Source organism: Candidatus Thiodiazotropha sp. LNASS1, from assembly GCF_964212655.1.
GTDB lineage: Bacteria > Pseudomonadota > Gammaproteobacteria > Chromatiales > Chromatiaceae > Thiodiazotropha.
Genome location: NZ_OZ156465.1, coordinates 4209151 through 4266444 on the forward strand (window position 1 = coordinate 4209151; position 57294 = coordinate 4266444).

Below are 57294 nucleotides of genomic sequence, written 5' to 3' on the forward strand. Positions count from 1 at the left end.
CTCTACTCTATTCGCCTCAAGGCGCCCGTGGATAAGTTCACTGCCGGGCAGTTCACTCGCCTCGCACTGGAAATCGATGGTGAGCGGGTGGCGCGGCCCTACTCATTCGTTAATCCACCCCAGGATGAGATGCTGGAGATCCATTTCAATGAAGTGGAGAACGGTCCTCTAAGTCCCCGACTTGCTGCCCTGGAACCGGGTGACCGGGTCTGGGTCTCAGCCCGGGCCAACGGCTTTTTCACCCTGGATCAGCTACCGGGTAGCGAAAACCTCTGGATGATCGCCACTGGAACGGCGCTGGGTGTCTATCTCTCCATTCTGCGTACCGAGCATTCATGGCGGCGATACCGGCAGATGGTTCTGGTACACAACGTTCGCTACAAGGATCAGCTCAGTTACAGCGAGGAGATCGACAACCTGAAGCAGCGTTATGGTGAGCGCTTCATCTATCAGCCGATTACAAGTCAGGAGCGGGTGGATGGCGCCTTGCAGGGACGGATTCTGGCCGCACTGGAAGATGGTCGTCTCGAGAGTCATACCGGAGTCGTACTTACCCCGGAGAAGTCACATGTGATGCTTTGCGGCAACATGGGCATGATCCGGGAGGTATCCGCCGCCCTGGAGGCCAGGGGCATGCGCAAGCATCGCAAGCGGGAGCCGGGGCACTTCACCACTGAAAAGTATCACTGAATAGTCCGGGTAGAGCTGATTGGATGGATATCAACTGGCCCCGGTGAATAGAGAATCAGTGCCGACCGGCGGCGACCGCCAGTATTGCGGCGGTGCGATGACCTGACCACCCAGGGTGGCAGCCGCATGCCAGGGCCAGCGTGGGTTGTAGAGAATACCGCGGGCCAGTGCCACCAGATCCGCCTGTCCGGAAACGACAATCTGTTCCGCCTGCTCCGGCTCGGTGATCAGCCCAACCGCAATCGTCGGCACCCCAACCTCATGTCGGATGCGTTCCGCAAAGGTCACTTGAAAACCGGCTGCAGCAGGAATCTGCTGCAGCGGGGAGAGGCCTCCGCTGGAGACATGGATGAAGCTACAGTCAAGCTGTTTCAGTGCTTCAGCCAGGATAAGGCTTTGCCCGATATCCCAGCCCCCCTCGATCCAGTCCGTGGCCGAGATACGGATGCCGACCGGTATCCCGGATGGGATCGCCTCACGTACCGCTTCGAAGACCTCCAGTGGATAGCGCAGGCGGTTTTCCAGGGATCCACCATAGGTATCTTCACGCTGATTAGACAGGGGGGACAGAAACTGATGCAGCAGATAGCCATGGGCGGCATGGAGTTCGATCACCTCGATACCCAGTCGGTGGGCGCGTACGGCGGCGTCAATGAAGGCCTGGCGTATCTCTGTCATGCCTTGCCTGTCCAGTGCCACAGGTGGGCGTTGTTCCTCACTCCAGGGTAAGGGGGAGGGGGCGCATGTCTGCCATCCACCCTCTTCCGGTGAGATCTGTCCACCGCCGGCCCAGGGGAGAGCGGTGGAGGCTTTGCGTCCGGCATGGGCCAACTGGATGGCGAGAGGCATATTCGAATAGGTGCGCAGACGCTCGACAACCCGCGCCAGTGCCTTTTCAGTGCCATCCGACCAGAGACCGAGGTCATTCTGCGAGATGCGCCCTTCTGGGGTGACTGCTGTGGCTTCGATGAAAAGCAGGCCGGCGCCGGAGAGTGCCAGGTGGCCGAGGTGGATCAGGTGCCAGTCTGTGGCCCGGCCCTCCAGCGCCGAATATTGACACATCGGGGCGATGACAATGCGGTTTTCCAGGTTTAGCCGGCCGAGGGCGTAGGGGGTGAATAGCTGGCTCATTCTGATTACTCCGGTAACAGGGAACGGGATACTCTATCCGCAATCCTGGCAATTGCGAAGATGGTTCGCGTACCCAATACCTGTTGGCCATCAATGCCAGCCGAATCCAAGCGCTGTCAACAGCGCAAAATGAAATGAATGCATTTTTTGTCTATCCCCTCGAGTTGACAAGATCGATGACAGAACAGTTTCCAGCGGATGCCTTGACGATTGCTCGAATTGCACCATCAAGATTTGGGTAGCGGAACTTGAAGCCTGTTTCTGCAAGCCGTTCCGAGACGATGCACTGTCCCGATGTCATTGCCTGGGCACCTTCACCATACATCACTTTCAACAGTGCAGTCGGGACGCGTAATGGGGTAGGCCGGTTCAGCACTTTACCCAGTATGCGTGTGAACTCCAGATTGTTTACCGGATTGGGCGCGGCAAGATGATAGATGCCTTTGCAATTTCGGTTATCCAACGTCATCAGATAGGCGTTGACAAGATCATCGATATGGATCCAGGAGAAATGTTGTTCTCCGCTTGCGACGGGTCCACCCGAGCCCAACCGGAATGGCAGTAAAACCTGATTCATCAAACCGCCATTTGCGCCAAGTACCAGGGAGAGCCTGAACACGACGACACGCATACCGAGGGTTTCCGCCTCCCAGGCTGCGGATTCCCAGTCAAATGAGAGTTCACCCAGGAAATCTGCAGCATTGGCGACATCGTGCTCTGTATAGCGGCCATCTGAACTGAAGGCGCCCATGCCTGAGGTTGAAATGATGGTCTTGGGCCGTTTAGAGGTTTGCGAGATTGCATCCACCAGCATACGCGTGGTTTCAACCCGGCTGGCGATGAGGGTGCGCTTGTAGCCAGATGTCCAGCGACGGTTGATTGGCGCGCCGGCCAGGTTGATCACTGCATCGCAGCCATCAACGAGTGTCGAGAGATGTTGGGTTCCGCCATTGAAATCACGTCGGCCGACAGGCACCACAGTATGCCCCTGATTGCGCAGCATGCGGCTAAGGTGGCTGCCGATAAACCCGGTTGATCCACTGATGGCGATGTTCATGTGTGACTCCTCACCATACCAATCACAAACGGCACAAGGCCCGGATAGCCGAGCCGTTGAGTGCGCTTCAGGAAATTTTCGCTGAGATGATTCATAACAGGTCTTCGATTGCCTGGATCAGTTTCGAGCTCCCGGGCTTGACGAAGCTGTTGTAGCTTCCTACAAGTTTACCGTCACGATCGATAAGGTATTTGTGAAAGTTCCAGCGTGGCGGAGTGCCCGCTGCATCGGCCAATGCACGATAGAAGGGATCCGCATCCTCACCCGTGACCCGTGACTTGGCATACATGGGAAACTGCACACCATAGGTGAGTCGGCAGAACTTTTTGATCTTCACCTCGCTACCCGGTTCCTGGTTGCCGAAGTCGTTGGATGGAAAACCGAGAACCACCAGTCCGCGGTCACGATAGCGTGAATAGGTCTTTTCCAATCCGTCGTATTGATCTGTGAATGCGCAACGGCTGGCGGTATTGACCACCAGCATCACCTTTCCCCGGTAGGTCTCACACAGGTTGTCGATATGCTTACTGTTGAGTTGCCGTTTCGAGTAACTGCTGTGTTCATTACATATCAAACCAGTATCACTTTGTGCATGGCCGGCAAAAGGAATCAGCCACATAGCTGCAACAAGCGTCATGGTTAAGCCGGGGGGTAATTTTTGCATGAATGTATTTGAATCCATGACGTTTCACCTGGTGTGCGGCGGCAGGCGACTGCCTTGCCGCCCCGTTGGCTCATCACCCCTCGTCGATACCCTCAGTGACGGGATTGTGAATGATTTCGTGCAACCGGCTCCCAGGCACCACAGAGTGGAGCACATTGGGGTCCTCCTTTTCGATCTGCTGCATCAGTTGATCGTAGCGGCGTTCAGTCTCAAGTATCTGCTTTTCGTAACCTGACATCTCTCTCTCCTTTGTGTTGTACAAACTGGGCAGAAATGGCCTCAGTGATGTAAATATTAGACAAAAAATTGTAAATGTCTAGTACAAATATTTGAATATTTAAGATTAGGCGCTATATTTGGCAGTTATGTATAGTACAAAATAGGCGAGGGCATAATGAAAATAGCAGTGATCGGAAGCGGGATCAGTGGCTTGTCTGCGGCCTGGCTGTTGCATGACAAACACCAGGTAACACTGTTTGAAGCGGCGGACTATCTGGGCGGTCACACCCATACCGTGGACGTCACCCTGGAGGGTAAAACCCATCCGGTGGATACGGGATTTCTTGTCTACAACGATCTTACCTATCCCAATCTGATCAGGTTGTTCGATCACCTGGGAATCGAGACCCATGAAACGGAGATGTCATTCAGCGTCAGTGTGCCTGAGGCGAATCTCGAATGGGCGGGGGCCAGTCTGGGTACCCTGTTCGCTCAACGGCGAAATCTCGTACGTCTGAACTATTGGCGCATGTTGCAGGAGATTGTCCAATTCAACAACCGTGCCCAGATGCTGCTGGCCTGGTCCGAGCAACGACGGGTGACCCTGGGTCATCTGTTGGATGAGCATGGATATTCAGAGTGGTTTCGTTCCTGGTATCTGTTGCCGATGGCGGCGGCCATCTGGTCCTCGACCCCGGCTGAGATACTCGGCTTTCCCGCAGCCACCTTTCTCAGGTTCTGTATCAATCACCGCTTGCTGCAGATTGAAGGACGGCCGCAGTGGCGCAGCCTGATCAGGGGCGGGAGATGTTATGTTGAAAAGCTTGCGAAACCCCTCGATATCCGGCTCAACACACCCGTCAAAAGCGTCATTCGAAAGGGTGAAGGGGTAGAGGTGGAATCGGCGCTTGACCATTCACTCTACGATGCTGTGATCTTCGCGACTCACGCACCGGATACCCTACGGATGCTCAAAGATGCCGATGTGGAGGAGAGGCTGCTTCTGGGTGCATTCACATACCAGCCCAATAGGGCGGTCCTCCATACTGACCGGCGTTTTTTACCGACCAGGGAATCTCTCTGGTCAGCATGGAACTACCGCTCGCTTGGCGAAATGGATCAGTCGGCCTGTGTCTCCTATCTCCTCAACCGACTGCAGCGGCTGCCTTTCGAGACGCCGCTCATGATTACCCTCAACCCCGACAGGCGCTACATGCCGGAAAATCCGATTGCCACTTATCGATATGATCATCCGGTTTTCAACCAATCCGCAATCGATGCCCAAACCCGGTTGAGTGAGATACAGGGCCGCAATCGCGCCTGGTTCTGCGGAGCCTGGTGTGGTTATGGGTTTCATGAGGATGGTCTTAAATCGGCGCTGAGGATCATTGGCGACTTCGATGCGGAGGCACCATGGAAAGCAGTGCTCTAAGCCGCATCGTTGTTGGCCGCGTTATGCATCGCCGCCGTTTGCCCGTGGAGAATAGATTCGTCTATCCGGTCTTTTTCATTCTCATCAATCTTGAGCGGTTGGAAGGGCAGCGCCACTGGTTGTTGGGTATCAATCGAAGGCGCCCCCTGGCGTTTCATTTCAAGGATTACGGGGATGGCGGGGATCCACGCATCTGGGTGCGTGAGCGGCTGGTTGAATCCGGGATCGACGATTGCAATGGTGGACTTTGGCTGCAGACCTTTCCAAGGGTTTTCGGTTATCTATTCAATCCGGTGAGTTTCTGGTATTGCCAGCGCAGTGACGGCACTGTGGGTGCGATTGTTGCGGAGGTCAACAATACCTTCGGTGAACGCCACTGTTATGTGTTGCAACCCAGGCCGGGGGATGGTTCGTTCACCGCGGTTGAGGCCGTTAAGCGGCTCTATGTCTCACCTTTCTATCCTGTCAGCGGTGGCTACAGATTTCACTTCAATGTCGATTTCGACGCACCCAGGGTGCGTATCGATTACTACGACCAGGGTCAGCTGCAATTGAATACCGCAATTTGGGGAAGATCGAAGCCGCTGACCGACATCAACCTGTTAACCGCCCTGTTGAAACAGCCTTTATTGACCCTGGGTGTCACGGTCCGCATCCATTGGCAGGCGCTGCGTTTGTGGCTGAAGGGGGTTTCACTGAGCAACAGAACACCATCATCGATCGAGGAGGCAACCAAGTGAACAGTATGACGACCGTCCTGGATGCACAGGCGCTACCCTGGCAGGTCAGGCCCCTTATCTCTGTGCTAAGCGGGATCCACGCAGGTACGCTGACACTGACCACTCCGGAGGGCTATCAGCTGAATTTCGGTGACGGCAGTGCGCCACATGCCGATCTACAGTTGGAGACCTGGTCATCATTGAGACGTATCTTCCGCGGGGGCGATGTAGGACTGGCTGAATGCTTCCGGGATGGTGAAGTGGCCAGCAGTAACCTGACCTTGTTGTTGCGCTTCGCGCTGCGCAATCAAACCGCTTTGATAAAGGCGTTTAAGCGCAATCGGTTGTTGAACCTCTTGTATCGCATGCGTCATCTGCTGCGACCCAACAGCAAACGGGGAAGTTCGCAAAATATCGAGGCCCATTACGATTTGGGCAATGCTTTCTACCGGCTTTGGCTGGACGACTCCATGACCTACTCCAGTGCCCGCTTTGACGATGATCTGCATGGTGATCTGCAACAGGCCCAGGCAGTCAAATACCGACGCATGATCGAGATGGCGGGCGCCACCCGTGGCAGCCGCATACTGGAGATCGGTTGTGGCTGGGGCGGTTTTGCCGATTATGCGGCGAGACAGGGCATTACGATTGATGGTGTCACCCTTTCGCCCAGTCAGCTCAGCTATGCCCGTGATCGTATATTTGAGGCGGGGTTGCAAAATCAGGTGAGTTTGTCACTCAAGGACTACCGTGCGCTTAGCGGCAATTATGATCATATTGTCTCCATCGAGATGTTCGAGGCGGTGGGGGAGGCCTATTGGGAACACTATTTCAGAAAGCTTAATGAGCTTTTGAACATGGGCGGCAGGGCTGTGATTCAAACCATTGTCATTCGCAATGACCTGTTCGATCGTTATCGCCGCAGGAGTGACTTCATCCAGCAGTTTATTTTTCCCGGTGGGATGCTCCCATCTCCAGAGCGCTTGCATTATCTTGCACGAAACCACGGTTTCAAAATAGTCGCAAAGGAGTGCTTTGGCGCTGACTATGCAGAGACCTTGCGACGCTGGCGGCAGAATTTTCAGGAAAAACGGGAACAGGTCCTGGCGGCTGGTTTTGATATGCGTTTCGTACGTCTGTGGGAGTTCTATCTTGCCTATTGCGAAGCTGGTTTCGACGAAGCGCGGATAGATGTCATGCAGTGTGCATTGGTAAAGGTAGAGTCAGCATGAAAGCACTGCCGAAAGTCGTTGGGCCGCTTCTGTTACTTTGCCTTATATGGGGCGACGTCAACGCAAGGATCATTCCGCTGGCCGACTATCCATCACTGCGGAGCGTGGGCAGCGGTGTTCTGACCTGGTGGGGCATCAGGGTCTACAAGGCAACCCTTTATGCGCCACAGGGAGAATACCGTCCGAACATGCCGCATGCCCTGGAAATCGTCTACCGCATGGATATCAGCCGAGAACGGCTGGCGAAAACCTCGCTCAAACAGATCGAAAAGATCCGGGGTCATGCGTTGGCGGACAGAGATGCGGTACTCGACAAGTTCAAGGCGGTTTTTTGCGATGTCTCCGCTGGGGACGCGATAGTGGGTGTTCATCTGCCGGGTGAGGGCGCACGCTTCTACTGCCGGAAAGATTATCTCGGCAGGATCGATGATCCCGAACTGGCGGCGGCTTTTTTCAATATATGGCTCAGTCCGGTAACAGCAAAGCCAAGGTTAAGGGCGGTGCTTCTGGGTCAAGGCCAATGACCTCGAGGCAACGATTCGCCTATGGTCTGCTGGGTGCCCCGATGGCGATGGCGGCGCTCCCTGTCTACATCCATACTCCCAAGTTGTATGGCGATGAACTGGGTTTGGGATTGGCGTTGACCGGGGCGATCCTGCTGGCTTCCCGCGCTCTGGATACCCTGCAAGACCCATGGTTGGGCAGGCTGGCCGATTTGATGCAGCGGCAGCACCGGGGATGGGCCGTGCTGGCCGGCGTGGCTGCGTCTGTTCTGGTGCTTGCCTATACGGCACTGTTCAATCCGCCGGAGATGCTGCAGTGGCAGCTTGCGCTTTGGTTCGGTGTGGCCCTGGTGCTTGTCTATACCGCCCATAGCGCACTCAATATCACCTATCTCGCCTGGGGTGCGAACGTCAGTCATGACAGCCACGAACGTACCCGACTGGTGGCATTTCGCGAGGGTTTCGGCCTATTCGGTGTGATCCTTGCCAGTCTGCTCCCGATGCTCTTTTCGTCATGGTTTCAAGGTGTCAATCCCTGGCTGCCCTACAGTTTTGTATTTTCCCTGTTTTTACTGCTGGCGATCTGGCTGTTGTTGTATCGGTTTCCGCTGCCGACAAAACATGGATTGACTGCTCAGGGCCTGTTCGGTCCCTTGCGGCAATCACCCTTCCGCCGACTGGCGACACTCTTCCTGCTTAACGGTTTTGCAGTGGCGATCGCCGGGACGCTGGCACTCTTTTATATTGCTGATGTGCTGCAGCTGGAAGCCTACAGCGGTCTCTTTCTTGCCACCTACTTTATCAGCGGTGCGGTCTCTCTTCCTTTGTGGCTGAGACTCTCGCGCAGATTAGGCAAGAGTGTGGCATGGGCGGTCGGTACTTTGGTTGCCGTGGTCGGATTTGTCTGGGCAGTGCAGCTGGGCGCTGACGACATGCTGCCTTACCTGCTGATCTGCCTGCTGTCGGGTGCGGCGCTTGGCGCCGACCTTGCGCTACCGGCGGCGATAGCTGCCGACATCATCCCGCAACAGGATAGGGGCAACACCGGTGGCTACTTCGGTATCTGGAGCCTGATCAACAAAGGGGTACCGGCACTTGCGGCAGGTTTGGGGCTGCCGCTGCTTGCGGGATTCGGCTACCAGCCTGGCGGCGGAGGGGGCTTGACCGCCCTTGCCATCCTGTATGCCGGTGTGCCTTGTCTTATCAAACTGATCTCAGCAGGTTTGCTGATGCGCTGGCGAAGATCCCTGGAGGTTCAATATGTCTTTTAAGCCGATGGCACTGCTTACAGTGGCGGTCTTGAGCGGGTGCGCGGGGGTTGATGTCAACCACTATGAAGATGAAAGGCCGGTATTGAAACTGGAGGAGTACTTCAATGGTACGGTCGATGGCTGGGGGATGTTTCAGAATCGTGATGGTCGTGTGGTAAAACGTTTCAAGGTCGTTGTCGATGCCAGCTGGGAGGGGGATCAGGGTGTGCTGGATGAGCATTTTACCTACAGTGACGGCACTAAACAGCAGCGCATCTGGCGCTTGACCAAGACCGGCGAGAATGACTACACGGGAATGGCGGATGATGTGATAGGCCGAGCAAGCGGTCGTGTTTCGGGGAATGCACTGCAATGGATCTACACGCTCAGTCTGCCGGTGGGAGAGAAGGTCTATCAGGTGCACTTCGACGACTGGATGTACCTGCAGGAGGATGATGTTCTGCTCAACCGATCCGTGATGCGTAAATTTGGATTCCGGCTGGGCGAAGTCCTGCTGTTTTTCAAGAGGCGCGATCAATGAGTTTGAATCCACGGATAATCGATTGGCGCGGAAAAAGGGTCTGGATCATTGGCGCCAGCAGCGGCATTGGTGCTGCACTGGCGGCTGCAATGGGACAGCGTGGCGCCCGTCTGGCCGTCAGTGCCAGAAGAGAGGAGAACCTGTGGGATATATCTGGCAGAGAGACGCTTGTGATGCCGCTTGATGTAACCCGGATGGAGTCACTGACCAGGGTGCGGGATGAACTGCTGAATCGTTGGGGAGGGATCGATATGGTCGTCTATTGTGCAGGGGTCTACACGCCCATGCGAAGCTGGGAGCTCGACTTGGCGACGGTCAGGCAGGGTCTCGATACGAACCTTCAGGGTGCCTACAATATGTTGGATGCGGTGTTGCCGCTCTATCTTCAGCAGGCGGGTGGCGCGTTCTGTCTTGTCGCAAGCGTGGCAGGTTATACCGGACTGCCGAAGGCGCTGGCCTATGGTCCGGGCAAGGCGGCTTTGATCAACCTGGCGCAGGTCCTTTATACCGATCTTTCCGCACAGGGGATCGATGTCTATCTGGTCAATCCCGGTTTTGTGGAGACCCGCCTGACTGAGCAGAACGACTTCAAGATGCCAGCCCTGATCAGTGCGCAGCAGGCCGCAGCAGAGATTCTGAAAGGGTTGGGGCAGGGGCGATTCGAAATCCACTTTCCAAAACGTTTCACATACTGGATGAAACTGCTCGGTTGTCTGCCCGACAGGCTGAGATTCCCGTTGTTGAAAAGGGCGGTGGGATCATGAAGATCGACAAACTGGTGGATTGGTATCAAAAGCTCTCACCATCATCCTTAAACAGCATCGGTGAGTTCTATCATGAATCGGCAAGCTTTCAGGATCCATTCAATCGTGTGCAAGGATCGGCGCAGATTGCCGCTCTCCTGCAGCACATGTTCGATACCACGGAGAACCCCGGTTTCATTGTGAAACAGATCCATATCGACGGTGATGTTATCTGGATCAGCTGGATCTTCTGTTGTGGCCTGCGAGGTAGAAAGATCACCATCGAAGGGGCCTCGCAACTGGTATTATCGCAAGATGGACGGATCATCCGGCATCGTGACTACTGGGATGCCGCGGATCTTTACCAACAACTACCGTTGATAGGTACAATGATCCGCACGTTGAAAAGAAGATTCAAGGTCAAGACAGGATGCCCTTCATCTGGAAAATTGTTGCATGAACGATAGTCATACTATCAGCGAGGTCTCCCGAATTTCGGGTATTCCGAAAGATTTGCTGAGGATGTGGGAGAGACGCTACAACTATCCCAAGCCGGCACGCGATGACAACGGCGACCGAATCTATAGTGACGATGAGCTGAATAAGCTTACACTCATCAGGCAACTGGTGGACCAGGGGCGCAGGCCCGGTAAATTGATGGCACTGGATCTCGCAGAGTTGACGGTGTTGTTGAAGCAATCCAGTGTTGAATTCGATTTCGATCGTCTGATTGATCTTCTGAAGGCGGACGAAGCAGTCGATCTGCACGACTGGTTGTATCAGCAACTTCAGCACCTTGGTCTGCGTGCCTTTATACACAGGGTGATAGTTCCCGCGAATCAGAAAGTCGGTGATGCCTGGAGAGTGGGTGATTTGGCTATATACCAAGAGCATTTATACACTGAACTGATCAAGAATCTGGTGCGCCAATCACTGGCGGATTATCCCCGCACGGCTGGTAGGCCGCGGGTTATGTTGACCACCCTTCCCGGTGAAATGCACAGCCTCGGTCTGCTGATGGTGGAGGGCCTGCTGAGGCTGGCTGGTGCTGAGGTGATTTCGTTCGGTATCGAAATGCCTTTTCGCGATATCAGGGAGGCTGCCCAGCGTCATCAGGTCGATGTGATAGGCCTCTCATTCAGCGGACACTTCAAACTTGACGATGCCATCGTGATGTTGAGCGGCTTACGCAATATGATCGACGCGAAGACTGAAATCTGGGTTGGGGGAGCGGCCTTTGATGGTGCTGCTGAACTTCCCGGTGGTATAGATCTGCTCGATGGCCTGCATGGTGTGGAACAGGCGCTGGCTTATTGGAATCGACGCTTGAATGATCCGGCTGTCTGAGTGGATTGGCATGAGAGCGGTTTAGAGAGGACACGGGTAACATCAGGCGGTCGATGTTTACTCTTGCGATCAGGTTTTGATATAGGTCCCCATCAATATTGCCTCCTCTATGATATGTCCTGTCATTGCCTCTTCCACTTCGCGCTTGCGAGGCTGCCGCAAACCCTCCAACACGGTATCCAGGGCATACAGCTTGTGGAAATAGCGATGGCGACCGATCGGTGGGCAAGGTCCGCCATAACCGGTTCGATTCCAGTCATTGATCCCTTCCCCCGTTCCGTGAGGCAGGTCGGTGGGGTTAACAGCCTCCGGTAGTTCACGGGTCTCCGGCGGCAGGTTGAAGAGCACCCAATGGACCCACACCATTTTCGGCGCCATGGGATCGGGTGCATCGGGGTCGTCCACAATCAGAACCAGACTTCGGGTGTTGTCAGGTACGCCGTCCCACTGTAGCTGGGGCGATATATCCGCGCCTTGGCAGGTAAACTGGGCAGGTATTCCCCCTCCGTCTGAAAATGCGCTGGAGAGCAGAGTCAATGGCATGGTTATCTCCCGATCTGGATCTGTGATGGGATTAAGTGTAGCCGATTCCAGGCGGCAGACTGGTAACTTGCGGTCCACCCGGATATTTTAGCGAGATAGGTTATGGCGACGCAGTTTTTCACGCAGGGATGTCGCCGGATACGGCGGTGCATGCACTGACGTCCGGTTGAAATGAGTAATTGAAACGGCATATAGTTTACCCCACTGAACTCGCGGTTTTCATATAACAAAAAATGGTTCAGCAGGATCTCAATGGACCATCTGCAAACGGAGGGGCAAGTCGATGGTATATACTCACAAGCATCCGGCGCTACTGATAATGGGCGTCATTTTCCTGGTTATCGGCGCATCCGCCCAATTCGGCCTTCAGGAGGGGCTGATCGGCTATCTGAAGATCTCTAAATACCTTGGTGAGATGACCGGCCTCGCCTACACAGCGGGTGTGATCGGCGTGGTCGTGGGTCTCTGGCATCTGTTCGGAACCCACGAGGAGGGGAATCTGGACTACTACCTCTCTACCGTGGCCGGGGTCATCTTCATTCTGCTGGTGGCAATGATCGTTCGCTGGTATCTCGCTCCGATCGTGGCGGTCCTGAGCAAGGGCCTGGGGCCGGTGATGGGCGCTAAATATCTGCACCAGGTCCTGGGCCTCAACTATGTGGTGCTGGGCATTCTGGCCGGTATCCTGATCGTCAATGTGTTCAGGATTCCCGACTGGGCCGATAACGGTATCCGCATGTCGAGGCTGGGGCTGAAGACCGGCGTTATTCTACTGGGCACGCTCTACAGCCTTGCCGAACTGGCCCACCTTGGGCGTCTCTCGGTGGTGCTGATCGGCTTTTTCGTGCTCGGCTCCGTCGGCCTGGTGCTCTGGTTTGCCCGCCGCCGCAACTTACCCAATTCAATGGGTGGCGTGCTTTCCGCCGGCATGGGGGTCTGTGGGGTTTCGGCGACGGTCGCCGCGGCACCCGTCGTACAGGCCAAATCGGTGGAGATCGCCTATACCATAGGCACCATTCTGCTCTGGGGCGTCGGTTGCATGTTCATCTTTCCGGTCATCGGTCAGCTGTTGGGTCTGGGGCATATCCAGTTCGGCGCCTGGGCCGGCACGGGTATCCTCAACTCGGCCCAGGTAGCCGGTGCGGCATTGGCTTACCAGCCCGACGGCATCGAAACACTTAAAGTGGCGGAGATCTTCAATATCACCAGGGTGTTGTTCCTCCCCATCATCGTGCTCTGGCTGGCACTCTGGTATGTGCGTCGTGAAGAGGACGCGGAAGCGGTCAATACCGGGCGTGTGATATTTGAGAAATTTCCGGTCTTCGTGATCGGCTTCATTCTGATGTTCGCCCTCTCTTCAACCGGCATTTTCGCACCCGCCAATCACTATAAAGGCAAATACTTCGACAATGATATTGCCGCAGAGAAGCTGCTGAAGCCTGAGCAGGTGGCAAGCCTGCAGCAGGCGTTGCCCAAGGTCCAGCGCGTGGATCGCCAGCAGGCGCTGAGACGATTGATCGAGAACCGCAAGGTGATGAGTATCGATGACGATGCCACACTGCGCGGTTTGGTCAATGCGCAGGTGCTCACGAAGGATGCCAACAAGATCCTCAAAGGCGCACACAAGGCGGTGCGGCATACGGCAAAGAAGATCAAGAAGTTCAGGCAGTGGATCACCCTGCTGTTCGCCTTCGGCCTGACCGGTCTCGGTATGCAGATCACCGTAGCCTCGATCAAGCAGGCGGGTGGGCAGCCACTGGTGATCGGCGGCGTGGTGGGCACCACCAAAGCGGTGCTGTCACTCCTTGTGATCATGCTGTTTGTGCATGAAACCATCTAATCCGGAGGAGAATTTCCATGATCGACCAGCATAGTCAAGATATCGATCTGCAGGAAGAGGCGGGGGCCAAATTCCATCGTGGTTCAGCGCTCTCGATTTTTGCCAGTGACCGGCGTGAAGACTTTGTCGCCCTGATCCTGGCGCTGTTGATTGCACTGGGCGTCTACTTTTTCAGTTGAGCGGGCCGTGGTGAAAGGCATTGATGAATCCCAAGCGAATACTTTGTGCCAGCCACGGCACCGATGGTGCCCGCGCAGCTGAAGAGCAGGCATTGCGCTTGTGTCACAGTGACGTCGCCCTGCACCACCTGATAGTGGTACCCGAGTTCTGGAAAGGAATGATGGGTGATGATTGGCTCAACAACGCAGTAACCCGGGAAAGGTTCGGGAACTATCTCGAAGGGCAGCTCGACGGTGAAGTCGCAGAGGTGGTGGAGCGGTTGGATAGGGCCACTCAGGAGACCGGCGCCGAATTCAGTTATGAGTCCCGTTTCGGCAAGCCGGCGGAATGCCTGGTTGATGCAAGCAGGGGCAGGGTATTCGACCTTGTCGTCATCGGTTCGCCACGACCCAAAGGCATGCATGGCCTTCGCTCCCGAATGGACATCGGGACGCTGGTGCGCGCGCTCCAAATCCCGTTGTTGATTGTACCCCATCCCGGGTCATGAGTGCCGTTCCATCCGAAGATGCTGCCTGGGTAACTATCGAGACACCACTCTCCCCGATCCGGTTGCAGAATTTCATTGGCGACTTGGAACGTCTGTTCCGCATCAATTCACTGCTCGAGTTCGAGCGATGGGAGTCTGTGGGCAATGATCGGATCTCCTTCGAAGCAATCAATCTCAGCAACGGCAAGCATGAGAAAGCCGAACTCAGCGTGGAGCATATCGATGGGGGCTTGCGGATCAACTACGATCGGCTGCTCAAAAGTTCCACCAGTATCCAGGTTGAGCCATCAATAACGAGTGGCAGCAGTCTCACTATTACCGACGACTACTCCGGCACCGAGGAGACAGAGCGGCGGCGGCGATTGGACGAGGTGGATCGCAGCCTCGAACAGTGGGGACGGGACCTGCACGGTTATCTGCGGTTGTGGCACCGCTGGTCCTGGCTGCCGCCCTGGCGTTGGTATATGCAACGGGTTTGGCAGCCGATGAAACCCTCGGCACGGCGTATCACCCGCTGGATAGTTTGGATCACTTTCGCCGAGATGGCGGTCGTTCTGCTACTGATCGCGATTCTGGTAATAGAACAGTAGCTGCCGGTTGACGGGGACCCGGGGTCAGATTCGAGACGGCGGAGGCAGTTGTGACTGGCAACCCGGGGGATGATTCATCTGCAGGCTGGAAAAGGCTGATTAATACACTCACTACCTGACCGAAATCGCCAACCAGCCTATCCTGGATGATTCCATGCATACAGATCCGAGTTGAGTGCTCCGGCATGAAATCTGTGTAAATTTGAATTCAGGAACCCTATGTACAAATGGGTATAGTAAAATCCCTAATATCAGCCAGACTTCAATTGTTATGGGTTGTTATTTATCCGGTTTTTTAAGGAGAACGATAACCACAAGGAAAGATGGTCGATACTGGGGTCGGTGATGCCTGATCACCGTTTGTTATTACTATTCCTGTCATTTATGCTGCTTGCCCCGTCTTTGGGTGCGTGGTCCTCCGAACAGCAGATACCTCCATCGGTCATACTTGATGATGATTTCAGCTATGCGAAATTGACTGACAAAACCTATGTCCTGCTTGATCCTCAGCGGCAGCTTGGAATTGAGGATGTCAGCTCCTCCGGACGACAAAGTGACTTTCGCTTGAAACATGGAAAGATCGGATTTACTGATGCGGCTGTTTGGATACGATTCTTATTGGAATCTCGTTTCACAACCAAACAAACTGTAATTCTTGAAGTCGACTTCCCATTGATCGATAAGATTGAATTCTACGAAATGGATGGGAAAGGGAATTACAGACCCCGTTTTGGCGGGGATACCATTCCCTTTGGTTTGAGGGAGATAGAATTTCGCAACACCCTATTTAAAATTGAGCTCGAACCGGGCCAGGCTGCGACATACTATATGAAATTTACCTCACGGGGGCCTATCCAACTGCCTCTCAGGATATGGAATTATCAGATATTCACCGAGCACTCCACTTCATCACATCTATGGCATGGTCTTTATTTTGGCGCCATTCTTCTGTTGATAGTCGCATCAGTAGTTGGATATAACCTGTTCAGGGCATCTTTTTTTCTTTGGTATGCCTTTTATCTCTCTTGTTACTGGCTGTTGAATTTTACTTTAGTCGGCCTTGCCGGTCAGTTTCTGTGGCCTGAGACACCAATCCTGCAACAATATGCAACAAGCTTGTTAGTCAATCTTGTAGTTATCGGTGCTGTAGTCTTCTCTGGAAAACTACTAGATATAAGAAAATATAGTCATGCCTATTTTCTTATTTTTCGCGTCGTAATAATTTTAGCCCTTTTGGGTATTGTGATAAGCATCGCAGGCCGTCTTGAGATTGCCAATCGAATTGCTTCGCTTTCCGGCATGGCGTTGGTGCCTATCCTGATATCGGCGGCCATCGTAACCTATAGAAGGGGTAATTTTGCCGCTCGCTATTTTCTCGTTGCTTGGGGTGTTTTTCTGATATTTGTTTTTATATCCGGGCTTTATTACTGGGGCATGCTTCCTTATGGATTCGTCACGGCGCATGCCTTACAGATAGGTTCAGTATTTGAAGTGACCATGCTTGGCGTGGCTACGGCTGACCGTGTAAGGCTGTTGAACAAGGAGAAGGAGGAAGCCGACAGATTGGCGAACAAATATCTGGTATTACTGAACGAAAAGCTTGAGGATCTCGTCCATGAAAGAACGGTGGAGCTGGAGGAAAGTAACCGGAAGCTACACGAATTGGCGACGCACGACAGTTTGACATTGCTCCTGAACCACAACGCGATTATTCATGCACTGGAATCTGCGATCAGCGCGGTTGAGAGGCATAGGCAGCCGCTCAGTATTGCTATGGTCGATATCGATCGTTTCAAACGGATTAATGATAGATTTGGTCATCAGGTTGGGGATGATGTTTTGGTTGCAATCGCCAATACCTTCACCAGCAGTCTGCGTGGTTACGATATTGCCGGTCGATACGGCGGCGAGGAATTCCTGCTGATTTTACCGCAGACAAGCATGGAGGATGCCGGTGAATTGATTGAACGATTGAGGCAGAGCATTGCTGATTTGAGTTTTACCGGAACACAGGGTAAACGGGTGACAATCAGTGTCGGCATGATTGCGTATCTACACGGCATCAAAATGGATGCGGATGCAATGATCAGATGTGCCGATGATGCCCTGTATCGGGCCAAGGCGAACGGAAGAGACCGAATAGAGTGGGGAAACTGCACTACGATTCTAAAAAGTAACAATTCAACATAAGACCGGTTGCGCCGGGAGCGAAGAAGGTCAACGATGATTCACCCATCAATTGAGGGACAGCGATTTATAGGTCTTGATCCTGCAACTGCTATCGTGGTGCGCCAAGCGGTGGTATGAGTTGAGCGGCTTCACGGACAGCAATGACTGGTATGAGCTGGAAAGCCCGGTGTATTAGCCGGGCTTTCCAGGATATTGTGCGCGATTTTATTACTTTAAAAGATCATCATACGATCAATCGTCATCCTCCTCATCTTCACACACGCAAGGCGCACATACTTCAGGTGCTACATCCAGGGCGAATGCGGCATTGTCATGGTGTCGGTTGAAGTCCAGGTCATCACCATCGGTGCGCTTGTTATAGGTTGTCAGGAACACCGTAAAGGCGCACTTGGTTCGTGGCGGTGTCGACGCTGTGGGATGATTCAGCATATGGCCGAATGTATGGGTCGGACTTGCACCTTCGGCGCCAGGGGGAACACCCACATTATTTGGGCTGTTGAGCATCGTATCGCTACCACCGCTCAGACCCCGTCTCCAGGAGATTACATGGTTTTTCTGGAACAACTCCCAGGGGTGATAGGCGCGATAACCGATGCCGAATGTGGAACTCTCTGTGCCATTCATGAACTGGCACTCCTCATCCGAAGCTACACCATCCATCCTCAGATCCTCGATGGTTGCCACCACGTCTCTGTTATCCCACCAGAATAGGTGGCTCAAGGCACCGTACGGTACCATATTGGTGGGTCCTGTATCCTGGATCTTCCTGCGATAGGTAAATGCAGCTTCGATCTCCGCTCCCGGAAGACCCGAGGGAGGGGTACCGCTAGGCCGCAGACGCTCACCGGCAGCATTGAAGACTTCAATGGTCACGAGGTGACGCTTTGCAGGCTGACCGGCATCAGCATCGGGATCGCTCCACTGTTTGGTTGCGTCCCTGGTATCGAGGAACACGTGGTACTGATCGGCTTCCCAATCCGCATTGGATCCCAGATCGCCATCAAACGGGATCAGATAGAGATTGTCACGGGGTTCGTCAGGCGCCGATGTGCTCACGGGGCCCAGGCCTACAGGTACCACATCGACACCACCGGGTACGGCGACCGCCTTATTCCATGAAAGTCCCCTTGTGACATATTCAGGTGATCCGACCGGATTGCCGTTGTTATCCGCCTCGGTCACACTCACCCGATAATATTTGGCGCCCGTATTGCGCATGCTTTCGGAAAACATGATGGCAAGTTTGAGGGTGCCGCCCCAGTTCCGATCATGCGCGCCATTACCCGCCGGACCGCCGCTGGGAAAAGCAACGCCGCCGTTCGATCCAGGTGAAGCTACAGATGTGGCTGTTGTCTGATCGGGGGTATTGAGCAATGATGAATCAGTATCGCCTATCTCGTCCAGATAGACGAACGCATCGCCTTCACCGCCATTGTCACGGCAGGCAATGGCCAGGGGGTGGTAGGACCTGAGGAGCGCGTTCTCATCGGCATCGTACCAACGGCCTGCGCTAACACCATTGTAGATTGTGATGGTAAATGGACCGAAGCGCTGCTTGACCTTGTAGGCGTACTCTTCATGGCAGCCTCTGCGAAGCAAGATGGGAAACTCGCGCCAACAGATATTGAATCGGCCATCGGCGCCAATCGTACCCTCGGCCACCTTAACGGGTGTGCTGCATTCATAGCGCCGACATAGCAGGTAGGGTCTGGCGTTGACATACGCGGCAATCCGCTCTGTGGGGAGCGTGCGCAAGGCATACAGGTCTTCTCCGGCATGCAGGGCGCGCTCGTCCATGGCACCCTCCCGAATAAAGGCTCGTTGAAAAGGCGCCGGATCGGGATCGGGTCCTGGGGGATCGGGGAAATCGGGCACTTCGGGAACACGTTCGAGTAACTCTTCCAATTCCCTGATTAAGCGTTCCAATCGATGATCACTGAATACCCAGGGTTCACAGCAGCATATGCGTCTATAGACCTCGATCGTGCCCAAACAGATGGGGGTGCATCTGATCGGCCAGGCTATAATTTCACCCAACTCCAGGGCACTGGAGAAGCTGGCGACGCTTGGAGATTGAATGGATGCCCTGGCCAGGCGGGACAGTTCAAATCGTTTACGGGATTGGCTCAGCGGGCGCCTGGCTGCGCCAGCCAATTGTCGATACCACCAGGGAGAGGGCCGGCATCGATGGACACTTCCTGATACACAGCGGTAGCGAAACAACCATTCCCGCCACACACTACGACCGATATCCAATACACCTCGTTCCAGAACCGCCTTGAAATCAGCAGCGCGGTAGTTTAGAAAAATCGAAGCTGGGGCCTCTCCACTCACTGATTCCACAGTGGGGCCTATGCGAATACGATGGGCTTTATCGATAGTGTTTGAGGGTAGGCCGAAATCGCCATCTTCCGCTATCTGTACAGTCTCAAACTCCTTACCTTCCCGATCGATTAGTGTGATCTCGATCTGGGGCCTTTCCTCTCCCTTGTTGAGGCCTCTAAGCACTAACTTGGAACTGATTCCCTTGCCGCGTCCTGAACCTTTCTGCTCACTTGCCATATCGGTCACTCCTTGATGATTGGTAGGAATCTATAAAGGCGGGGTACTACTCCATTAAATTGATGGACATGCCATCCTGGTAGCAGCGACAACATCCTTATTCATTCCTGATTTCATAAAAAAAATAAAACGCTATCCACCCGTAAACTATTAGCAGTAATTTTATTCCTATCAAGAGCGGGATTGTGAAAACGGTAATATTACCAATACAGTTGACAACCGGGTCTGAGCGGGGTATTCAATAACATAGCATTACGCCGTCAGAGTTCAGATTAGAGCATTTCCGGATCATGGTGTCGTTTGCACTGACAACCCTTGAATATTTACTGACAGTTTTAGTATTGATAAGCACGGGTGAGAGTATCGAATGGCGTTCATTTTATACCTGATATAGCCATCAAGCCCGTCTCTTTCATCTATACAATTCAATCGGCAAACTGAATGTCCGGCTTGTAATAATTTTGTTCACGCAATGCCCACGACCCAAGGACTGAAAGGCTCTGCTCAATCGCCTTTTCAAGTCTCTCCAACAGGCTATAACGATTCCGATACATGGATCGCTTCCTTGAGACGATGTGTGTCAGCGGTTTTCGTACGGGGACCAGGGGTAATTCAAAAAAAGTGCCATTGCAGCGGATACCGCTACGATCCGACCAGACCTCATCATAGTTGAGACTCGGTTGGTTCTGTTTGTTTTTCAAGCAGTAAAAATGGTGTCTATGTTGCCTGTGTGACTCTGAGACGGCATATATTTTTTTTACGCCCAATGACCTGCACAGGGTTTGAAAAGCCTCGATCATTAGATCCCTCGGCCTGATGCCGTAAGTCCTTTTGGTCATATCACGATAGAGATCAGTGATACCATCCATTCTTCGACCTTGAATCGCGCCGGCAATGGCGCAGATTTGATTGACCTTATTTTTGTACAGCGAAAATGCCAGAGTGAAGACCCGTTCATGGCCGATAAATAGATTGAGTGTAATCATACCCTCTCTCATAAACAGATCATTTTTGTCAATTACAACCCTGAGCCTGGGATAGATATTGTCCGCATCCACAAGGGTACACTGATGGTTTGCCAGGTAGTCGATTTGATGTCTCAGCTCGGGTAGAGTCGTAAAATGATTGTAGAGATAATTAACTCGATCAGCTGTATCCCAACTGATACATTGGTAGGGCCAGAAGATGCTGGGAATGGCCTCGGGATGTGCCTCAATCAAATGCTTGAAATGAGACAGCGTTTTTTGGTCCATGCGGAACATATCCTTGCTATTGAGGAGCGCCATGGCGAAATAGAGGCTTCGTCCCAGGAGCGGACCATACTTGAGGGGGCTTAGTTTTGTTCGCCGATGTTCTGGATCAACAGTAATCTTCGATGAAGACTGTAAGACAAGAGATAGCTGTTTGAACATAATCGGATCCCTTAAAGCGCCTACTCACGCATCCCATCTTTATCTTATAACACGCCATGTCGGATCTGTTATACACTGCTGTCAATATTATTCATTTTTTATGTGAGTAACTGCAAAATACAATGTTTATTAACGTTTAATGAGTTCTTGTTACATTGCGGTAAATGATCCGGGAGTATGGCTGTATCTGGTGATTTCAAATTATGGAAGTGGATTGCTTTACTGTGCTGATGATTGATTATACATTGAATGTGGTTGGATTTGTGTAAATACGGAATCTCATAACTTAAAATAATTTTTAACCTCAATTCATATATATAAAATAAACAGTGATCATATTAAGGAGGTCATACATGCCAGCTGCATCGATCAGGATGCGTGCAGCGCTTTCCTGCTACCTGTTAATTGGTGTTATTCAGTACGGCACCGTTTGCGCCATCGATCCCGGTTACATAGAAGCTGTTGAGGCGGATGTTGCGGAGTTCGCATCAAATGAGTTTCATCCACCTGCCAATTCAAGTTGGATGGGCAATGCGGATAGCGGTTCTGTGCAATTGATGGATTTGAATGGATTTTCAGCATATTTACAGGAAAAGTCTCCCGGTAGTTATATCTTCTACAAAAACCTGCCAGGCAAATTCAAGGGACGATTACATAGGGACTATCTGACCACAGGTGACATCGATCGTATCAAAAAGGATATCTTCAAATACACACGCGAATTGAAAGATTAGTCAAGGACATATAATGAACTGTATAGAGCAAGTTAGAGGAATGGTGTATGAAAAGAATGGATCTCTTTTTAATAAACAGTATTTATTTATGCTTTTTTCTTTGCTGTGGATTGGAATCACAGGCAGATACAGGCCGAAACCTGGCCTATCCGTCTCCCGATGTGGAGATCGACGCGGCTGAAGTAGCTAAACAGGTCTATTTCGCCAACCACTTCTATGCCTTTGATAACTTCTCCATCAAACGCCGTGGTAGTACCATGAGCGTACTGGTCAACAAGTCGGCAAGCGGCAGTCCGATAACCACGGCTGTAGAGCGACATCTGAATAATAATTATGATGAGGATGATGCCATCCGCTCCCGTGATCTGGCGATCTTCCATTCCGGGAATCTGCGCGGTACCGGCATGCTGATCACAGAGTACAAGGATGAGACGAAGAGTCAGGATTACATGGTATGGCTTCCCAGATTACGCAAGATCAGACGCTTTGCCCAGCCACATCAGAAGGACGCCTGGGGTGGCAGTGTCTTTACCTTCGGCGATGTCACTCTGCGTAAACCCGGTGATGAAACACACGCGCTGTTGGGTAAGAAAAAGATGCGTACCTGTCTTGGTATGATGGATGAACTTGAGGGAAAGATGTTTCGCTATACAGGGCGTATGCCTGAACGTAGTTGCCGTCATTTGGACAGGGTCGTATACGGCCTGAAGAGTGCGACAAAATCCAAGAATTGGTGGTACGACTATCGAATCAGCTATGTAGATACGGAAAGTTTTGCCGATTATCGTACCCTGTATTATAAAAATGACAGATTAATTAAAATTATTGACCGGGATTGGGGGCTGGTGAATGCGGAGGGAGAAGGTGATCCGAGAGCATTGTTCTGGAAATATTGGTACGGTATCGACCTGAGAACAGGTCAGCAGAGTCTGGCTGTGATACCGCGCAAGGTAGTTGATATGAACAGTGAACGACAAAACAGTTTCTGGACAGAGAGGACGTTGCGGAAAATCAAGCGATAGCAAGTTCATGAGTCATGGTTCCATAGATCCATTTTCTAATTCTCACAACCATATGATTGTTACTATTTAGGAAAAAGGATAACTTCAACCCGTCTTGTTTTTCGTCTGGCATCGATGCTTTCCAGCCGTATACCACCATTTTCTACTGGACCGACTGCTGCAACGCGCAACCGGTCATCGGCAATGCCGCGTATGGAGAAATATTCTTTTACCTCTTCTGCACGCTTCAGTGACAGGCGATAATTATAGTTTCCACTTCCTTGGGCATCGGCATAACCGGTAATTTTTAAAAAATTGTTCTCATCAAGCAACATCTTGTTGCGGATGGATTTCAATAGTGGTTTATAGTCGGAAGATATGTCGGAGGTATTGAAATCGAAGTAGATAATATAACGCTTGGCCAATTCGATATTGTGAAACGAGCTGATATCTGATTCACCCATCTCAAGAGGGATAACTTTAGAAGCCACTGTTTCTCTGGCCTCGTGTTTGGCTTCCAAAGCATCGATCATTTTTGTTGATTGAGAAGGCACTGTTGTCTCGTCATTTGCAATCTGTTGCAAATTCATTGAAAAATCATCAGACTGATTAATCTCATGAGCTTCTGTGCCACTTACTTCTTGAGTAACGGTCAGATCCTGCTCGGGTGAGGTTGCGGGAATCTCTATAACTTGTTTTGCAGTCTTATCCAGGTCTGGAGAATTGGAGCGCGCTTTGTCTTGTGTGTCCTCTTGATTCAATGGAGGTACAATTTGCTTTGAGATATCAGTCAAATCTGATTGTTGTATCTCAGCTTTATTGAAAAAAAGGCTGATCCGGTCTGGAAATATTTGTATTGCCAGTAATCCCATCACACCGATGGAGACCAATGTGATCACATGAATGATGGATCTTCTCAGAGTCGCAACCTTGTCGGAGACCTTTCGAGGGTGATTGGACTCTTCGTTGCCATTGGCAGTGATGTCCGGACAATCCTCAACCCAGACTGCAGGTATGCTCAGATTGTCATCGACTGCGGTACTATGATCCATCTTCAGAATCGACCTGTCCGGCAGTGTGGTATCGGATAGTGTGGTTGCGCCCTGATGTAGGTTTTTGCTGGGTTGTATTGTGTTGTTGCCGCTGGACATGAACCAGACCCCTCCCCAGTGGTGCTCACTATCCCTGAAGACTTCTCCACCAACAGGCTGAGTGGTTGATTGCAATTTGGATGATTCAGCGGTAATGATTGATTCCTGTTGTTTACTACCGGGAAAAAGTGTGTCCATATCCGAGGGGTTAATTGCCCCGTTCCAGATTTCATCGGCATTGGGAAGTGTTAGCTCGGGTCCAGGTCCCTTGTCATGAATCCCGGATTCATCAGTTTGCGCATTACAATCGCGCGCTTGATCGGATTTTGCTGTGTTTGTCCCTGTCTCCGGATCGATTTCTTTTAATGTTTCTCTTGGCGTGTCATCACGCCACAGAAACCATTCGGATTCAGGTTTCTTCAGTTCACTATCACTCTCAGGAGCAATGTTATCGTTTGCCGGTGTGAGGGAATGACAGGTGGATTGGTTGGCTGTGGAAATGCTGTCTTGCTGCTCAATGGGCCAGTGATCACGCTCCTTTGGCGGCAGGGAAACCCCTGATTGGTTGGCGATGGCTTGGTGTGTCATTTGCTGCTGTTTTTCAGCACGATAGTTACTGGCAAAACATTCGAAACTCTCATCGCCGGTCAAGCTAATACGCTGCTGGTCAACCAGTTCCTCTATGACGGTTAATGCATCTTCGCCGGTCAGGTTATGCTTCTCTTCAAGGTAGGCTAACAGCAACAGGTGGCTCATCAAGTGGTTGATATTTCTGGGTACACCCTGAGAAGCCATGTGAATTAGATGGAAGACCTCATCCTCTATCTGTGGGTCACTCTGCCAGCCTGCATGCTCTAGTCGATGAATAATGTACGCCTGGGTCTGTTCCGGGGGTAGAGAATCGATCTGGCAGATTGCAATCAGTCTTTGTTGGATATGCTCCATATCCGGACCCAGCAAGAGCCGGCGCAGATCTTCATGGCCGGCCAGGATTACTTGCAAAAGGGAGTGCTTTCCCTGTTGCAGATTGGATAATAAACGCAGTTCCTCCAATCCGTTCGAGGAGAGGTTTTGTGCTTCATCGAGGAATAGAATCGACTGTTTTCCCTTTTCATGCAATGTTGAAAGGTGTTTATGTATAACGGTCAGCAGGGTTGCCTTATTGTAGCTCTCAGCGGGAAATCCATATTCCAGCGCCACCTTTCTCAGGAGTTCTTCCGCCTGCAGTTGGCTGGTTACGAGGTTGAGGGTGTGGTAGCTGGTTTCATCGAGTTCCGAGATGACATCCCTGATCAAGGTCGTTTTACCAGAACCGGGTTGACCGGTTATCAAGACGAATCCTTCACCTTGTTCCAGTGCATAGGCAAGATGTGCAGAGGCGCGCAGATAGTTTTTGTGAGCATAGCGAAACTTCTCATCAGCACTCAGTCTGAAGGGTGTATCCTTGAATCCAAAATATGACTCGTACATTTCGCTAGATATCCACGAATGTTCCATCACTCTGTCAATCTCTGAGTCTACGCCATAGCGGCAATGCTTGAAAAGACCATATCGGTGAAAATAACCGTGTTGGAATGTTAATTCTTTATAACTTCAGTGGTTTAAATTGGTCATGGACGATACAGAGTGGATGAGTCCAAATAGGTCTTTGTATTGTGACCGACATCACAACAACTGGCTTGTCCGGGAGAGCAGGAAATGCATGGAAGGGAAAAGACATGACGCAGGTTTTCATGGGCCGCGAGAGGGAAGGTCATCCACCTCGCGGTGACGGCTGTCGATTAATTTGTAGCCTCATTGTATGTGGATGGTTGATCTGCTCATTGCGCAGACTTTAACAAGCTGAAATAACAGAAACATTAAAAATTGTAAATCGAGTTACTGACTTAATTGATTGAATATACTGTGGGCGTCGAGTATTTCCTGGGCAAGTTCGATCACTCTTCGGCGCTCTGACCGTGCCTTGCTGCGTAACAACTCGTATGCACTGTCGCGATTCAGGTTGTAGCGTTCCATTAAGATACCGACAACGATATTAATTGCTTTTTCTGTCTTTAATGACTTGCTGCATCGTTGCTCTTCCTTGTGCAGATATCTGATTTGCCTGGCGCAGTTCAATGCTGATTCGATACCGGAAAGCAGGATGGTGTGGTCATCACTATTGACAACAAATCCTAGAGAACTCTGACCCTCATCAAGCTTTGGCTGAATATCATTAAAATGCTGCAGAAGAAATACATAGGCAGATCCTGAAGCCAGCAATGCACTGGTTAATTCAATGAGCGAATGTTCCGGGATCCGTATATCCAGAATGACCAGGTCAGGCTTTTCGTTGATATTCAGTTGAGCAGCGATTTGAGTGTCATCTGCTGTGACTATCCTGTAGCCTAATGACTTCAGTGTCACCGCCATAGCATCAGATGATGATTGATATTTGTCGACTATCAGCAATTTTGCCTTATTGTCCATCCTATTACAGGCTGAATCGGGTGTATCGATAAAGCCTGGCTCCATTGTAAAAAATGAATTTACTATCTGTGGTGAAAATTAACCATGACGTCTGTCAGTTGCCGGTACTATTTTAAGATTATTTACACATTATTCTCCTTGAATGATCTGTAGCTTAATGTCCGAGTTGCATGTCATATCAATGCCCGGTATTTCCATAAAAAAATTAGGTGTTACAGGTTGAATCAGTTTCCTTAATATCCACCCGAATTAATGGTGTCTGTCCCGGAGGTTGTTGCGCAAGCAGCTTCTCCAGCTCCAAACCGTTCAACGGATGGCTGATATAACTGCCTTGTGCAAGATCACACCCGAACTTTTTCAAGCACTCCAGCTGTTCGGCGTTTTCTATACCCTCTGCAATGACACGAAGCGAGAGGTTGTGCCCCATATTGATGATGGTTCTGACCAGCAGCCTGTCGCATTCGCTGGATTTGATGTCACAGATATAGGAGCGGTCAATTCTTATTTTATCGATGGAATAACGCTTGATATAGTTTAATGAAGCAAAGCCGGCGCCGAAATCATCGATAGTGAGTCGTACACCAAGTTGACTGATTCTGGAAAGTGACTTAAGTGCTTCTTGCATTTTTTCAATAAGCACGCTGCCGGTGATTTCCAATTCAAGTGAGGATTCCGGTAAATTATATAAACTCAGTGCACGTTGAATTTGTGTGTCAAGTTTACCTGTTGAAAGCAGGATGCCTGGAATTTTCAGTGCAATACGCAGATCGATATCAAACTTATGGCGCCAGGCAGCCAATTGATTACATGCTGTGTCGAGGGTCCAGCTACCAAGTTCATGTATCAAGCCACTCTCTTCTGCAATGGGTATGAATTTGATTGGAGGTATGACGCCCATGTCATGATGGTGCCAGTGAGGCATTACTTCGATGACATTGATATGGTTGTTAATCAGGTCGATTTGCGGCTGGAATAGCAAGCTCACCGCTTGTTCACTAAGTGCCCTGCGAAGCTCTTCCCGCAGATAAACACGATTATTATGCAATTCACCCATCTCTGAGGTGTAGAACGCGTAACAGTTTTTCCCTTTATCTTTTGCCTGGTACATTGCAGTGTCGGCATGTCTGATCATATTCTCGCAATTATCCCCATGTTCCGGAAACAGACAGATCCCGGTGCTGGTGCTGATGTATATTTCATGGTCGTCTATCCTGAAGGGTTTTTTGAATGTTGCGATAACTTTTTTGGCGACGTTCTCAACTTGTCCTTTGTCTGAGATTCTGGAAAGAATGACAGTGAACTCGTCACCGCCAAAACGGGCAATAGTATCCGATTCCCGTAGCGTATCCGTTAAACGGCGGGCTACCGCACTCAATAGTTGATCGCCAATTGAATGACCAAGCGAATCGTTGATATCCTTGAAATGGTCCAGGTCGAGAAAAAAGAGTGCAACCATCAGCCTTTCCCTTATTGCCTGGGAAATACTCAGTTCGAGCCGATCTGAGAAGAGCTCCCGATTAGGTAGACCGGTCAGGTTGTCGTAGTAAGCCATATGGTGGATCTGATTCTTGATCGCTTCCTGGTGGCTTATGTCGGAAAATATCCCCAGATAGTGGGTCGGTTCACCCCGCGTGTCTGCAATGGTTTCGATCGACAGACACTCGGGGTAGATCTCGCCATTTTTTCTTCGATTCCAGATGATTCCCTGCCAATGGCCTTTTTCATTCAAGTCATTCCACATCTGACAGTAAAAGTCTCTGCCATGCCGTCCCGAAGAGAGTATACGAGGCGTCTTGCCCAAGGCTTCATCTCTGGTATATCCCGTTACCCTGGTGAAGGCTTGATTGATCTCCACGATATTCAATTCAAGGTCGGTAACAAGGATTCCGTCCTTGAATAAGGTGACGATACGCTCAGCCAAGCCTGTATCCGACTTGGTTGCTTTAGGTTTTCCTCTGATCTGGGACCGGCCTTTGCTTGATCGCCCTTTGGACCGACTGAGAACCTGTGTCCGTTTTCTCATCCACTATCTCCGTGCATCCTGTCCATCATCCACTCGAATACCGCCACCAATGGCACGCACACGTGCGCATCCAACTGCCTGTATGCCTCGTTGAGGTAAGCAGTTTATCTATCGGCGGGGTAAAGGCCGTGAAGTGGGGAGCGCCCGCCTGGGGGCGTTCCAAAAGAATCTGGCGGGGATAAGGCCAAATATATCTATAGAATCTATAGTTTTAGGGTAACTGTGATTATCTATAAAAAAGTAGGGCTATTTCAAGTCTCAGTTAAGTTGAGAGAGCTCTGAACAAGCCAGGGCGAGCCAGATTGTGAAAAAACTTCCTCTCCAAGGCTTTAATTACCGGTCTATTGTCGAAATAAACGGCACAGAGGCGCTACTTCTGACCGTTAAACAGCCCACCATGAATTGTTAAATATCTGACAACATTCGTGGATCATTTGGTTGAGGTAGTACAGGGGTAAGCGGAGTGACGCGCCATATCCTGGGTGAATTCAATACACATGCGCTACACATTAGCAGTTTGCTTGCCATAGAATGGATTAACGCAAAGCTGTATTTCCATGCAGATTATCCATGCCAACCAACCCTGGGCCCTAAAATGAACACACAATCCTATAAATCCCTTGATCTTGAGCTGATCGAGCAGGGAACCTACCTTCTGACCTTAAACCGGCCCGCCAGCCTGAATGCACTCAACACTGAAATATTCAGGGAGTTTGCGCTGGCACTGGATGAGGTTGCGAACGATGCTGAGGCGCGGGTGCTGTTGATTACAGGGGCGGGTGAGAAGGCATTTGTCGCGGGGGCCGATATCAGTGAAATGCGAGATAAATCGGCAGTGGAGGGGATGGCCTTTTCTCAAACCGCTATGACGCTATTCCGCCGGCTCGAGATGCTGCCAATACCGGTGATCGCCGTCGTCAACGGCTACTGCCTCGGCGGCGGTTGCGAACTTGCCATGGCTTGTGATTGGATCATCGCCTCGGAAAATGCCGTGTTTGGTCAACCGGAAGTCAATTTGGGGATCACTCCCGGTTTTGGCGCCACCCAGAGATTGTCCAGACTCATCGGTCCCGCCAGGGCCATGGAAATGATCGTCAGCGGTCGCCATGTCGATGCGAATGAAGCCCTGAACTGGGGCCTCGTCAACCATGTCTATCCGCAGGATAGGCTGATGGATGAGGCCCTTTCCATAGCTGGCACGATCTGTCAAAAAGGCCCGCTGGCGGTTCGTTTGAGTAAACAGGCCATCGTCAGGGGAGCGAGCCTCGACCTGGATAGCGGCTGCCAGATCGAGAGCCAGGCCTTCGGTCTCTGTTTCTCTTCCGCAGAGCAGAAAGAGGGCATGGCGGCCTTCCTGGAAAAACGCAAACCTGAGTTCAAGGGGGTGTGATGAACCGCCTGGCGGAACTACAAGCCGCCGGGTGACTTCCAGGGTGCCTCAATAATAAGCTCTTTACTAAAGATTTGATTTGTAATGTCGATTATAGAGATGTCACGTGTATCTCTGAGCCGTCAGGCGCAAGTTCAGGATTCCAGGTAGGGAGGTTTTGATCACAGTGAAGTGAAAGTATGAGTCAAGAGTGAACTGGCGACTTTCAAAAATTCACAAAGGGTGATTGCAATGTCATTTCTTCATAATCTTCCTATTAAACTACGTCTCTATATCATGGTCGGTCTGGTGCTATGTGTGGCGCTCTTCGTGGGACTGCTAGGTCTCAATGGCATGCGCAACGCCGCTCATGCCATCGATGAGCTGTACAACCAAGACATGGCGCATATACGGGCCCTGGGGATTATTCTGGAAGCGGCCGAGGATAGCCGGTCGCAGGTCCTGCTCTCGTTGCAGCACGACCCAAACTCCTCCTTCTCCTCGATGCATGACCATCCCGTGTCGGTGCATCTTGAACAAGTCGATCATAACATCAAGGAGATCGATAAACATTGGGCGGAATTCATGAACTCCCACCTGGATGCCGAGGAGAAGCGGTTGGCGGCTCTCTTCCAGGCTGAACTGGTGAAATTCGAAAAGGAGGCGATAGAAAAGATCGAGGAAGGCATCAGGACGGGACACTATCATGAGGCTGAAAGCCTGGTATTGAGTGTGGTTAATCCTGTCATGAAGGAGATGAAGGAAACCATTGAATCCCTGGTCAACCTCCAGGAAGAGGAGGCCGCAGCGTTCTTCACCGAGTCCGGTGAGAACTACCACTCCATGATCACCTGGGTTGTCATCAGTTTGGCTATCGGCGCGATCATCAGTCTAGTGCTTGCCTATCACACGATCACCACGATTACACAGGGCGTCAACCAGATTGAGCTGAAGGCCAAACAACTGTCAGAAGGCGATCTGGGAGCGCGGGTGGAATATAGCAACAAGGATGAACTCGGCCGCATCGCCTCTGCTTTCAACAAAATGGCGGATAAATTCCATGACACCATCAATGAGGTCAAGGATTCGGTATCTCAGCTTGCCTCGGCGGCTGAGGAGACCTCGACGGTGACCACCCAGACCACACAAGGTATCAGCCAGCAATTAACAGAGACCAGCCAAGTGGCTACGGCGATGAACGAGATGAGCGCCACGGTGCAGGAGGTCGCGCGTAACGCCGTCGATGCAGCTGAGGCGGCCCGTGAGGCGGATAATACCTTTCACCAGGGTAAGCAGGTGATCGATAAAGTGATCGACGCTATCGGTGAGTTGGCCAAAGAAGTGGAACAGGCCGCGGGTGTGATCCAGCAGCTCGAATCCGAGAGTATGAACATCGGTTCGGTCCTCGATGTGATCAAGAGCATCGCCGAACAGACCAACCTGCTGGCCCTCAATGCGGCGATAGAGGCGGCTCGGGCCGGTGAGCAGGGCCGTGGTTTCGCCGTGGTAGCGGATGAGGTTCGCACACTTGCCGGACGCACCCAGGAGTCTACCCAAGAGATCGAGGAGATGATCAGCAAGCTACAGGCCGGCGCCAATAATGCGGTGAAAGTGATGGCTGAGGGCAAGGAGATGACCCAGGTCGGCGTGGAGCAGGCCGCTGCCGCCGGTGAAGCATTGGAGACCATAAACACCGCCGTTGAGCAGATCTCGAATATGAACACACAGATCGCCAGCGCGGCCGAGGAGCAGAACTCGGTCACCGAAGAGATCAACCGCAGTATCGTCAGCATCAATGAGGTGGCGGAGCAGTCGGCAGCAGGTGCCCAGCAGACATCTCAGGCAAGTAATGATCTGGCTAAATTGGCCGAACAGCTCAAGGGACTGGTAGAACTATTTAAAGTATGATCTGTTAATCATCAAGCCGCATTCGTACTTTTCGAATGCGGTTCATCTGCATGTTCTTCTGACAGCTCCACGCGGATCCCGTCATTATATTCTTAGTATGCAATTCAACAATTTGTACTTTATTGAGCATGATTATTAGCGGAAATTTGTGGTAATCGAAGTTTATTGGCAGCTAATCAATGACTCGATTCATGGCTGAGTTCAGAAAATCCGGTTTAGACCGTTGAGGGCTGCGACGCGGTAGGCCTCGGCCATGGTTGGGTAGTTGAAGGTGTTTTCCGTGAAATAGAGCAGGCTGTTGGCATCTCCCGGTTGGGCCATGATGGCTTGACCGATGTGGACGATCTCGGAGGCTCCTTCGCCGAAGCAGTGGATACCGAGGATCTCCAGGGTTTCCCGGTGGAACAGCAGCTTCAGCATGCCAACTTCGTGACCGGTGATCTGTGCCCGGGCAATGGTGCGGAAGGTGGCGTGACCGACCTCATAGGGTATCTTCTGTGCAGTCAGTTCCCGTTCGGTGCGGCCGACCGAGCTGATCTCGGGCAGGGTGTAGATCCCGGTGGGAAACTCATCGATCAGTTGCCAATCGGGATCTCCGGTGGCGATCTGGGCGCCGACGAAGCGGCCCTGATCGTAACTGGCGCTGGCCAGGGCAGGGGGGCCGACCACATCGCCCACGGCATAGATATGGGGTTGGGAAGTGGCGTAGGTCTTATCGACCTCGATTTGACCGCGATGATTGATCGATACCCCGATATCATCCAGGCCCATGGCCTCGGTGTTACCACTGCGGCCATTGGCCCAAAGCAATACATCGGTCTTGAATTTCTTTCCCGATTTGCAGTGCAGCACAACACCGTCATCCTGGGCCTCGACCCGTTCGTACTCCTCATCGTGTCGGATCACCGTGCCTTGATTACGCATGTGGTAGCTCAGGGCATCGGTGATCTCATCATCGAGAAATGAGAGTAGGCGGTCCCGAGTATTTACCAGATTCACCTTTACATCGAGATTGCAGAAGATGGAGGCGTATTCGCATCCAATCACACCGGCACCGTAGATGGTGATTGAGTCGGGTGTGCGATCCAGGCGCAGTACGGCATCGCTGTCGAGAATACGCGGATGGTTGAAGTCCACATCCTCGGGGTGATAGGGCCGCGATCCGGTGGCAATGACAAATTGTTGCGCTTCGATCTCTTCGATGCCACCACCCGCCTGCACGACTTCAACCTGATTGAGGCCGCTGAAACGGGCACGGCCATGGATTACTTCCACCCGGTTGCGGGCATAGTGGCGCAGGCGGCTGCGGACCTGTTCATTGATCACCTTGCCGGCAGCCTGCAGCAGGTCCGAGTACTCCACCTGAATCTGATCATGGGTGTGCTGAAACAGAGGGTTGCGCCGGAAATCCCGCAACATCTGAATATTGTGCCTTAGCGCCTTGGAGGGGATGGTTCCCCAATGGGTACAGCCGCCGCCGACCTTGTCGAAGGCCTCAACGATCACCACCTGCTTGCCCGATTTGACCAGCTTCATGGCGGCGCCCTCGCCACCCGGACCACTGCCGATTACCACCACATCATATTGCTTGGCGCTCATTGCTACTCCGCATACCGTTCATATTGGCTCAAAAGAAGCCAGTTTAGCAGAATTTATTTCAAGGAGAGACAGATACTTATGGGAACACACGCATAATCCCGGGCAGGTGTCTAGCAGCACAGACACGCAACATGGTTAGAGCTCAATGGCTGACTTATAATGTGTGTGATCGTAATAGAAAAGAATGGGGATGTCTGAGGAAATAGGCTGGCTAATCCATCTCGGAAATCGAAGTGCCTGTCTATATTTTCTCAATCACCGCACTGGGACTTTCTGGGAAAAGGCACATAATCCGGCAAATCCTGTCGGAGCGAAAAACGGCACGGCTAATTTGCGACAATAGCAGAATAATGCAATGAAAAGAAAACCATTAGGAATACTCAGCAGTACACTTAGTAACATAACCGCTACGAGTGAATTGGATTATGAGACAAAAGAGATTGTCGCGGAACTTAAACGCACAAAAACACCATACACGATTATCGATCCCGACAAGCTCTGCATAGGAATCGAGCGCAATAATCCGGTTGCAAGGTTTTCAAGTAGCGATGGGAGTAGCCGTGCTGAGGACCTTCAGGGGCTATTGGTGAGACGGACTCGTGGAAAAGAGGAATACATCCTGGACTTCTTGGAATACTGCAAAGCGAGTTATCCGGATCTCTGCATGTTTGATGAGTTGGGTTCATTTAAGCGACCAACTTCCAAAGTGGCCCACCTGTTGCCGAAACTAAACCTAACGGCGCAACCGGATACCCTTATTACAAAAGGATATTTGCCAGATGCCTGTTCGATTTCCTTGCCGTTCGTTATTAAGCCATCGCATGGATTCAAGGGTGAGGGTGTTGAACGATATCACAGTATAGATGATGCTCAAAAACGCTTATCGAAACTCCCTGATGAAGATAATGCGCTTGGTTATGGGGTTATACTTCAAGAAGAAATAACAAAGATTAAAGAGTTTCGAGTTATGGTTATCGGAGGAAAGGCTTTAGGCGTTGCCGAAAAGGTTGTGAACTCTGAAGATGATGTTGCTCTCAGTGCAGACAAGGGCCACGATTTCAGGAAGTACGAAGGTGATCTAACAGAAGATGTACGTTCGCTAGCGCAGGAAGCGGCAGAATTGGCATCGCTTGATTTTGCAGGTGTAGATATTGTTTTTGATGGGGATCAGCTGATTCTCCTGGAGTGTAATCGAAATCCGCAATTCTCCGCCTTTGATCATGCGCTTCACATTCGCTCAGCAAGAGCCATGGTTGCCCTGATGCTCGAACGCATGGCAAAAGCAGAGAAAAGAACTGATACGGAGAAAATGCAAGAGGGGCAACCCCGAATCATCCAAGCAACAAAACCGAGAGTGTTCATAGGATCTTCCTCTGAGCATCTGAACATTGCAGAAGCTTTGCAGCAGGGGTTGACACAATCAGCTGATGTTGAAGTATGGAATCAAGGCATTTTTGAAGCAAGCGAAGTCGTTTTCACAAAACTCGCTGAGGTGGCGAAAGAGTTTGATGCTGCAGTTTTTGTATTGTCTCCCGACGACCTGGTGGTTAAGAAAGAGCGGGAATTAAATCAGCCAAGAGATAATGTTCTTTTCGAGATCGGGTTGTTTATGGGAAGCCTTGGCGCCAAGAATGTTTGGTTGGTGGTGTCGCGCAAAGACAAGCTGACCTTGCCGTCTGACTTTGATGGCCTGAATCTGATTACGTGGGAAATGCAGAAATCTGGAAATCTCCGGGCATCAATCGGTGAGGCATGTACGGAGATAAAGCAACTGTTAACCAAGCAGCCCCTTGGGAACTAAAAAGGAGTCAGTGTCCTTTAGGGAAAGCAACAGGTACGCTTGTCATCTTGCTGCACCACATTCAAAGAAGAACCGATACATACAAAACATAATTCTATCTACTGTGGATGCCCGTTCACAATGCAGTGTATTTTCCAACTCAAACGGGAATTATATTCCTGATATTTTCCCTCGCTTAAAATATAAAGCTATTTATCGAAATATATAAAAACAGTAACTTATATAAAGACCAGTGCACAACTTAACATAGGTCAAGGAAAATACAGGTGGATAGGTATTAGTGTCTGCAAGTGCTGTCCGGCCAAATCAGATGGCCTTGTTTCCAAGGAAGTGCATATGTGTCGCCAAAAAATATGTTTCCTCGTCCTCTTAAGTCTCACGCTTTGCATTCCACTTGGTAGTAGCGCAGAACCCATCGAGGATTATGGAGAAGCGATTAATCAGGCCGGACGCCAGCGCATGTTAAGCCAAAGGATGGTTAAGGCGTTCGCCCAGATCGGCCAGAGGATTTTATTCGCCAATCCAAGAGAACAGTTGAATTCAGCCATTCGGCTTTATCAAAAGCAGTTGAACAACCTGAAATCCTTTGCAAGATCTGAAAAAACAAAGCGAGCTTTATTGCACGCGGAGACTGTATGGAAGCGCTACAAGGATGTCGCCGATGGGAAGGTCGATATCAACAGTGCAATCAGGCTCAACGGGTTGAGTGAGGAATTGCTCCAGGCCAGTCAGAAAGTGGTAGAGGCCCTGGTGCAGGAAGCAGGAACGGAAAAGGCGCATATTGTCGATATTTCAGGACGGCAGCGAATGCTTTCACAACGAATGGCGAAATACTATCTGTTGCTATCGTGGGGCCTGGAAGATTCGCAATTTCATGGTGAATTCAAGAAAGCGGAGATGGAATTTTCACAAGCACTAGCGGAATTAAACGGCTCATCCCTGAACACGGCGGAGATCAGTGAAGTCCTCGAAAAAGTCAATAAGCAGTGGCGTTTCTTTCAATTAACAAAATTAATGGACAAGGGTAAGTACCTGCCATCAGTGGTTGCACGTACAACGGAGTCGCTCTTACAAGATATGAATCGGGTTACCGGGATGTATGCGAAAGTAACGGTTATGTAAAAAAATATTATAGGCTGAGAAGTCTGCTGGCCAGCAGTTGTCATAACTGGCGGATTTTTGTCAATCGGGTGTAGAAGGTAGAGGGCTGTTATAAAAAAATTAACAATTTAGACCTTAATTTAAGAATTAACCTATTAAATCTTTATCATACAATGCCGCTACATGCCCCATAAATAACAGGTACTGTCAGATAAGTTCAGAATACGATCATGGCATGTGGGAGTGAGGGGAGAGCTGACCTGTATCCGTTTATTCGGATAGAGCGTTTAAATGTAGGAGTAAGTGTACCCCATCAATTGCTTTGCGCGTGGCTGAACATGTAATGCTTGATATACATGATGCTTATGACGCCAGATAATTGATATGCGTGGCCACTTTTTCCATGATGTATCGGGGAAATATTATGAAGACCACAAGGTATCTATTAACCTTCTTCCTGGCTACAATTCTGTGCTTCTCTTTTTCTGCCCATGCAGCCGATATCGATCTCGCTGAAGCTGTAAACAAAGCTGGGAAACAACGCATGCTTTCTCAAAGAATAGCAAAGGCGTACTTTTTTCTGGGGGGTAACGTAAGGCGCGACAAGGCAAAACAACAGCTACAAAGCAGCATTGTCGAATTGAAAAAAAATCATGCTGAGTTAAAAGCTGAAGTAAAAAACAAGGATGTGCAACAATTAATGGTATTCCTGGATATTGTAATTGACGATTACTCCAAGTTAGTCAATCTACCCTACACTCAGACTGATGCCACCATGGTGCTCGACATGAGTGAGACTATTTTAGAATTGAGTCAAGATGTCGTTGTTAAGATCGAGGCCCTCTCCAACCGGAAAACGCCTAAGATCGTCAATCTTTCCGGCAGGCAGCGCATGCTCTCACAGCGCATTGCTAAATACTACATCGCTCATCAATTGGGTTTCAAGGATCAGGATTATGTCAATCAGCTGAAAACCGCAGTCCAAGAGTTTGAGTCAGCCATGGCCGTCCTGAAGAGCGAAAAAATCAATACACCTGAGATCACCGAAAAACTTATCAGAACCACCCGTCTCTGGCGCGTTATCCGACCATTTTTTATGGATGTTGAGAAAGGCGGCCTGCCGGTCACCATATTCGCTACCACAGACCGTATTATGGAGTTCATGAACACCATTACCGGCATGTACGTAAACGTCTCTGCCTGACAGCGTTAAAGTATCAGTTGCACCCGTGTTATGGGTGAATTGGATTGTAGTCGGACATGTGATAATCATCACATTGGCTTGGTGTGGACGGGCGCCTATTATTTTATTGAACGATTAAACGTCTTGCCAAATATCTTCGCACGATCGCTAATTGAGCCTCGTACAGGCTTCAGGTGTTCGTTTCGATTTTTTATTGGTTTATAGGGGCCGGCTTTATTTTCAGCATATTGAGCGAAATATTAAATGGTGACCATGAGAATACAGACATTTCTTTTTTTTACGCTATGCCTGTAACCGGGTTAATTGATCCCTAATCAACCTATTGTTGTCGGTCTATTTCCTCTCTTCTTTCCTTGTTGGCCTGTATGAGGGTCTGCTCAACATTTTCGGCCTTATCCATAACATCTCTATACCCTTGAAAAACTCCCGCATCTCCTTTTGTTTTTTTACTGTTATTTTCCTCAGAGGAACAACCGGCAAATAAACATACGACTGAAAATATCAACGTATACCTTAATATATTCATAACAATCCTTCTATCTTGCGCATGATGACATATCAAAAACTTCTTCATCTCTGGTGTTGCAGTGGATACCAGAATTTACTGATTAGGATCGGTATCAACAGGCCTTAATTTCCGCCGATATGTTCGAGACAGGCATCGATACACTGCTTGTACATGAGGATCTTCTTGTGTCCCAGCTTTTCAGTGGTCAGCAACTCAGCTTTGGGAGCGATCTGCATCAACTTTTCGGCATGACTGTACGGGACCTCAAAGTCATGCCTGTCATGTACCAGCAACAGGTCGCCAGTGACTTTATCGATAGTATTCACCGGTGACAGCTGTGACCAATCCCAGGGTGTGTCGAAATGGTGGGCGAAACGCCGCATTGCCTCTTCGCGCATGGCCTCGACGACCGGCTCGCTGATCGAAAAGGCATCGGCGAACCGCTCTGTGATCCAGTGGGTGTCGGTGAAACAGCAGAACAGTATGACTTTATCGGAAGGGAGATTGTATCGGTCGATGGCGAGGAGTGCCGTGCCACAGCCGAATGAATGGCCGATCACGGCTGATATCGGTTTTTCCTTCTCCGCAATGGCGGCGATGGCACGGGCCACCTTCAGCATATTGGTGCGTTTTCCCGAGGAGTCCCCATGGGCCGGCGCATCAAAGGCGACGGCACGATAGCCGGCGGCCGCCAGTGCTTCGATCAGGGCGAAGAATTGAGTGCCGCGACCGCCCCAGCCATGGCAGAGTAGCACGCTGGGGCCTTCGCCCCAGGAACGTACCGCAATCGTCTCGCCATGGATCTCATGCCTGGTCAGGCTGGCGCTTTCGCGAACCTGCATCTCCCGGCGCGGTATCGGAAACCTGGGTGGTGTCATGAAGAGCCGCAGCGCCAACACGCCAGCCAGTCGGGGCGACACCCAGCCGGTGACCCGGAACACTATCCTTGCGGTGTTCAGGAACAGCCGTACGCCCAATGGCAGCTGCTGGTGGGTAAAGGGATTGTTTTCACTGGCCTGGATGTTACTGTCTTCATTCATGAGAGTTCCCAGATCATCTGTCGCGTACCGCTGAAGTGGAGTATGCCGATCGTAATGCAGACCAGCGAACTCAAGATGAGAAAACTATCGACAGCTTGCGGCATGATTAGTGCCAACGGCAGCAGTGCCATGCCACGTATAAGATAGACTGCTGTGATAAGCATCAGGATTGATCTGAGCCAGGGCAGACGGCGAACCAGGCCTGCACCCGCGAAGGCGTACAGGCTCCAGAGCAGCAATATCAGGGCGATGATGGCCGTAATGATATCGGGTAACGGCGAACCCCGTTCAGCCAAACGGGCAAATCGCTCTCCCGCACCAAAAAACCGGTACCAGGCCGGACCGCCGATGATAATCGCTATGTGAAGAAAAGCGGCCAGCAGGCTCAGCGAGCCGCCCCATAGCAGAGGCCTGTTCAGACCAACCATCGATGCTCCATATCTATGCATGCGCCCATCCGCTCAAAGATTTGGTAGAGACCGAAAAAGGTACGGTCGAAATAGATGAACTCGTTGGCAAGATCATTGATTTTGTGGACATTGGTAAGTTGTTTAAACGACCGCCATCCCTCTGCGGTGTAGGAGGTCTCGCGCTTGGAAAAATCGAATCGGCCCACCTTGAATGGCTTGGTCATCCAGTCGCCAAAAGGTTGCAGGACCTGATCGTAGAAGGTTTGCAGCTCATCCCCTGTCATTTCGGCAACCATGCCGAGTCGCTGGTAGGTTGAGATGACTTTGTCTGCATCCCGCGTCATATAGGCATGCAAAAGGACCGGCATCAAACTGACGAAATCTGACGAATAGTAGCGGACGCATCCGAAGTCCAGCAGACCCAGGGTGCCATCCCCGGCAAACAGATAATTGCCTGGGTTGGGATCGGCGTGGAGTGCATGCAGCCCGTAAAAGGAGTGGACAAAAATATCGTACAGCAGTTGTCCGAAGTGATCCCGTTCCTGTTGAGCGGGATTGCTGTGGAGCCAGGCTTCCAGGTGGTGCCCCGGCAGCCGCTCAGTGGCCAGGATGCGTTTCGACGAGTAGTCCCGGTAGACCGCGGGAATGTTGACGCCGGGTATCCGAAGCCGGGTCTTGAACCATTCGTTGTTGTCCGCCTCGTGATGGTAGTCGACCTCTTCATGCAGGCGCTGTTCAATCTCGTCGATGGATGAGAACAGGAGCCTTGCATATCGGGTAGGCTTGATCAGACTGCGCAGCAGTTGAAGATCGCTGTCGATGGTGACATCGATGCCGGGGTATTGCAGCTTCACTGCCAGGTTTTCACCCTGTACGCCGGTCGCCCCGTGGACCTGTCCCAGGCTGGCTGCCGCAAAGGCTTTCGAGTCGAAATGGGCAAACAGCTCTTCGGCTGGCTTGTTGAACTCCTGCATGATCAGCTTACGGATCAGCGGCCGCCCAAGGGGAGGGACCTGATGGTAGGACTTGGCCATCTCCCGGCGAAACCACTCGGGCATGAGATTGCTCTCCATGCTCAGCATCTGTGCGATTTTCAGGGTGCTACCGCGCAAGCGGGTGAAGGTTTGAAACAGGATGCGCGCCGTTTCGTCATCGAGCTGCTGTTGCTGTTGGTGACGTGCGGCCTCACTCAGAAAGGGACGCTTGGCGGCATGGCTGAGATGTCGACTTCCCGCCTTGAGCATGGCGCTGCCGGCGATACCGGTACGCGCAAGTTTGCCGGTAGGGATGGAATCAGCCATCCCCGCCATCCATAAAGCGCCGCTTGGCCTGTTTCCAGGGTGCGGTGTAGTCACCCAGTTTCTCCAGATGGCGGCTGATCTGGCTGCGAAACATGAAAGAGAAGAGGTCGAGGGCCTTGCCGATCAGCGCCGTCTGCAACACCATGGCGATCATCTCCACGCTGCGGTCGACCAGCTGAGTGGTGTTGGCGAAACCCTCGGAATCATCCTTCAGCCAGAAGGCGAGCACGCCGGTGAAGTAGTCCCAATAGAGCGGGGCCAGCAGCTCCCGGTAGGGCTGGTCCGGTATCTCACCCACTTCGATGGCGGCATCGATCATCTCCTCCACCATGCGATTGAACAGACGCCGTGTCTCTGCCAGATTGACGGCGCCCGCAACCGGTGCGGAAAAGGTCAATGTGAAGACCTCGGCGAGGAACTCCCGGTCCGGTAACCAGAGGGCGAGCTCGGTCTCGGTCAACTGCTGCAGCTGTTCGCGCAGGGTATATTCGTTGAAGTCATCGATCTTTTTCAGCGCTTCGGCCACCTCCCGCTGTTTCTCCTCGCAGTAGCCGTAGAGAAGGCTCTCCTTGGTCGGGAAGTAGTTGTAGATGGTGGCGTCACCCACCTCGGCGCGGCGGGCGATTTCTCGCATGGAGGCTGATTTGAAGCCTTTTTCACTGATCACATCAACGGCTGCGCGCAATATCCGCGTACGGGTCAATGCCTTCTCTTGCTTACTGACTTTCATGGGTCAATCCGCTTTTAATGTGAAAATACTATACATAAAATATAAAATAGAACTAAATAATATGAAAATCAAGTTGAAAATGAGGGTGGTTATGGAATTATCTGTCTCCTTTGTGGAGCGCTACTTCAGTAAACCACTGTCTGGCCCGGTTTTCTTGATGGCTATTTCCGCTCATCAAGCGCCCTTTCGTAAAGGGTGTGCAGACGCTTGGTGAAGTCATTGATCCGGTATTTCAACCAGCTGGCGTTGTGCCGCATGCCGCGAACGGCGTAGCTGCTGATCGATTCGTGATGGGTGGCTATTTCGGCAAGGGCCTCGCAGAGCCTTTCGCAGCGTTGGTTGAACTCCGAAAGATCATCGCAGTAGCGGCGCAGTTCATCGCTGAGTGAATCCGTTTTCTTCTCTCTTCCCTTGAGCATGAGGTTCTTCCAATGATTCAACTTATCCGCTTAGTATCAACCGGTTTCGGATGCTGTGAGACTGTATCGCTTAGGCTTCCGGGTAGAGATCCGGCCGCAGTTCGTGTCGGGTCAGTTTGCCGTTGGAGTGGTGTTCCAGGAGTAGTGTCAGACGTCCGCTGGGTTTGCGAAAGCCGGAGGCGATCTGGGTAAGGTAGATATAGTTGGTGCCAGACAGAAAGGCCAACCGTCTGGCTGCGTCGCGGCCTTCCTTTGCGATGTAGGTCTTCATATCCATGATGGGTTTGATGGTAGCACCATGCTAAAAAATTAGCAAGTTGCTCATGGCGGTGGCTATAGCAAATTGCTATGATTCAGGGATGGTCAATATCAGGACAATACGGAAGTCGAATCTGCTGGCACAGATAAACCGTTTCGGCTCCCAGCGGGAGTTTGCGGAACGGGTGGGCCTGGCCCCGGCCCATGTCAGTCAATTGGTCACAGACCGGCGCAATATGGGTGACGAAGTGGCAAGGCGGATCGAGAGGAATCTTGATCTGGCCGATGGCTACATGGATCTGCAACATCCCTCCCGGGATTATCCCGATCATCACTACACCGGTCATCGTGACCGGGTGGCCGAGACAGACAGTGAAACGCTTCAGGCGCTGTTGTTGAAAGCCGATCAGATGCAACAGAGTCTTCCGGCGAAAACCAAAAAGGTTATTCTCAGGATCGAACGCGCCGCTATGGAGGGCAAGCTCTCCGATGAGGATTGGGAGATGCTGGAGCGCCTGGTAGACCGGTTTGAAAAAGGCTAGGGCCTATCGGGTGTGTGTTAACAGGCCCTTGTATCGAATTACATCAGGGCGCTGAAGGGTTGAACAACCACTTTATCGCCGTCCTTCACGCCTTCGCAATCCTCGGATAGCAGGATAAAGCAGTTGCCCCGGCTCATCGAGGTCAGGATACCGGATCCCTGTTGACCCACGGGATCGACGCTGAAACTGCCATCCTCCCGCTGTTGCAGGAATCCACGTACAAATTCGAATCTGCCGGCCCGCTTGCGTATGTCGCGGTCGCTTTCGGCCAGCAGGGTGGTAGGTTGGTAGGGTGTGCCGGTGGCGAGATAGTGCAGGGTGGGCAGGACAAACTGGTAGAAGGTGACCATCACCGCCACGGGATTGCCGGGCAGGCCGAAGAAGTGGCTGCTACCCAGTCTGCCGAATGCCAGGGGTCTTCCCGGCTTCATGGCGATCTTCCAGAAACGCATGTCCCCAAGCTGTTGCAGGATCTCCTTGGTATAGTCCGCTTCGCCCACCGAGACGCCTCCGGAAGTGACGACGATGTCCGCCGCTTCGTCAGCGCTGTCAAATGCCTCTCTCAACGCATCGGGATCGTCTTTGACGACCCCCAGGTCAAGCAGCTCCACATCCGCTCTCTGCAGCATGCCGTAGAGGGAGTAGCGGTTGCTGTCGTAGACTTCACCGGTCCCCAGGGGCTCTCCGATGGAACGCAGTTCATCACCGGTGGAGAAGAAAGCCACCCTCGGGCGTCTGCGAACGCTGACCTCAGCGAAACCGAGGGAGGCGAGGATACCCAGATCGGCGGGGGTCAGGCGTCTGCCGGGACTGAGCACCACGCTGCCCTGTGCGATGTCTTCACCCGCCTGGCGGACATTCTGCCCCGGGCGCTGACCTTGGGCGATACGCACCTGCGACTCGTTGATGAGCAGGGATTGTTCCTGCATCACAACGGTGTCGGTACCATCCGGCATGGGTGCGCCGGTCATAATGCGGACACACTCGCCCTTGCCGCAGGATTGATTGAACGGCGTACCTGCGACTGCGGTACCGATCAGCTTGAAGTCCCGATACTCCTGTTGCGGCAGATCGCTGCCCGACATGGCAAAACCGTCCATGGCCGAGTTGGTGTGGCCGGGTACATCGAATGGCGAGATGATCTCTTGAGCAAGCACAGCATTCAGGGCGTCTCGCAGGGGCAGGCGTAAGCTTGTCTGGATCGGCGTGATAGTTGCGAGGATCGCCTCACGGGCTGCCGCCACGGTGAGCGTTGAGGGTGCCTCCGGGTCAGCACAACTGACGCTGGAGCCGATGGCTTGGCTGGTCATTTAATCCGTTCTCTCCATATCGATGCATATATTGACGAATGAACCCGGCTATCTCCTGCGGATCATTGAGGTTCAGTATCGGCAGGCAGTGCGGAACACCGGGGATTGCTTCATCGGTTGCGACCGCGATGATATAGGGATCAGTATGACATAAAAGGGGTTTGCCCAGGGCGGGACGGTGCAGCTCTATTTTATAGATCGCCTCGTTCTTGAATCCCTCCACCAGCACCAGGTCCAGATGGGAGGTATCGAGATAGTCGAGCATCTGCCCCAATCCGGGCTCCGGCAGCTTGGTGTCGGACTCCGAAATCAGGGCCATGCGTCCGCGAGCACTCACCAGCATCTGGCTGGCCCCTGCCTTGCGCAGTTCATAACTGTCCTTTCTGGGATGATCTATCTCGAACAGGTGGCTGGCGTGTTTGGCCACTGCAATACGCAGGCCCTGTCGTTTCAGGATCGGCAGCAGCCGGGTCAGCAGGGTGGTCTTGCCGGTGCCGCTGAAGGCGCTGAATCCCAATAATGGGATGGGGAAGTCGATCATGCCGCGCTCCCCTGGAGGTTGTCCCGCTCCTGGAGGGTGTTGACGTTGATGAAGGTGCGGGGAATATCGGAAAAGTCGGCATGGGCGACCCGGTGCTCTTCATACCAGAGGTCGATCTTGCGATCACCCCGGTCCAGATAGCGCTGCAGGCTGTCGGCCAATCGCTTGGGAATCAAGGCGTAGACCGGTTGCAGCCGGTCGCCGTCATGGGCCACGGCGATATCCGCACCGGCTAACTGGCGTGCCTCGTAAAGCCGCTCCACCAGGTCGGGCGGCACCAGTGGCCCATCGCAGGGGAGGGTGAGCATATCCTCGGTCGCTACGGCTTGCATGGCAGCGATAAAGCCGGCCAGAGGGCCCTGGTAGTCGAGCAATGAGTCGGCGATCACCGGATACCCGAATGCCGCATAACGTTCCTGATTGCGATTGGCATTGATCAGGATGGCCGCCACCTGGGGTTGTATCGCGGAGATTACATGCTGCACCAGGGGCCTGCCGTTCAGTTCGATCAAACCCTTGTCCTCGCCGCCCATACGCCGGCCACGCCCACCGGCAAGAATAACGGCGGTGACCGCGGGTTGCGTACTCATGCGGTACTCCTGAGTGTGATGTCTTTCGGAGATGAGGGTATGGACATCAGTTTACTATCCTCAATCATCACCAAGCGTCCTTCATAGAGGTGGAGTTGCCGATCTATCAATGAAGAGAAGTGTAGTGGATCGTGGCTCGCGAGTAACAGGGCAATACCCTGCTCTTTGAAGGATTTAAGCAGATCCAGGGTACGTTCTCTAGCCTCCTGATCCAGATTGGCTGTCGGTTCGTCCAAAAGCAGAATTCTGGGATTTCTCAACCAGGCCCTTGCCAGTGAGACCCGTTGCCGTTCGCCCCCCGAAAGTGACTTGGCCGGGGTGTCGGTCAGGTGATGAAGTCCGGCCCAGTCGATGGCATTGTCAATCATCTCCCTGCGTGAATGTTTGTCCAAACCCGTGGGCAGGGCATAGCCGAGATTGTATCTAACCGAGCCGTCGAACATATAGGGTTGCTGGTGCAGATAGAGAACCTGTTTATGCAAATCCTTACGGCAATGACGCCAGGTTCCGGGTGAATCCGAAGCGATGGTTATCTGGCAGCTGTCCGGTTTTTCGAGGCCTGAAAGGATGCGCAGCAAGGTGGTTTTGCCGGCGCCGTTACCGCCGCTCAACAGCGTGCACTCTCCCGCATGCAGGGTCAGCTCGATCCCGTTCAGCACCGCTCTTCTGCCGAAGCGCTTGTCCAATGTGGACACATTGAGTATGACCGACTCGCTCATGTTACAGGATGTCCCTTGCCCTGAATGTGTTGCAGCAGGGCGTTGAGTGAGAATGCCAGGGTCAACAGTACCAGGCCCAGGGCGATTCCCTGGGCAAACTCGCCTTTGCTCGATTCCAGGGCGATGGCGGTGGGTATATTGCGCGTATAGTGCAGAATGTTGCCACCGAGCATCATCGACGCGCCGACTTCGGCGATGATGCGGCCGAAGGCGGCCAGCAGCGCCGCCATGAGACCGAAGCGCGCTTCGCGCATGATCGTGATCAGTGCGCGGATCGGTGTGGCGCCCAGTGTGCGGGCCGTCTCCCAGGCGCGAATGTCGGAGGCCTGTAAAGCCGAATGCCCCATCGCCACCAGAATCGGGAAGGCGAGCGCGATCTGCCCCAGCACCATCGCCGTTTGGGTGAACAGCAGTTTCCATTCCCCCAACGGACCCTGCCTGGAGAGCAGGATAAAAAAGGTCAGGCCGACCACCACAGCCGGGACGGAGAGGAATGTGGAGTTGATCGATATCAGCAGCCGTCGCCCGGGAAAGCGTTTATAGGTCAACAGAAACGCCGCCAGCAGCGCCGGTGGCGTCGCAACCAGGATGGCGATCCCGGAGACGCGAAATGAAATGGCGATAATCTCCCACAACTCCTGGTTACCGCTGACCAGGAGGTTTAGCGCCGCTACAGTGGTGTCGCCCAGTGATTCCATCAACGTGGTTGATCGAAAGAAGCGTACTCGCCGGCATCGGCGGATGGGGTAAAGAGCTGATTTTTACCGATCCGGAAATTGCCGATATGCGCTTGGCCGTCAGGTGATATCAACCATTTGATCAAGGCATTGGCGCCGTCATGGTTGATATCCGGGTAACGTTTGGGATTGACCGCAATGATGCCGTAGGGATTGAACAACAGGGGATCGCTCTCAAAGACTATCTTCAGCGGCGACTTGGCCTGATAGGCCAGCCATGTACCCCTGTCGGTCAGGGTATAGGCATCCATTTCCGAAGCGATTTGCAATACTTTGCCCATTCCCTGGCCCACTTCGAGATACCACTCTCCGGCAGGTTTTATATGGCTCTTTTTCCACAGTCCAAGCTCCTTCTTATGGGTACCTGAATCATCGCCGCGGGAGATGAAGCTTGCCTCATGCCCGGCAATACCCCTTAGTGCGGTAATGGCATCCTTTGCCTGATTGATGCCGGCAGGGTCATCGGCGGGACCTACCAGAACGAAATCGTTGTACATGACCCCATAGCGTTTGACGCCATGACCCTCATTGACAAATTTATCCTCTGCCGCACGAGCATGCACCAGGACCAGATCGACGTCGCCGTCCCTCCCCATGCGTAATGCCTTACCCGTTCCAACGGCGATCACGTGTACAGGGTAACCAGTTGCTTCGGTGAATGTTGGCAGGATATCTGCAAGCAGACCGGAATTGTCTGTACTGGTTGTGGTCGCCAATCGAATGGTCTGTTTTTGAACACTTTCCGCAACACTGTTACCGGCAGTTAGCAAAATGGTAACAATGAGAAAGCGTATGCTGGAGCGAAATAGGCGATTAAACATAGGTTATATGCCTCTGGTTGTTGTTCTATCCTATCTATCGTCTGCAAAAGAAGTGCCACAATTAGGCATTGCCGGGCAGCGTCGACAGATGCAGTAGTCAGTGGATTTCTTTTGTCTACTATGTGAGTGTTACCGGGAATAAAATGAATAAACGGGCGTTCATAGGCCATCGATCATACTTGCATAAAGTGATCGTGTACCGATTGTGAGACAAATGGTCGCAAACCGGCGATACAGGGTTTAGTCATTTTGACCCATAATCAACCTGATCGTGTGGCATGGGATTCAGGTAATGAGTAGCTTGAAGACTGGAATAACACAATGAATATCAATGCAGAAGAACTTGCGGAGAGGATTGAGGACAAACAGGATGCAATCAAGGACGGCGCCCCCGTACGCATGGCATCCGTACTCATCGTGGATGACGAGCCGGGAATACGCAGCTTTCTCCAGAAGGGACTGCGCAAGTATTTCGGGCTGGTTGAAACGGCCGAGGATGTAGCGACCGCCGAGGAGTTGAGGCGACACTGCCATTTCGATCTGATCATTACCGATATCCGGCTTCCGGGACAGACCGGCGGAGTCGAATGGGTGAAAGAGTTGCGTGCGCAGGGCGGTGTCACCGGTGTGATCTTCATGACCGCCCATGCGGATATGGAGACGGCGATAGCGGCGCTGCGTGCCGGCGCAGAGGACTTTATCCTCAAACCCTTTCGTATGGAGCAGATGATCGCGGCGGTGGAGCGCTATCTTGAACGGCAAAAGATGCAGCGTGAAAACTTCGTGCTGCGCCGCCAGGTTGAGCAGATCTACGATAGTGCCGGCATGGTGGGAAAGTGCCATCAGATGCAGTCCCTGTGCGAAGTGATAAAGCGGGTCGCGCCGATGCCTTCCACGGTGCTTATCGAAGGTGAATCGGGTACCGGCAAAGAGCTTGCAGCCCGGGCGATACATGAAATGAGCAGAAGATCGGGCAGCTTTGTGCCGGTCAATTGCGGCGCCATGACTGCGGAGTTGCTCGAAAGTGAACTCTTCGGTCATGTCAAAGGCGCCTTTACGGGTGCCCATCTCTCCCGTGACGGGCTCTTCACCTACGCCAACGGCGGTACCCTGTTTCTCGATGAGATCGGAGAGATGCCGCTCAGCATGCAGGCCCATCTGCTACGCGCGTTGGAGGAGCGGACCATCCGTCCTGTCGGTTCCAATCGTGAAGTGCCGGTGGATGTGCGCATTATTGCCGCCAGCAATCGTGATCTTGAACAGGAAGTGCGCAATGGTGAATTCCGGGAAGATCTCTACTATCGCTTGAACGTACTCTCACTACGTATACCGGCACTGCGGGAACGTAAAGAGGACATCCCTCTACTGGTGCAGCATTTTGTCGAGATTCTGTCGGCGGAACTGGGGATAGCGCCACCGCAACTGGGGGAGGGCGAGCTGGTCAGATTGCTGGATTATGATTGGCCAGGCAATGTGCGTGAACTGAAGAATGTGATCGAGCGGTGTCTGCTGCTCAACAAATCCCCCAGTCTATGCCTGATGGGTTCAGAGGCTGCGGGGAGTCAGGCAACGCCATTCGATCCGAGTAAGACCATGCTGCTCGAAGCGATTGAGAAGCAACACATTCTCAAGGTCCTGGATCTGGAGGGCGGTAACAAATCCGCGGCGGCCCGTGTGCTGGGTATCTCGCGCAAGACGTTGGAGCGGAAGACCCAGGCCTGGGGTGTCAATTAGGGCCCTTCGGATGAGTGTCAACAGGCCCTAAGCGCTTGAACCAGCCGCTCAGGATCATCGAGGCGATACGCGGCAGCTTGCGTTACAAGCTGTTGGTGCTGGTGCTGTTTCCCATTCTGCTGATCATGCCCATTGCGCTGGGGCTGGCCATCTATTGGGGATCCCAGTTCAGTTACGAACAGCTGTTCATCAAAGTCAACACCGACCTCTCAGTGGCGGAGGACAATTTCCATCGCCTGCAGGAGGACTATCTGAATACCCTGGGCCGGCTGGCGGAATCCTATGCCTTCTATACCGCGCTGGAATCGAAGAGCGGGCTGGTCGTCAACGCGCAGCTGTCTGAACTGCAACAGTCGGCCGGTTTCAGCTACCTGCATCTGCTTGGCGTGGACGGCAAGCGTCTCTTCCTGTCCTATGGCGAAGCCGAGAAACGGGGCCACCCGTCACCTTCGCTACTGGTGGCGCTGCAGGGCTATCCCCGTGTTGAGATAGAGATCTTCAGTGCGGAGGCGCTGGATGAACAGTCTCCCGGTTTGGCCAAACAGGTTGAGCTGCCGCTGATCGATACGCCCCGGGCGAGGCCCACAGTGCAGCGTATCGAGGGCCGCGGCATGATGATTCGCGCCCTCTATCCGGTTAAAAACTCCCGTGGGCAGGTGGTCGCCGTGCTTGATGGCGGGGTGTTGTTGAATGCCAATTTCAAGTTCGTCGACACCATACGCGATCTGGTATATGGCCCGGGCAGCCTGCCCAAGGGGAGCATCGGGACTGTCACGGTGTTTCTCAACGATGTCAGGATAACAACCAACGTACCGCGAACCCCCAACCAGCGGGCCCTGGGCACCCGGGTGTCCGATGAGGTGCGTACGCAAGTGCTGGATGATGGTGAAAAATGGATAGACCGCGCCTTTGTCGTCAACGATTGGTATATCTCCGCCTACCAGCCGATTATCGATGTCAATGGTGAGCGGGTCGGCATGCTCTACGCCGGTTTTCTGGAGTCCCCATCGCGTAATGCGCTGTGGCAGGCATTGGGTGTCTTGATTCTGCTGTTTCTGGCGCTGATGCTGTTTTCATCGATCCTTTCGATCAGCGGCGCCAAGTCGATCTTCAAACCCCTCGAGATGATGATGGCGGTGGTTCGCGCCACCCGCGAGGGTTATACCAAACGTATCGGGAAGATCTCATCCATGGACGAGATCGGGGTATTGGCAAACGAGTTCGACCTCCTGCTCGATCTGCTTCAGGAGCGTAATCTTCAGGTGCAGCAGTGGGCCGATCAGCTGGAAGAGAAGGTGGATGAACGGACTGCGGAATTGAAACTGAAGAATCAGAAACTGGTGACCACGATCCAGATCCTGCGTGAGACAAGGGCTCAACTGATTGCCGCTGAAAAGCTCGCGGCATTGGGCGAACTGACCGCGGGTGTGGCGCATGAAATCAACAACCCCACGGCAGTCATGCTGGGGAATCTCGACCTGCTGGTCGAGGAGCTGGGCGACAACGCGACGCCGGTGAAGGGCGAGATCGATCTGATCATCGAGCAGATTTTCCGTATCAAGGATATCATCAACAATCTGTTGCAATACGCCCGTCCCGATGAGATCACGGAGACGCCTTCGGTCATCGATGTCAACGAAGTGGTACAACACACACTGGCGTTGGTTCGCTATCTGCGTAAACAGAAGCAGTTCGAGATACGTATCGATCTGAATGCCTCACGACCGGTCAAGATCAATCCTCACGAGTTGCAGCAGGTCCTGGTCAACCTGTTCGTCAATGCCGTCCATGCATTGGACAGCAGTGCCGGAATCATCTCCCTGAGTACCGATGACTGGGATGAGAAGGGGGTCGTGATCAGGATTGAGGATAACGGCATGGGGATCGAAGAGGAACAGATTGAAATGATATTCAATCCCTTCCATACCAGTAAGCGGGTGGGAGAGGGTACCGGCTTGGGACTGTCGGTCAGTTATGGATTGATCAAGAAGTATGGCGGCGATATCACTGTCCGTTCGGATCGGGGGCAGGGCTCATTGTTCAGCGTGTGGATTCTGCAGGAGCCGGATTTGATGGAAGAGGAGACGGCTTTGATGGAGCAGTTTCAGCCGACGGAGCAAACGCCGGATGCAGCCTCGTCGTCAGTCGGTCAAAGCAAACAGAGCGCCTGAGCGGACAGGCGAAGGGTGGTATAGTCTCCTTTATCGAATCAGTAATCGCTAAGACAAATGAATAGCCTGGAACTAAGACAACTGATAAAAACCCTGGCATTTGCCACCCAGAAACATCGTCACCAGCGGCGCAAGGATATCGAGGCGTCACCCTATATCAACCATCCCATCACCCTGGTGGATATTCTTGTCAATGAGGGAAACATTACCGATCCCGATACCCTGATTGCCGCCTTGCTGCACGACACCATCGAGGATACCGATGCCACGGTTGAGGAGATCGAGGCCGAATTCGGAAAGGCCATCGCCGATATAGTGATGGAAGTGACGGATGACGAAACACTATCCAAACTGGAGCGCAAGGCACTCCAGATCAAGCATGCGCCCGCCCTCTCATACAAGGCAAAACTGGTCAAGCTGGCGGACAAGATCGCCAATCTGCGTGATATCGACAGAAGCCCGCCTGCCGGCTGGACACTGCAGCGAAGTCAGGCCTATTTCGACTGGGCCAAGGAGGTGATCGACGGTTTGAGAGGAACCCACGAAACCCTCGAGGCAATCTTCGACCGGGCCTATGAAAAAAGGCCAACGGGATAAGTCCGCAAATAAACGCCAATGAACGCAAATATCTCTTGTAGATACCATCTCTCCCTTACTCCCACAAGTAGCTATAAAGCGGCTTGTGGGGAGTAATCTTGCTGGTGCTTGAGTACCCCAAAGCACAGATTCTCGTTCCCACGCTCCAGCGTGGGAATGCATACAATACGTAAGTCGTAGCAAGTTGCATCCCCCATTGCATGATGCCTACTATAGATTTTCTCGCAGGGCACAGCTTACTAACGTTCTGCGTATGCTAGTGGCAAGGCTGACCTAGGGCCTGTTAACACTAATCCAATACACCCTGCTGGGGCTGTTTTCGTGCCCAGCAAGGCAGAATGAGCGTGGTGTAGTTATTCTACATGAGCGAATGATAACGCCGCTGGGGGCGAAAACAGCCCCAGCCCTTCGGGTTGTGCCTGAAAAAGCGCCACTCGGCGTTGCTCGTCGCTCATTTGGAATTACCAAACCTCTCTCCTCGCGCCCCGAAGGAAGTGCCCTTGGGGTGCGCCTTGATTGGTGCTTTTTCAGGCACAACAGGGCGCATTGGATTAGTGTTAACAGGCCCTAGAAAGGAAACTGAAAAATGGGAACAATCTTCATCTCCTACGCCAGAGAAGACAAAAACCAAGCCATACAACTTGCCCAGGAGTGTGAATTCCGCGGTGCGGATCCCTGGTGGGACAGAGAGTTGAGCAGCGGCGAACGCTACATCGAGTCGATCCTGCGCCAGGTTGCACAGGCAGATCACTTTGTCCTGCTGCTTTCGCACGCCTCTGCGGAATCCAATTGGGTGGCCTTTGAGGTGGGTGCGGCCCGCGCCAGGGAGTTTGCCATGGGGCGGGATTTTCTCAAGATCGCTAGGCTGGATGACTGCGACATCCCCGGGTTTCTGGGGGAAAGAAATGCAACAGAGTGGAACAACAACAACTACGATGGATTGATCGCCTTGTTGCGTTCCCTGGATCTGCCGGAGGATATCGATTACAAGCCACCAGCCGGAGATCCTGACAAATCGTTGACCGTGTTTCGCGCGGGCGGTCAATGGATGGAGTTGATCATCAGTCACCGGGGGATGGAGTGCGTGCTGGTGGATGTCGGTGAACAGCGCTCCAGACTCCAATGGCAGATGTCACGTGAAGATGTGATCAGATGTGTCGAGCAAAATTGCATTCATGTGGATCCTCCACACAACGATCGCAGCTGGTCGCTTTTCAATTTGGGATTCGGCGGTTGGCGATGGTCACCAACACTCTTTACCCAAGGGGCGGATGCAAACCCCAAAGAGGTTTTTAAAGCAGAGGTCATGCAACACCTGTCATCGATCTACGATTTCTAAGCAAGACTTTTTCTGGTTCCCGTGCGCCTGCGTGGGAACCCATATCCCGCCTCACTACGCCAGCTGCCATATACATTCCCACGCAGGCGCGTGGGAACGATAAAACACACAAAATACTGCAGAGTAATTGTCTCTATATCTATTGGTTTTTCATCCGCCACAATGCGGATAAAGTGTTGTGCCTACACATGCCTCCAACGGAGAAAATCAATGAGTGAAGAAAGACAATTCATACCCTTGAAAATCGCTGTGCTGACTGTGTCGGACACGAGAACGGAAGAGACCGACAAGTCGGGCCTGAAGCTGAAGACGCTTCTCGAGGAGGCGGGGCACAGGTTGGCTGACAAGGTGATCGTACCCGACGACATCTACCGCATCCGCGAGGTGGTTTCAAAATGGATTGCGGATGCCGATGTGCAGGTGGTGATCACCACCGGCGGTACCGGCCTCACCGGCAGGGACGGCACACCGGAAGCGGTATCGCCCCTGCTGGATAAGGTGATCGACGGATTCGGTGAAATGTTCCGGGTGCTCTCCTACGACACCATCGGAACCTCCACCCTGCAATCGAGAGCAGTGGCCGGTGTGGCCAACGGCACTTTCCTATTCTGTCTGCCCGGATCGACTGGCGCCTGTATGGATGGCTGGAGCAAGTTGATTTCCAGCCAACTCGACTATAGGACGCGCCCCTGCAATCTGGTGGAGCTGATGCCCAGATTACACGACAAATAAAAATGTAGGGTGCAGCTAGCCGCACCGCTATCGGCCAGAAGTGGATATCCAGAATAGCCATGCAGCCAGGTCCCGGTTACCCAAAGGCGGACTTTTACTCCCCTTTATCCGATTCTATCCAGCGGGCTTTTTACCCCCTGGCCACCCAGCCCGGCAACATGGGTATAGATCATCGTCGTCGAGACATCCGCATGGCCCAGCAGATCCTGCACAGTTCGAATATCCGTACCCGACTCAAGCAGGTGGGTGGCAAAAGACCAAGGCATTGAGTGCAAGTCCCTGTGTAGCCCCGGAAACCTTGCGGTTTATCGCTAAATGTTCTAAAAAAGAAGCCAGTTCAATTTCTCCGCAGTCACAGGGATGCTTTTCGGAATGGAACACAAGAAAACGGTTGATCCAAGCGAGATAGCTTTTCTCGGTATTTGGAGAATAATCAGCTATTCTCATGGAAATCATGTATTTCCGGTAAATATCCGGGAATTTCTTGCCCAATCTGTTTTTAGGATCTTTCACTGCCTTTTCGATCATTTCATAGCTTCTGGCCACGGTAGGATGATCCTTGCCGAGGGCTTTTGCACCAGAGAGCCAGTGGTCCCACTCAATCTGTTTGGCCCAAGGCAATTTCAGGCAGTGACAAAAAAGGAGCCTGAGCGAATCGACTTTTTGCCGGAACTGCCATTCATTGACATGGGGATTTCTTCCCAGACTACTCAGCCAGGCATCAACAGTTGCAATGGAATGTTCCTTAAGTCGCGTATTGGGATGGTCGGCGATGAAGAACTCGATATGCCGTCGATACCAGGGAATGGACCGCTCGGGGATGCGAAAAAGCTTCAGTACATCACTGTATCTGCTCCAGAAAATCTCAATTCTGGGATCTGTGGAAGATTCTCTTTTTTCCATAAGACAAGCCGCTCCATGCGATTAGATCCAATAGAGAACATCTGGCGGCATAACACAATATTTGGAGCCAGCGGCATAACACGATAAAAAGAGCCGGCAATATACACGGTTATGAGCAAAAATAAGGTGATACTCAGAGACTTTAGTAAGAATGATATTGAGTCGCTTGTTTTATATTTGAACAACGAGAATGTAACCAAGTTTCTTACATCTCGAATACCACAACCATATTCAATTGATGATGCAAATTGGTGGGTAAATACTGGTAGTAAAGAAGGCCTTACTAAGGCAGTAGACGTAAACGGAAAATTTATAGGTTCTATAGGGGTAACTGCCGGAGAGTTTGAGAGTAAAAGATCGGCAGAAATTGGTTATTGGCTAGAAGAAAATTCATGGGGTAAAGGAATAGCTTCTGAGGCGGTTATAAAGATGACTGAATATGTTTTTTCTAATACAAATATAGTCAGATTGTATGCTCCTGTTTTTAGTTCTAATAAAGCTTCTATGAGAGTTTTGGAAAAGTGCGGTTACGAATTAGAAGGTGTATTGAGAAAAGCAATTTTTAAAAACGGTATATTTCTTGATGAGCACTTGTATGCCAAAATCAGCTCATAACAATCGGCTGCACTGGACATTTTGCTCCGCTGGCGCTGCGCAAAATCCCAGTGAGCCGGGGCGTTAGCCAGGAAAAAGATGCCTCGATATTTGAAAATACTTATTGCGTTCGTCGCCATAACTCCTATTGTGTTTTATGCACTTGTAATATTAGCGGTATTATATATAGAAGCAACATATCTATTTGATACCACGCCAAGAGCTGTGAGTGTTTTGGAACGAGTGCCAGGTACATGGATAGTGGAGAATAAAAAGGATCCCTATTGTCTCAGTAAAGGCAGTGGAAAACTTTTGCGTGCCTACCCTGAATTAAGTAAATACTGCGATAAGGAAATTGGAAAAATACACCGAGTATATGTGTATTCACGGATTATTAGAAAGTCATGGAGTTTCTTTATTGATGATAACGGCGTTGTAAGGAAAAAGAACTCTTGGGTGACAATGTGAAGAAGATCTTATTGCCTTTGATGGTCTTTATTGTACTGGTGGCTTTGTCCATATTCTGGGCTTCACTGGAAGGAATGGCAGGCATTCTATTGCATATTATAGCGCTTGCTTCCTATTTGTACCTTTACTACCGAGCGTGGAAAGAAGAAAAAGCTCACATTGTAGTGGTATAGTTATTTTGGCCACCTGATTATGGGTGATATTATCACCCCAGATGATAAATAGGTGATCAAATGACAAAAACACGCAGGAGATTCAGCCCGGAATTCAAACTTGAAGCGGCCCAACTGGTTGTCGACCAGCAGTACTCAATCAGAGCGGCCTGCGAAGCGATGGGGGTCAGTAAATCTTCATTGGAAAATTGGGTACGTCAGCTGCGGCAGGAGCGACTAGGCAAAACACCCAAAGCATCAGCAATGACACCCGATCAACGCCGCATACAAGAGCTCGAAAAACGGCTACGACAGGTGGAGACGGAGAAAGAAATCCTAAAAAAGGCTACCGCTCTCTTGATGTCGGACTCGTTGAACAATTCACGCTAATTCAGCGTTTACATCGAGAGAGCTATCCAGTGAAGCAGCTATGTTGCGTGTTCGGTGTACACCGTAGCAGCTATCGGGCATGGCGGGATCGCCCGAAGCGGTTGTCAGAAACAGAGTGGCGGCTACGCGAGCATGTGAAGTCTGCCTATGAATTAAGCAATGGCTCAGCCGGCGCCAGGACGATTGCGAGCATGGTGACAGCACAGGGTTGCCCGTTAAGCCGTTATCGTGCGACACGCCGTATGCAGGCGCTGGGCCTGGTGAGTAGCCAGCAACCCAAACACCGCTACAAGAGAGCCGAGCAGCCGCATACCAATATACCAAACCGGCTGGATCGACAGTTTGATGTGGTTGCACCCAATAAAGTCTGGGCGGGCGATATTACCTATATTTGGACTGGGCGACGTTGGGCATATCTGGCCATTGTGTTGGATTTATTTGCGCGACAGCCGGTGGGATGGGCATTATCGTTGAACCCAGATAGCGCGTTGACTAAAAAAGCTCTGACAATGGCCTATGAGTCTCGTGGTGAACCAAAAGGCGTGATGTTTCATTCTGATCAAGGTTGCCAATACACTAGTCTACCGTTTCGTCAGCAGCTATGGCGTTATCAAATGGTACAGAGCATGAGTCGACGTGGTAACTGCTGGGACAAC

General features: G+C 52.0%; 55 protein-coding genes and 1 pseudogene (2 of these 56 cut by a window edge). 30 read left to right on the top strand and 26 right to left on the bottom strand.

Annotation, left to right across the window (positions count from 1 at the left end):
* Window positions 1-690, top strand: partial view of a ferredoxin--NADP reductase gene (locus AB8516_RS18740; protein WP_108294568.1) — the 3' portion only. The gene continues 54 nt to the left of window position 1, outside the view; only the last 690 of its 744 coding nucleotides appear in the window; the start codon falls outside the window, past its left edge; its stop codon occupies window positions 688-690.
* Window positions 691-720: 30 nt separating this feature from the next.
* Here AB8516_RS18740 and AB8516_RS18745 read toward each other — a convergent pair whose 3' ends face one another.
* The 4 genes from AB8516_RS18745 to AB8516_RS18760 form a co-directional block, all read right to left on the bottom strand.
* Entirely contained in the window at window positions 721-1821 is a 1101-nt protein-coding gene (locus AB8516_RS18745; RefSeq protein WP_369162705.1) for an NADH:flavin oxidoreductase/NADH oxidase, read from the bottom strand.
* A 151-nt stretch (window positions 1822-1972) separates the two neighbouring features.
* Window positions 1973-2878: a TIGR01777 family oxidoreductase gene (locus tag AB8516_RS18750; RefSeq protein ID WP_369162706.1), complete on the bottom strand. Its 906-nt coding sequence runs from the start codon at window positions 2876-2878 to the stop codon at window positions 1973-1975.
* Window positions 2879-2969: 91 nt separating this feature from the next.
* The gene (locus tag AB8516_RS18755; RefSeq protein ID WP_369162707.1) at window positions 2970-3560 is read right to left on the bottom strand and encodes a glutathione peroxidase; all 591 of its coding nucleotides are present in this window, start codon (window positions 3558-3560) and stop codon (window positions 2970-2972) included.
* Window positions 3561-3615: 55 nt separating this feature from the next.
* Window positions 3616-3780: a hypothetical protein gene (locus tag AB8516_RS18760; RefSeq protein ID WP_154723187.1), complete on the bottom strand. Its 165-nt coding sequence runs from the start codon at window positions 3778-3780 to the stop codon at window positions 3616-3618.
* Window positions 3781-3936: 156 nt separating this feature from the next.
* Between AB8516_RS18760 and AB8516_RS18765 the strand changes: the two genes are divergently transcribed.
* The 9 genes from AB8516_RS18765 to AB8516_RS18805 are packed head-to-tail and all read left to right on the top strand — an operon-like array spanning window position 3937 to window position 11528.
* Window positions 3937-5193, top strand: a complete 1257-nt coding sequence (locus tag AB8516_RS18765; RefSeq protein WP_369162708.1) for an NAD(P)/FAD-dependent oxidoreductase — start codon at window positions 3937-3939, stop codon at window positions 5191-5193.
* Window positions 5175-5933 (top strand): DUF1365 domain-containing protein, encoded by a 759-nt coding sequence (locus AB8516_RS18770; protein WP_369162709.1) that lies wholly within the window; start codon window positions 5175-5177, stop codon window positions 5931-5933. The genes AB8516_RS18765 and AB8516_RS18770 overlap by 19 nt, the downstream gene beginning before the upstream one ends.
* 5 nt (window positions 5934-5938) lie before the next feature.
* A complete protein-coding gene (locus tag AB8516_RS18775) occupies window positions 5939-7144 on the top strand; it encodes a class I SAM-dependent methyltransferase (protein ID WP_369163334.1) in 1206 nt (401 codons plus the stop codon).
* Window positions 7141-7668, top strand: a complete 528-nt coding sequence (locus tag AB8516_RS18780; protein WP_369162710.1) for a chalcone isomerase family protein — start codon at window positions 7141-7143, stop codon at window positions 7666-7668. Before AB8516_RS18775 ends, AB8516_RS18780 begins: the two co-directional genes overlap by 4 nt.
* A complete protein-coding gene (locus AB8516_RS18785) occupies window positions 7665-8918 on the top strand; it encodes an MFS transporter (RefSeq protein WP_369162711.1) in 1254 nt (417 codons plus the stop codon). The genes AB8516_RS18780 and AB8516_RS18785 overlap by 4 nt, the downstream gene beginning before the upstream one ends.
* Window positions 8908-9438 (top strand): DUF3833 domain-containing protein, encoded by a 531-nt coding sequence (locus tag AB8516_RS18790; protein WP_369162712.1) that lies wholly within the window; start codon window positions 8908-8910, stop codon window positions 9436-9438. The genes AB8516_RS18785 and AB8516_RS18790 overlap by 11 nt, the downstream gene beginning before the upstream one ends.
* Window positions 9435-10202: an SDR family NAD(P)-dependent oxidoreductase gene (locus AB8516_RS18795; RefSeq protein ID WP_369162713.1), complete on the top strand. Its 768-nt coding sequence runs from the start codon at window positions 9435-9437 to the stop codon at window positions 10200-10202. The genes AB8516_RS18790 and AB8516_RS18795 overlap by 4 nt, the downstream gene beginning before the upstream one ends.
* On the top strand, window positions 10199-10648 hold the full coding sequence (locus tag AB8516_RS18800; protein ID WP_369162714.1) for a nuclear transport factor 2 family protein: 450 nt from the start codon (window positions 10199-10201) through the stop codon (window positions 10646-10648). The genes AB8516_RS18795 and AB8516_RS18800 overlap by 4 nt, the downstream gene beginning before the upstream one ends.
* A complete protein-coding gene (locus tag AB8516_RS18805; protein WP_369162715.1) occupies window positions 10638-11528 on the top strand; it encodes a MerR family transcriptional regulator in 891 nt (296 codons plus the stop codon). The genes AB8516_RS18800 and AB8516_RS18805 overlap by 11 nt, the downstream gene beginning before the upstream one ends.
* Window positions 11529-11597: 69 nt before the next feature.
* Here AB8516_RS18805 and AB8516_RS18810 read toward each other — a convergent pair whose 3' ends face one another.
* Complete coding sequence (locus AB8516_RS18810; protein ID WP_369162716.1) at window positions 11598-12071, bottom strand: YbhB/YbcL family Raf kinase inhibitor-like protein; 474 nt, start codon at window positions 12069-12071, stop codon at window positions 11598-11600.
* A gap of 283 nt (window positions 12072-12354) precedes the next feature.
* Here AB8516_RS18810 and AB8516_RS18815 point away from each other — a divergent pair, with 283 nt between their 5' ends.
* From AB8516_RS18815 to AB8516_RS18835, 5 genes are all read left to right on the top strand, one after another.
* The gene (locus AB8516_RS18815) at window positions 12355-13911 is read left to right on the top strand and encodes a YeiH family protein (RefSeq protein ID WP_369162717.1); all 1557 of its coding nucleotides are present in this window, start codon (window positions 12355-12357) and stop codon (window positions 13909-13911) included.
* A gap of 17 nt (window positions 13912-13928) precedes the next feature.
* On the top strand, window positions 13929-14090 hold the full coding sequence (locus tag AB8516_RS18820; protein ID WP_369162718.1) for a hypothetical protein: 162 nt from the start codon (window positions 13929-13931) through the stop codon (window positions 14088-14090).
* A 23-nt stretch (window positions 14091-14113) separates the two neighbouring features.
* A complete protein-coding gene (locus tag AB8516_RS18825) occupies window positions 14114-14578 on the top strand; it encodes a universal stress protein (RefSeq protein WP_108294596.1) in 465 nt (154 codons plus the stop codon).
* A complete protein-coding gene (locus AB8516_RS18830; protein ID WP_369162719.1) occupies window positions 14575-15168 on the top strand; it encodes a hypothetical protein in 594 nt (197 codons plus the stop codon). Before AB8516_RS18825 ends, AB8516_RS18830 begins: the two co-directional genes overlap by 4 nt.
* A gap of 345 nt (window positions 15169-15513) precedes the next feature.
* Window positions 15514-17358 (top strand): diguanylate cyclase, encoded by a 1845-nt coding sequence (locus tag AB8516_RS18835; RefSeq protein WP_369162720.1) that lies wholly within the window; start codon window positions 15514-15516, stop codon window positions 17356-17358.
* 231 nt (window positions 17359-17589) lie between these two features.
* Here AB8516_RS18835 and AB8516_RS18840 read toward each other — a convergent pair whose 3' ends face one another.
* Together AB8516_RS18840 and AB8516_RS18845 are read right to left on the bottom strand one after the other, a co-directional pair.
* Window positions 17590-19920: a hypothetical protein gene (locus AB8516_RS18840; protein WP_369162721.1), complete on the bottom strand. Its 2331-nt coding sequence runs from the start codon at window positions 19918-19920 to the stop codon at window positions 17590-17592.
* Window positions 19921-20345: 425 nt separating this feature from the next.
* A complete protein-coding gene (locus tag AB8516_RS18845; RefSeq protein ID WP_369162722.1) occupies window positions 20346-21332 on the bottom strand; it encodes a DUF535 family protein in 987 nt (328 codons plus the stop codon).
* 353 nt (window positions 21333-21685) lie between these two features.
* Here AB8516_RS18845 and AB8516_RS18850 point away from each other — a divergent pair, with 353 nt between their 5' ends.
* Both AB8516_RS18850 and AB8516_RS18855 read left to right on the top strand, forming a co-directional pair.
* On the top strand, window positions 21686-22066 hold the full coding sequence (locus tag AB8516_RS18850; RefSeq protein ID WP_369162723.1) for a hypothetical protein: 381 nt from the start codon (window positions 21686-21688) through the stop codon (window positions 22064-22066).
* A gap of 110 nt (window positions 22067-22176) precedes the next feature.
* Window positions 22177-23088, top strand: a complete 912-nt coding sequence (locus AB8516_RS18855; protein ID WP_369162724.1) for an outer membrane lipoprotein-sorting protein — start codon at window positions 22177-22179, stop codon at window positions 23086-23088.
* A 62-nt stretch (window positions 23089-23150) separates the two neighbouring features.
* Here AB8516_RS18855 and AB8516_RS18860 read toward each other — a convergent pair whose 3' ends face one another.
* From AB8516_RS18860 to AB8516_RS18870, 3 genes are all read right to left on the bottom strand, one after another.
* On the bottom strand, window positions 23151-25628 hold the full coding sequence (locus AB8516_RS18860) for an AAA family ATPase (protein ID WP_369162725.1): 2478 nt from the start codon (window positions 25626-25628) through the stop codon (window positions 23151-23153).
* Between the two features lie 408 nt (window positions 25629-26036).
* Window positions 26037-26627, bottom strand: a complete 591-nt coding sequence (locus AB8516_RS18865; RefSeq protein WP_369162726.1) for an ANTAR domain-containing response regulator — start codon at window positions 26625-26627, stop codon at window positions 26037-26039.
* Window positions 26628-26832: 205 nt separating this feature from the next.
* Window positions 26833-28650 (bottom strand): putative bifunctional diguanylate cyclase/phosphodiesterase, encoded by a 1818-nt coding sequence (locus AB8516_RS18870; protein ID WP_369162727.1) that lies wholly within the window; start codon window positions 28648-28650, stop codon window positions 26833-26835.
* Between the two features lie 595 nt (window positions 28651-29245).
* Here AB8516_RS18870 and AB8516_RS18875 point away from each other — a divergent pair.
* Complete coding sequence (locus tag AB8516_RS18875; RefSeq protein ID WP_369162728.1) at window positions 29246-30040, top strand: enoyl-CoA hydratase-related protein; 795 nt, start codon at window positions 29246-29248, stop codon at window positions 30038-30040.
* Window positions 30041-30271: 231 nt separating this feature from the next.
* Window positions 30272-31927: a methyl-accepting chemotaxis protein gene (locus AB8516_RS18880; RefSeq protein ID WP_369162729.1), complete on the top strand. Its 1656-nt coding sequence runs from the start codon at window positions 30272-30274 to the stop codon at window positions 31925-31927.
* Window positions 31928-32128: 201 nt separating this feature from the next.
* On the opposite strand, the gene sthA is transcribed toward AB8516_RS18880, so the two are convergent.
* Window positions 32129-33526 (bottom strand): Si-specific NAD(P)(+) transhydrogenase, encoded by a 1398-nt coding sequence (gene sthA / locus AB8516_RS18885; protein ID WP_369162730.1) that lies wholly within the window; start codon window positions 33524-33526, stop codon window positions 32129-32131.
* 355 nt (window positions 33527-33881) lie between these two features.
* Here sthA and AB8516_RS18890 point away from each other — a divergent pair, with 355 nt between their 5' ends.
* From AB8516_RS18890 to AB8516_RS18900, 3 genes are all read left to right on the top strand, one after another.
* A complete protein-coding gene (locus tag AB8516_RS18890; RefSeq protein ID WP_369162731.1) occupies window positions 33882-35327 on the top strand; it encodes a TIR domain-containing protein in 1446 nt (481 codons plus the stop codon).
* Window positions 35328-35663: 336 nt separating this feature from the next.
* Entirely contained in the window at window positions 35664-36449 is a 786-nt protein-coding gene (locus AB8516_RS18895; RefSeq protein ID WP_369162732.1) for a type IV pili methyl-accepting chemotaxis transducer N-terminal domain-containing protein, read from the top strand.
* A gap of 403 nt (window positions 36450-36852) precedes the next feature.
* On the top strand, window positions 36853-37632 hold the full coding sequence (locus AB8516_RS18900; RefSeq protein WP_369162733.1) for a type IV pili methyl-accepting chemotaxis transducer N-terminal domain-containing protein: 780 nt from the start codon (window positions 36853-36855) through the stop codon (window positions 37630-37632).
* 319 nt (window positions 37633-37951) lie between these two features.
* Here AB8516_RS18900 and AB8516_RS18905 read toward each other — a convergent pair whose 3' ends face one another.
* The 7 genes from AB8516_RS18905 to AB8516_RS18935 form a co-directional block, all read right to left on the bottom strand.
* Window positions 37952-38206, bottom strand: coding sequence for a hypothetical protein (locus AB8516_RS18905; protein WP_369162734.1), 255 nt, complete (start codon window positions 38204-38206; stop codon window positions 37952-37954).
* Window positions 38207-38262: 56 nt separating this feature from the next.
* A complete protein-coding gene (locus tag AB8516_RS18910) occupies window positions 38263-39180 on the bottom strand; it encodes an alpha/beta hydrolase (protein WP_369162735.1) in 918 nt (305 codons plus the stop codon).
* Window positions 39177-39629: a hypothetical protein gene (locus AB8516_RS18915; protein WP_369162736.1), complete on the bottom strand. Its 453-nt coding sequence runs from the start codon at window positions 39627-39629 to the stop codon at window positions 39177-39179. The genes AB8516_RS18910 and AB8516_RS18915 overlap by 4 nt, the downstream gene beginning before the upstream one ends.
* Window positions 39596-40891: an AarF/ABC1/UbiB kinase family protein gene (locus tag AB8516_RS18920; protein ID WP_108294630.1), complete on the bottom strand. Its 1296-nt coding sequence runs from the start codon at window positions 40889-40891 to the stop codon at window positions 39596-39598. The genes AB8516_RS18915 and AB8516_RS18920 overlap by 34 nt, the downstream gene beginning before the upstream one ends.
* Window positions 40884-41621: a TetR/AcrR family transcriptional regulator gene (locus tag AB8516_RS18925; protein WP_108294632.1), complete on the bottom strand. Its 738-nt coding sequence runs from the start codon at window positions 41619-41621 to the stop codon at window positions 40884-40886. Before AB8516_RS18925 ends, AB8516_RS18920 begins: the two co-directional genes overlap by 8 nt.
* A 161-nt stretch (window positions 41622-41782) precedes the next feature.
* Entirely contained in the window at window positions 41783-42040 is a 258-nt protein-coding gene (locus tag AB8516_RS18930; protein ID WP_108294634.1) for a hypothetical protein, read from the bottom strand.
* Between the two features lie 70 nt (window positions 42041-42110).
* Window positions 42111-42317 (bottom strand): hypothetical protein, encoded by a 207-nt coding sequence (locus AB8516_RS18935; RefSeq protein ID WP_069127268.1) that lies wholly within the window; start codon window positions 42315-42317, stop codon window positions 42111-42113.
* A gap of 46 nt (window positions 42318-42363) precedes the next feature.
* On the opposite strand from AB8516_RS18935, the gene AB8516_RS18940 reads away from it, so the two are divergent.
* Window positions 42364-42840: a hypothetical protein gene (locus AB8516_RS18940; protein WP_369162737.1), complete on the top strand. Its 477-nt coding sequence runs from the start codon at window positions 42364-42366 to the stop codon at window positions 42838-42840.
* A 38-nt stretch (window positions 42841-42878) separates the two neighbouring features.
* On the opposite strand, the gene glp is transcribed toward AB8516_RS18940, so the two are convergent.
* Genes glp through AB8516_RS18970 form a run of 6 tightly spaced genes read right to left on the bottom strand, consistent with a single transcriptional unit; the run spans window position 42879 to window position 47558 of the window.
* The gene (gene glp / locus AB8516_RS18945) at window positions 42879-44150 is read right to left on the bottom strand and encodes a gephyrin-like molybdotransferase Glp (RefSeq protein WP_108294638.1); all 1272 of its coding nucleotides are present in this window, start codon (window positions 44148-44150) and stop codon (window positions 42879-42881) included.
* Window positions 44110-44691 carry a molybdopterin-guanine dinucleotide biosynthesis protein B gene (gene mobB, locus AB8516_RS18950; protein WP_069127265.1) on the bottom strand — a complete coding sequence of 194 codons (582 nt, stop codon included), beginning with the start codon at window positions 44689-44691 and terminating at the stop codon, window positions 44110-44112. Before mobB ends, glp begins: the two co-directional genes overlap by 41 nt.
* The gene (gene mobA / locus AB8516_RS18955; RefSeq protein WP_369162738.1) at window positions 44688-45281 is read right to left on the bottom strand and encodes a molybdenum cofactor guanylyltransferase MobA; all 594 of its coding nucleotides are present in this window, start codon (window positions 45279-45281) and stop codon (window positions 44688-44690) included. Before mobA ends, mobB begins: the two co-directional genes overlap by 4 nt.
* Window positions 45278-46000 carry an ATP-binding cassette domain-containing protein gene (locus tag AB8516_RS18960; protein ID WP_369162739.1) on the bottom strand — a complete coding sequence of 241 codons (723 nt, stop codon included), beginning with the start codon at window positions 45998-46000 and terminating at the stop codon, window positions 45278-45280. Before AB8516_RS18960 ends, mobA begins: the two co-directional genes overlap by 4 nt.
* The gene (locus tag AB8516_RS18965) at window positions 45997-46698 is read right to left on the bottom strand and encodes an ABC transporter permease (protein ID WP_369162740.1); all 702 of its coding nucleotides are present in this window, start codon (window positions 46696-46698) and stop codon (window positions 45997-45999) included. The genes AB8516_RS18960 and AB8516_RS18965 overlap by 4 nt, the downstream gene beginning before the upstream one ends.
* Complete coding sequence (locus tag AB8516_RS18970; protein ID WP_369162741.1) at window positions 46698-47558, bottom strand: substrate-binding domain-containing protein; 861 nt, start codon at window positions 47556-47558, stop codon at window positions 46698-46700. Before AB8516_RS18970 ends, AB8516_RS18965 begins: the two co-directional genes overlap by 1 nt.
* Window positions 47559-47879: 321 nt before the next feature.
* On the opposite strand from AB8516_RS18970, the gene AB8516_RS18975 reads away from it, so the two are divergent.
* From AB8516_RS18975 to moaB, 5 genes are all read left to right on the top strand, one after another.
* The gene (locus tag AB8516_RS18975) at window positions 47880-49292 is read left to right on the top strand and encodes a sigma-54-dependent transcriptional regulator (RefSeq protein ID WP_369162742.1); all 1413 of its coding nucleotides are present in this window, start codon (window positions 47880-47882) and stop codon (window positions 49290-49292) included.
* 14 nt (window positions 49293-49306) lie between these two features.
* Complete coding sequence (locus AB8516_RS18980) at window positions 49307-51463, top strand: cache domain-containing protein (protein ID WP_369162743.1); 2157 nt, start codon at window positions 49307-49309, stop codon at window positions 51461-51463.
* A 57-nt stretch (window positions 51464-51520) separates the two neighbouring features.
* Window positions 51521-52060 carry an HD domain-containing protein gene (locus tag AB8516_RS18985; RefSeq protein ID WP_369162744.1) on the top strand — a complete coding sequence of 180 codons (540 nt, stop codon included), beginning with the start codon at window positions 51521-51523 and terminating at the stop codon, window positions 52058-52060.
* Between the two features lie 586 nt (window positions 52061-52646).
* On the top strand, window positions 52647-53399 hold the full coding sequence (locus AB8516_RS18990) for a toll/interleukin-1 receptor domain-containing protein (protein ID WP_369162745.1): 753 nt from the start codon (window positions 52647-52649) through the stop codon (window positions 53397-53399).
* 210 nt (window positions 53400-53609) lie between these two features.
* Entirely contained in the window at window positions 53610-54131 is a 522-nt protein-coding gene (moaB, locus tag AB8516_RS18995; RefSeq protein ID WP_108340957.1) for a molybdenum cofactor biosynthesis protein B, read from the top strand.
* 104 nt (window positions 54132-54235) lie between these two features.
* Here the strand turns inward: moaB and AB8516_RS19000 are convergent.
* A pseudogene (locus tag AB8516_RS19000) lies at window positions 54236-54403 on the bottom strand (tyrosine-type recombinase/integrase); the annotation flags it as partial.
* Window positions 54366-55034, bottom strand: a complete 669-nt coding sequence (locus AB8516_RS19005; RefSeq protein ID WP_369162746.1) for a site-specific integrase — start codon at window positions 55032-55034, stop codon at window positions 54366-54368. The gene AB8516_RS19005 and the pseudogene AB8516_RS19000, both read right to left, overlap by 38 nt.
* A gap of 111 nt (window positions 55035-55145) precedes the next feature.
* Here AB8516_RS19005 and AB8516_RS19010 point away from each other — a divergent pair, with 111 nt between their 5' ends.
* On the top strand, window positions 55146-55649 hold the full coding sequence (locus AB8516_RS19010; protein ID WP_369162747.1) for a GNAT family N-acetyltransferase: 504 nt from the start codon (window positions 55146-55148) through the stop codon (window positions 55647-55649).
* A gap of 680 nt (window positions 55650-56329) precedes the next feature.
* Window positions 56330-57294 (top strand): IS3 family transposase gene (locus tag AB8516_RS19015; protein WP_369157505.1). Its coding sequence is split into 2 segments (ribosomal slippage): window positions 56330-56585 and window positions 56585-57294, totalling 1179 coding nucleotides (it continues 213 nt past the right edge of the window); the frame shifts between segments, so codons are not numbered across the junction.

Excerpts from the sequence above, each read along its gene's own strand:
- AB8516_RS18755 (WP_369162707.1), bottom strand. The coding sequence starts at position 3,560 with ATGGATTCAAATACATTCATGCAAAAATTACCCCCCGGCTTAACCATG.
- AB8516_RS18780 (WP_369162710.1), top strand. The coding sequence starts at position 7,141 with ATGAAAGCACTGCCGAAAGTCGTTGGGCCGCTTCTGTTACTTTGCCTT.
- AB8516_RS18840 (WP_369162721.1), bottom strand. The coding sequence starts at position 19,920 with ATGGCAAGTGAGCAGAAAGGTTCAGGACGCGGCAAGGGAATCAGTTCC.
- AB8516_RS18965 (WP_369162740.1), bottom strand. The coding sequence starts at position 46,698 with ATGGAATCACTGGGCGACACCACTGTAGCGGCGCTAAACCTCCTGGTC.
- AB8516_RS18910 (WP_369162735.1), bottom strand. The coding sequence starts at position 39,180 with ATGAATGAAGACAGTAACATCCAGGCCAGTGAAAACAATCCCTTTACC.
- AB8516_RS18925 (WP_108294632.1), bottom strand. The coding sequence starts at position 41,621 with ATGAAAGTCAGTAAGCAAGAGAAGGCATTGACCCGTACGCGGATATTG.
- moaB (WP_108340957.1), top strand. The coding sequence starts at position 53,610 with ATGAGTGAAGAAAGACAATTCATACCCTTGAAAATCGCTGTGCTGACT.
- AB8516_RS18820 (WP_369162718.1), top strand. The coding sequence starts at position 13,929 with ATGATCGACCAGCATAGTCAAGATATCGATCTGCAGGAAGAGGCGGGG.
- glp (WP_108294638.1), bottom strand. The coding sequence starts at position 44,150 with ATGACCAGCCAAGCCATCGGCTCCAGCGTCAGTTGTGCTGACCCGGAG.
- mobA (WP_369162738.1), bottom strand. The coding sequence starts at position 45,281 with ATGAGTACGCAACCCGCGGTCACCGCCGTTATTCTTGCCGGTGGGCGT.
- AB8516_RS18990 (WP_369162745.1), top strand. The coding sequence starts at position 52,647 with ATGGGAACAATCTTCATCTCCTACGCCAGAGAAGACAAAAACCAAGCC.
- AB8516_RS18880 (WP_369162729.1), top strand. The coding sequence starts at position 30,272 with ATGTCATTTCTTCATAATCTTCCTATTAAACTACGTCTCTATATCATG.
- AB8516_RS18830 (WP_369162719.1), top strand. The coding sequence starts at position 14,575 with ATGAGTGCCGTTCCATCCGAAGATGCTGCCTGGGTAACTATCGAGACA.
- AB8516_RS18865 (WP_369162726.1), bottom strand. The coding sequence starts at position 26,627 with ATGGACAATAAGGCAAAATTGCTGATAGTCGACAAATATCAATCATCA.
- AB8516_RS18935 (WP_069127268.1), bottom strand. The coding sequence starts at position 42,317 with ATGGATATGAAGACCTACATCGCAAAGGAAGGCCGCGACGCAGCCAGA.
- AB8516_RS18900 (WP_369162733.1), top strand. The coding sequence starts at position 36,853 with ATGAAGACCACAAGGTATCTATTAACCTTCTTCCTGGCTACAATTCTG.
- AB8516_RS18875 (WP_369162728.1), top strand. The coding sequence starts at position 29,246 with ATGAACACACAATCCTATAAATCCCTTGATCTTGAGCTGATCGAGCAG.
- AB8516_RS18770 (WP_369162709.1), top strand. The coding sequence starts at position 5,175 with ATGGAAAGCAGTGCTCTAAGCCGCATCGTTGTTGGCCGCGTTATGCAT.
- AB8516_RS18750 (WP_369162706.1), bottom strand. The coding sequence starts at position 2,878 with ATGAACATCGCCATCAGTGGATCAACCGGGTTTATCGGCAGCCACCTT.
- AB8516_RS18805 (WP_369162715.1), top strand. The coding sequence starts at position 10,638 with ATGAACGATAGTCATACTATCAGCGAGGTCTCCCGAATTTCGGGTATT.
- AB8516_RS18775 (WP_369163334.1), top strand. The coding sequence starts at position 5,939 with ATGACGACCGTCCTGGATGCACAGGCGCTACCCTGGCAGGTCAGGCCC.
- AB8516_RS18895 (WP_369162732.1), top strand. The coding sequence starts at position 35,664 with ATGTGTCGCCAAAAAATATGTTTCCTCGTCCTCTTAAGTCTCACGCTT.
- AB8516_RS18745 (WP_369162705.1), bottom strand. The coding sequence starts at position 1,821 with ATGAGCCAGCTATTCACCCCCTACGCCCTCGGCCGGCTAAACCTGGAA.
- AB8516_RS18765 (WP_369162708.1), top strand. The coding sequence starts at position 3,937 with ATGAAAATAGCAGTGATCGGAAGCGGGATCAGTGGCTTGTCTGCGGCC.
- AB8516_RS18785 (WP_369162711.1), top strand. The coding sequence starts at position 7,665 with ATGACCTCGAGGCAACGATTCGCCTATGGTCTGCTGGGTGCCCCGATG.
- AB8516_RS18960 (WP_369162739.1), bottom strand. The coding sequence starts at position 46,000 with ATGAGCGAGTCGGTCATACTCAATGTGTCCACATTGGACAAGCGCTTC.
- AB8516_RS18790 (WP_369162712.1), top strand. The coding sequence starts at position 8,908 with ATGTCTTTTAAGCCGATGGCACTGCTTACAGTGGCGGTCTTGAGCGGG.
- AB8516_RS18890 (WP_369162731.1), top strand. The coding sequence starts at position 33,882 with ATGAAAAGAAAACCATTAGGAATACTCAGCAGTACACTTAGTAACATA.
- AB8516_RS18870 (WP_369162727.1), bottom strand. The coding sequence starts at position 28,650 with ATGAGAAAACGGACACAGGTTCTCAGTCGGTCCAAAGGGCGATCAAGC.
- AB8516_RS18975 (WP_369162742.1), top strand. The coding sequence starts at position 47,880 with ATGAATATCAATGCAGAAGAACTTGCGGAGAGGATTGAGGACAAACAG.
- AB8516_RS18845 (WP_369162722.1), bottom strand. The coding sequence starts at position 21,332 with ATGTTCAAACAGCTATCTCTTGTCTTACAGTCTTCATCGAAGATTACT.
- AB8516_RS18860 (WP_369162725.1), bottom strand. The coding sequence starts at position 25,628 with ATGTACGAGTCATATTTTGGATTCAAGGATACACCCTTCAGACTGAGT.
- AB8516_RS18915 (WP_369162736.1), bottom strand. The coding sequence starts at position 39,629 with ATGCATAGATATGGAGCATCGATGGTTGGTCTGAACAGGCCTCTGCTA.
- AB8516_RS18835 (WP_369162720.1), top strand. The coding sequence starts at position 15,514 with ATGCCTGATCACCGTTTGTTATTACTATTCCTGTCATTTATGCTGCTT.
- AB8516_RS18800 (WP_369162714.1), top strand. The coding sequence starts at position 10,199 with ATGAAGATCGACAAACTGGTGGATTGGTATCAAAAGCTCTCACCATCA.
- AB8516_RS18760 (WP_154723187.1), bottom strand. The coding sequence starts at position 3,780 with ATGTCAGGTTACGAAAAGCAGATACTTGAGACTGAACGCCGCTACGAT.
- AB8516_RS18930 (WP_108294634.1), bottom strand. The coding sequence starts at position 42,040 with ATGCTCAAGGGAAGAGAGAAGAAAACGGATTCACTCAGCGATGAACTG.
- AB8516_RS18815 (WP_369162717.1), top strand. The coding sequence starts at position 12,355 with ATGGTATATACTCACAAGCATCCGGCGCTACTGATAATGGGCGTCATT.
- AB8516_RS18940 (WP_369162737.1), top strand. The coding sequence starts at position 42,364 with ATGGCGGTGGCTATAGCAAATTGCTATGATTCAGGGATGGTCAATATC.
- AB8516_RS18985 (WP_369162744.1), top strand. The coding sequence starts at position 51,521 with ATGAATAGCCTGGAACTAAGACAACTGATAAAAACCCTGGCATTTGCC.
- mobB (WP_069127265.1), bottom strand. The coding sequence starts at position 44,691 with ATGATCGACTTCCCCATCCCATTATTGGGATTCAGCGCCTTCAGCGGC.
- sthA (WP_369162730.1), bottom strand. The coding sequence starts at position 33,526 with ATGAGCGCCAAGCAATATGATGTGGTGGTAATCGGCAGTGGTCCGGGT.
- AB8516_RS18825 (WP_108294596.1), top strand. The coding sequence starts at position 14,114 with ATGAATCCCAAGCGAATACTTTGTGCCAGCCACGGCACCGATGGTGCC.
- AB8516_RS19010 (WP_369162747.1), top strand. The coding sequence starts at position 55,146 with ATGAGCAAAAATAAGGTGATACTCAGAGACTTTAGTAAGAATGATATT.
- AB8516_RS18920 (WP_108294630.1), bottom strand. The coding sequence starts at position 40,891 with ATGGCTGATTCCATCCCTACCGGCAAACTTGCGCGTACCGGTATCGCC.
- AB8516_RS18795 (WP_369162713.1), top strand. The coding sequence starts at position 9,435 with ATGAGTTTGAATCCACGGATAATCGATTGGCGCGGAAAAAGGGTCTGG.
- AB8516_RS19005 (WP_369162746.1), bottom strand. The coding sequence starts at position 55,034 with ATGGAAAAAAGAGAATCTTCCACAGATCCCAGAATTGAGATTTTCTGG.
- AB8516_RS18905 (WP_369162734.1), bottom strand. The coding sequence starts at position 38,206 with ATGAAGAAGTTTTTGATATGTCATCATGCGCAAGATAGAAGGATTGTT.
- AB8516_RS18850 (WP_369162723.1), top strand. The coding sequence starts at position 21,686 with ATGCCAGCTGCATCGATCAGGATGCGTGCAGCGCTTTCCTGCTACCTG.
- AB8516_RS18970 (WP_369162741.1), bottom strand. The coding sequence starts at position 47,558 with ATGTTTAATCGCCTATTTCGCTCCAGCATACGCTTTCTCATTGTTACC.
- AB8516_RS18810 (WP_369162716.1), bottom strand. The coding sequence starts at position 12,071 with ATGCCATTGACTCTGCTCTCCAGCGCATTTTCAGACGGAGGGGGAATA.